Source organism: Rhodococcus opacus (assembly GCF_012396235.1).
Taxonomy (GTDB): Bacteria; Actinomycetota; Actinomycetes; order Mycobacteriales; family Mycobacteriaceae; genus Rhodococcus_F; species Rhodococcus_F opacus.
The window spans coordinates 56392-113002 of record NZ_JAAXPA010000025.1 but is presented as its reverse complement, the minus strand read 5'-3'; the positions used below and the strand labels follow the sequence as shown (position 1 = coordinate 113002).

The window sequence follows — 56611 nt, the reverse complement described above, 5'->3', positions numbered from 1 at the left end:
GCCACTTCGTCGGCATGGACTTCGCCGGCTTCGAGTCGATGGTCAACGAGATCGGCGGGGTCAAGGTCTGTACCACCCAGCCGCTCGAGGACGGCGTCCTCGGCACCGTTCTGCCGGAGGCGGGCACTCAGATGCTCGACGGCAAGACCGCACTGAACTTCGTCCGCGCCAGACATGTCGAGGCGGAGGGCAACGGCGACTACGGCCGCATCAACCGTCAGCAGAGATTCCTGTCCGCCCTGCTGCGGGGCGCCCTGTCCAGTCAGGTGCTGCTCAATCCCGGCAAACTGAACGGCTTCATCAACGCGTTCACCCGCGACACGTTCGTCGAGAACATCGACACGAAGTCGCTGGTCACGCTCGGACGCTCACTGCAGAACGTCGATGCGGGCGCGGTCACGTTCCTGACGGTGCCCACCGCAGGCACCACCGAGTGGGGTAACGAGATTCCCCGCACCGACGACATCAAGGCCATCTTCCGCGCCATCATCGACGACGAGGCGCTGCCCGGCGAGAAGCGTGCGGAACCCCTGCCCTCCGCCCCCGAACCGCAGGCCGCGCCGGCGCCGCTGTCGGTCCAGGCCGTCGACCCGTCCAGCGTGACCGTGCAGGTGTCGAACGCATCGGGTGAGTCGGGACTGGCCGCGACCGTGGCCGACTCGCTGGCCGCCGAGGGGTTCCAGATCTACAACGTCGGCAACTACACGGGAACCAGCGGCGAGACCGTCGTCCGGTTCTCGCCGGGCCACGAAGCCGAGGCGGCGACCCTGGCGTCGTCGTTCCCGGGTGCGGTGCTCGAGTCGACCACCGGACTGGGGACGGTCGTCGAGGTCGCGCTCGGTTCGAACTTCTCCGGGACCGTCCAGACACCGAGCCCGATCGACACACCGCTCAGTATGTCGGACGTGCGAATCGGCCAGCCCGAGGACGTGGAAATCCCCGCGGACCTTGCGGTTGTGAACGCAGGCGACACGTCCTGCGAATGAGCGCCCGCCGGGTTGCGTCGTTCACCCCGCGTTCACCGTGTGATCGTGACTTGGTTTCCCGTGCACCGTAGGCTGTGAACTCATGCGCGTGGCTTACAACGAACAGATGACCGAGCTTGCCGACTTGCTCGGTGAGATGGCGGGGCTTGCGGGGGTCGCCATGGAGCGCGCCACCCAGTCGCTGCTCCAGGCAGATCTTTCCCTCGCCGAGCAGGTGATCGGCGAGCACGACAAGATCACCGAGCTCAGCACCATCTGCGAGGAGCGGGCGTTCGCCCTCCTCGCCCTGCAGGCACCGGTCGCCGGCGACCTCCGCTCGGTCGTCAGCGGGATCCAGATCGTCGCCGACATCGACCGCATGGGTGCGTTGGCTCTCCACGTCGCCAAGATCGCGCGCCGCCGACATCCCAACCACGTGCTTCCCGAAGAGGTCAACGGTTACTTCGCCGAGATGGGACGCATCGCCGTCTCCATCGGCGCCGCTGCCCGCGAGGTTCTCGAGACGCGTGACCCCGAGAGGGCCGCCCGCTTGCGTGAAGAGGACGAGGCGATGGACGACTTGCACCGTCACCTGTTCACCGTGCTCATGGACCGCGAGTGGAAGCACGGCGTGGCCGCTGCGGTCGACGTCACCCTGCTCGGCCGCTTCTACGAGCGTTTCGCCGACCACGCAGTCGAGGTGGGCCGCCGGGTGATCTTCCTCGTCACCGGCAAGCTGCCCGACGACACCGAGACCGCCGTAGCCGACGCCGACAGCCTCACCTCGTACCCGGAACTGTAGAACTCCGCCAACACTTTTCGCGCGAACGGGACGCTCGTACGGTCTGACCGTACGAGCGTCCCGTTCGTCCGATGCCGCCGTCCCCGGACACGAGAACGCCCCGGCCGGATCTCCGGTCGGGGCGTCCTCGTGTGCTCGGTCTATCCGAAGCGGCCCGAGATGTAGTCCTCGGTGGCCTTCTGCGTCGGGTTGGAGAAGATCTTCTCGGTGTCGTCGATCTCGACGAGACGGCCCGGCTTGCCGGTGGCCTCGAGGTTGAAGAACGCGGTCTGGTCACTCACACGCGCCGCCTGCTGCATGTTGTGGGTGACGATCACGATCGTGAAGTCCTTCTTCAGCTCCGTGATCAGGTCCTCGATCGCGAGGGTCGAGATGGGGTCGAGCGCCGAGCAGGGCTCGTCCATCAGCAGGACGTCGGGCGAGACCGCGATGGCCCGGGCGATGCACAGACGCTGCTGCTGACCGCCGGACAGTCCGCCGCCCGGCTTGTCGAGACGGTCCTTGACCTCGGTCCACAGGTTGGCGCCGCGCAGCGACCGCTCGGCCACCTCGTCGAGACGCTTCTTGTTGCGCTCGCCCTGCAGCTTCAGCCCGGCCACCACGTTGTCCTTGATGGACATCGTCGGGAATGGGTTGGGACGCTGGAACACCATGCCGATCGTCTTGCGCACGCCGACCGGATCGATGCCGGAACCGTAGATGTCCTCACCGTCGAGCAGGATCGAACCCTCAACGCGCGCACCGGGAGTCACCTCGTGCATGCGGTTCAGCGAACGCAGCACCGTCGACTTGCCGCAGCCGGAGGGGCCGATGAAGGCGGTCACGTTCCGCGGGGGGACGGACAGCCCGACATCGGCGACGGCGTGGAATTTGCCGTAGTAGATGTTGACGTCCTTGAGATCCAGACGCTTGGCCATTACCGGCTCCCTACTGATTGGTGTTCGAAATCGAGTGTATGTGTCACTTGCTGCGGACCTGCGAGAAGTGGCCGATGACCTTGGCCAGGATGTTGAGGACGGCGATGAGGAGAATCAACGTCAGCGCCGCACCCCAGATGCGGTTGGTACCGGCATCGGTCGGGTTGTTCATCTCGGCGACCATGACGCCGGGCAGCGTGCCCATCTCGCCACCGAACAGGTTGAAGTTGATGAAGGGTGCGTACCCCACGAGGATCAGCAGCGGCGCAGTCTCACCCATCACCCGGGCCAGCGCCAGCATGACGCCCGTGATGATGCCGGGCAGTGCGGTGGGCAGCACGATCTTGGCGATCGTCTTCCACTTCGGAACGCCCAGCGCGTACGACGCCTCCCGCAGGTCCTGCGGAACGATGCGGAGCATCTCCTCCGTGCTGCGGACGACGACGGGGACCATCAGCAGCACCAGAGCGAGTGCTACCGCGAAGCCGGACTTGGGGAAACCGAACGTCGCGATCCACAGGGCGTAGATGAACAGGGCGGCCACGATCGACGGGACACCGCTGAGGATGTCGACCATGAACGTGGTCAGCTTCGCCAGCCGCGACTTCCGGTCGGCGTACTCGACGAGATAGATCGCGACGAACAGTCCGAGAGGAATGGACAGCACCGCGCAGACGATTCCCTGCAGAATCGTGCCGATCAGCGCGTGATAGATGCCGCCGCCCGCCGCCGAGGACGTCAGTCCGCTGAGCGAGTGGGTGAACCAGGTGGCCGACGTCAGGGCAGGGATTCCCTTGATGACGGCGGTGATCAGGACCCACACCAGCGGGACCAGCGCCACGAGCACTGCCAGCGTCACGAGGACGGTGGCGGTCAGATCGATGATGCGTCGGCGGACACCGACCCCCTGGAAGGTGGGGGCCTTGACCGGCTTGTCGAGTGTCGCGGTCATGGGTCAGTCCTTCTTTCCTGCGATCACGGCGCGGGCCGCGGCGTTCACGACGAAGGTGAGAACGAAGAGCACCAGACCTGCGGCGATGTAGGCGCCGGCCTGAATGTTGTTGTTGAACTCCGCGTAGCCGAGAGCGATCTTCGAGGCGATGGTGGCGCCGCCGTCGAACAGCGACCACCCGAAGGGCTGCGACGTGGTGCGCAGGATCAGGTAGAGCGCCATGGTCTCGCCGAGGGCGCGACCCAGGCCGAGCATCGATCCGCTGATGTAGCCCGACTTGCCGAACGGAATGATCGTGGTTCGCACCACTTCCCACCGGGTGGCGCCCAGTGCGAGCGCAGCCTCGATGTGGGACGTCGGTGTCTGCACGAACACCTCGCGGGTGACCGCGGTGATGACGGGAAGGATCATGACGGCGAGGACGATGCCTGCGGTGAAGATGGTGCCACCGCCGGTGATGGAACCGCTTCCGGTCGCGAACAGTGGGAACCAGCCGAGTTTTTCGTTGAGCCACACGGCAAGCGGCTTGATCGCGGGAGCGAACACGAGCAGACCCCACAGGCCGTAGACGATCGACGGCACGGCGGCCAGCAGGTCGATCACGTACGCCAGTGGCCGTTTGAGCCAGTTCGGCGAGTACTCGGTGAGGAAGATCGCGATGCCGAGGGCGACGGGCATCGCGAGGATCAGAGCGAACAGCGAGACGAGGACGGTCACCTGGAAGAGGTCGAGGACACCGAACGCCATGGCGTTGATGTTCTGGGTGACCCACTCGCGGCTGGTGAGGAAGTTGACCTGATTCCGGCTCAGTGCGGGAACTGCGCGCCAGACCAGGAAGATGCCGATCGCGGCGATCAGGATGGAGATGAAGATGGCGGAGGTGGTCGCGAGCGACTTGAAGATCCGGTCCCCCGGCCTGGCGGCGGCCTTGCCGCGGGGTGCACCTGTCGGAGTCGGGATTTCGGCCTTGGTGGTACTCAACTCGGCCTCCGGGGTGCCGTTCGGACCGCCCACCCCGACTCCGCCGGAAGCGGAGCCGGAGGCGCGAGGTGCTGATTCGATGTGCGCTTCACTCATCTGCGCTCGCAATCTTTCCTGGTCAGAATATCGAGTCATGGGCGGGTCCGAACGATTAATGGTGCGATCAGCCGATTGCGGCGACCGATGCGTTCAGCTTCTCCTTCATGGAGTCCGGCAGCGGCACGTAACCCTGCTCTGCCAGGTTGCCCTGCCCCTCGTTGGCAGCGCTGGTCAGGAACGACTTGACCGCGGCCGACGTGTCGGCGTCGTAACCCTTCGAGCACACGATCTCGTAGGTGGCGAGCACCAGCGGGTACGCGCCCGCTTCCTTGGTACCGAAGATCGAGCCGAGGTCGAGGGTCAGATCGCCCACACCCTGACCCTTGAACTGCGCACCCTCGATGGCCTTCGATGCCGACTCGTCGGACAGCGCGACGGGGCCGGAGCCGGTGTCGATCTGTGCGGTAGCAAGCTTGTTCTGGTCGGCGTAGGACTTCTCGACGTAGGTGATCGAGCCCGGGGCGGAGGCCACTGCCTGAGCGACACCGGCCGAACCCTTGGCGCCCTCACCGATTCCGCCGGTGAAGTCGGAACCGGCACCGGTGGTCCAGGCGCCGTTGGAGGACGCCGTCAGGTACTGCTGGAAGTTGTCGGTGGTTCCCGACGAATCCGAGCGGATGATGGCGGTGACGTCCTGGTCCGGGAGGGTGGCGCCGGGGTTGAGCGCGGCGATGGCCGGGTCGTTCCACTTCTTGATGGTGCCGTTGAAGATCTTGGCGGTCACCTCGCCGTTCAGCACCAGGTCCTCGACGCCGTCGAGGTTGTAGGCGAGCGCAACGGGTCCGAAGACCAGCGGCAGGTTCCAGGCCTCGCCGCCGACGCACCGGGCCTTGGCCTGCTCGGCCTGCTCGGCCTTGATCGCCGAGTCGGAGCCGGCGAAGTCGATCTGGCCCGCGATGAACTGGGTCCGTCCGTCGCCGGAACCGCTGGGGTTGTACGCCAGGTTGACGGTCTTACCCTTTTCCTGGCAGACCGAGATGTAGGTGGAGACGAACTGGTCCATGGCGTTCTTCTGGGCCGAGGAACCGGCCGCGGAGAGGTTGGCCTTGCCCTCGCACGTCGCGTTGGACGACGATGCGTCGACGCCGCTCGACGCCGCGTTGTTGTCGCTGCCACACGCGGCCAAGGTCATGGCACCCAGGGCCACTGCACCGAGCAGGGCGCCATTGCGCTTGAGATTCACCTAGTCCTCCGGAAATACCGTCTCGCCCGCGATCGGGCGGCGACATGAGGTGCGCTTCGTTGAAATCTGCACCAGGCAACACGGCGCTGCCCACGGAGAAACCTAGGGGTAGCTAATGTCCAGTTGGACCACGATCGGTGAACGGAAGGTGAACAGACCGAGCATTTGTCCACATTTCCGAGACGAACAACCGGTGCGGAAGTAGAGGAGCGCCTCAGGCGCGCGCGTACGCGACGTCGGTATAGAACCGCTCGAACCCGAGCCGGTCGTAGGTGTGCAGCGCCGACGCGTTGTCGCCTTCGACGTAGAGCAGCACCGCACCGAGCCCGCGGTCACGCAGGTAGTGCAGTCCGGCGAGCGTCAGCAACCGGCCGAGACCACGTCCCTGGGCGTCGGGGCCGATCGCCACCACGTAGACCTCTCCGATGGCCGGCTCGTCGCCCTGCTTCGGGTGCACCTTGGTCCAGTGGAATCCGAGCAGTCTCTGCTCGTCCGAAGCGGCGAACGCCATGAACAGTCCGGACGGATCGAACCAGGCCTCCGAACGACGCTCGGCCAATTCACGTTCGGTCCACGACCCCTGCTCGGGATGCCAGGCGAAGGCAGCGGCATTGACCCGCAGCAGCTCGGGATCGTCCTCGACGCCGCGGTACTCGCGGAGTGAAATATCTTCCGGCACAACAAGTTCTGGGAGTTCCACATCGGCGAGCGGACGCCGGAGCTGCAGAAGTTCGCGCGCACCGGTCAACCCGAGGCGCTGCGCTACCGCCTGCGCCGCAGGCAGGTTTCCGTGCGCCCACACCCGGGCGTCCGGACCACCCTCGGACAGGACCTCGGTGACCAGCCGGCCACCGATCCCACGGCCACGCGCCTCGGGGTCGACGGCGAGTTCAGCCATCGCGGGATGATCCCCGCGCCCCGGCTGCAGCTGCGCGTACCCGACGATCCGATCGGCGTCGGTCTCCACCAGATGACGGACAGCGGCGCTACCGGCGCCGGACACGGCGTGCACGCCCTGCTCCGACACCGGCGCGGTTCCGTCCGCTGCCGCCGCGCGTTCGAGTAGAGCGGACACGTCCGCGGCCTGCTTGCCGTCGAGTCGATCAGTCCAGGACTGCACCGGATCACTCACTGGATCGCCGGCCCTTCCGCGGATTCGAAGTCCGCATCGTCGGCGTCGAGGTCGTCGACGGGCGGCACCGGCGCACCCGACTTGCTGCGGGTGGGACGGACGGCCTTGTAGCCGACATTGCGGACTGTACCGATCAAGGATTCGTACTCGCTGCCCAGCTTGGCGCGCAGACGACGCACGTGAACGTCGACGGTGCGGGTACCACCGAAGAAGTCGTATCCCCAGACCTCCTGCAGCAACTGCGCGCGGGTGAAGACGCGACCCGCGTGCTGTGCCAGGTATTTGAGGAGTTCGAACTCCTTGTAGGTGAGGTCGAGTGGGCGTCCGCGCAGACGCGCCGTGTACGTGCCCTCGTCGATGACCAGTTCGCCCAGCGTGATCTTGCCGGAGGCCTCCGGACTGGCGACCCCGCCGGAGCGTCCGACCAGCAGTCGGAGACGGGCGTCCACCTCGGCCGGGCCGGTGCCCGGGAGCAGGATGTCGTCGAGGCCCCAGTCGGAATTGACCGCCACCAGACCGCCCTCGGTGAGGACCGCCACCACGGGAACCGCGGAACCCGTGCTGCCCAGCAGCCGGCAGAGGCCGCGAGCCGCCGCGAGATCGGTGCGCGCATCCACCAGGGCGATGTCGGCGGAGCTCGCTTCCAGGAGAGAGGACACCTCCGTCGGGGCAGGCCGCACCGAATGTGCCAGCAGGGCGAGGGCAGGCAGCACTGCCTCGGGGTTGGGGTCGGAGGTAAGAAGCAGTAGCTCCACACAGCCTCCCATCTCGTCGCCGTCGTACCCGGCCGGCCGACGGATGGTTCATCCGCCGGTCCAGGTAGATCGACACTGAAGGTATCGACACTTTTGTCGGTGACAGAGTAGCGCGCCGTCGTCGGCGTTCGTTGCACCGAACCCCCCCGGCAACGGGCGCGGAGGTCGCACCGACACTCCCCCGACCGGCGTCCGTCACAATGGGGCCGTGCGGAAACTCATCATCGGAATCGTCGTCCTCGTGGCTCTCGGTCTCGTCGTCGACTTCGGTTCGGCGGCCTACGCGGAGTACCGGGTGTCGCGGGAACTGCGGGCAGGCGCGTCGCTCACCGCGGATCCCGAGGTGACGGTTCACGGTTTTCCGTTCCTCACCCAGGCGTGGGACGGAAAGTACGAGAACATCGAGATCCGCGCCCAGGGAGTACAGAGTGACGTCGTGGGCGAGGTGACGATCGAGTCCACCCTCCTGGGTGTCTCCGCGCCGCTGTCCAACCTCGTCGACGGCTCCGTGAAGACCCTCCCGGTCGATCACCTCTCCGGCCGCATGCTCATCGACGCCACCGACCTGGGTCGCTTCCTCGACATCCCCGACCTGCAGGTTTCGGCCCCGCCCGCCAGCAAGTCGGACGGCACCGGAGGCTCCGGCGGCTCGGGGATGCCGACCGCGGGCGGCGTCGTCCTCACCGGCACCGTCCCCGTCGGGCCCATCGAGACCACCGTCAGCGTGCAGGCCGACCTGGTACTCGACGGCGGTCAGGTGAAGATCGTCGCCAGCGACTTCTACTTCGGGCCCGAAGGCCACGCCGACTTCACCATCCCCGAGCCCCTCGCCCCCGCGATCCTCGGCCTCTTCACCCGGACGATCGACCCCCGGGAACTCCCGTTCGGCGTCCAGCCGACGGAGGTCTACGCGGAAGGCTCGCAGATCGTCATCGAGGGCGTCGGCAACAACGTCACGATCGACCTGAACGAACTGCAGAGCCGATGACCGGAATCACACTGTTACTGATCGCACTGTTCGCCGCCGTCGTGTTCGGGCTCGTCTGGCAACGCCGCCAGGGGACGGTCCGGAGCACCGGCGAGGCTTCCGCGGTCGTGACCGACCAACGACGGCTACTTCTCGAGGCGGCGGGTGTCGGGCCGGGGTCGCCGGAGCATCCTCGACGGGCCACCGTTCTCCACTTCTCCGCCGACTGGTGCGGACCCTGCGCTGCGGTGCGCAGGGTGGTGGGACAGGTCGTCGAGGACCTCGCCGGCGAGCCGGAGCCGCCCGTCGAAGTGGAGGTCGACATCGACGAGTATCCCTCTCTCGCCAAGGAACTCGGCGTTCTGTCGCTGCCGACGACCTTCATTCTCGACGCCGACCTGCAGCAACGCTTCCGGGTGTCCGGAGTGCCCGCCGCGACCGACCTGCGGGCCGCGCTGGGACCCCTCACCCGGCCCCCGGCTTCAAATTCCTGAAGAACCGGGTAAACTCGTCGTCGTGCAATCCAGCCACGAGCTCATGCTCACCCGTCGCCGCACAGTAGACCTGTGCCGCCTCGGGGCTTGTTGCTGTACCTGTTGCTGATCACCAGGGCTGTCGCTTTCTGCTGACACCGCGGATTCCGCGCACGTGATCGAACCCCCGATGACGACGTCTTCCGTCGCCGTTCGGCGCCAGGCAAGCATTCAGGACTCAACGCAGGAGCACTTCTCATGTCCACAACACTCGAGCTCGAGCAGGTCGACGTTCGTGGCCCCCGGTTCGCCGCCTGGGTCACCACCGCAGTCCTCGTCGCCGTGCTCGTCGTGTCGACGTTCTCGCTGGTCGCAGCAGGGATTCTGCTGGCGCTGCAAGCGGTCGTCTTCGCGGCAGGCGCAGCCACCGGACCGCGCCGCAGCCCGTACGGCCGGATCTTCGGCACCCTCGTCGCGCCGCGACTCGCCCCGGGGAGTGAACGCGAACCGGTCGCACCGCTCCGCTTCGCGCAGCTCGTCGGCTTCGTCTTCGCCGCCGTCGGCACCGTCGGCTTCTTCGCCGGCTCCGGCGTCATCGGGGCCGTGGCCACCGCATTCGCCCTGTTCGCGGCGTTCCTCAACGCTGCGTTCGGTATCTGCCTCGGCTGCCAGATCTATCCACTCGTCGTACGCTTCCGCACCGCGGCCTGAAAATTTCACACCGAGAACCACTGCACGATCCACCCGACACAAGTAAGTACACACCGAAAGGAACACCATGGCTCGCTCCGATGTCCTAGTCTCCGCCGACTGGGCTGAGCAGAACCTCAACGCCCCCAAGACCGTTTTCGTCGAGGTGGATGAGGACACCAGCGCATACGACGGCGGCCACATCGAAGGCGCCATCCGCCTCGACTGGCGCAAGGACCTGCAGGACGGCGTCCGTCGTGACTTCCTGAACCAGCAGCAGTTCTCCGATCTTCTGTCCGCCAAGGGCGTCGCCAACGACGACACCATCGTTCTCTACGGCGGCAACAACAACTGGTTCGCGGCGTACGCGTACTGGTACTTCAAGCTCTACGGCCACCAGGACGTCAAGCTGATCGACGGCGGCCGCAAGAAGTGGGAGCTCGACGGGCGTCCCCTCTCCAAGGAGACCGTCACCCGCGAGGCCACCCAGTACAAGGCCGAGGCCCCCGACCTGTCGATCCGCGCGTTCCGCGACGAGGTCATCGACGCCATCGGCAGCAAGAACCTCGTCGACGTGCGTTCGCCCGACGAGTTCTCCGGCAAGATCCTCGCTCCCGCTCACCTGCCGCAGGAGCAGGCGCAGCAGCGTGGACACGTCCCCACGGCCATCAACATCCCGTGGAGCACCACCGCAAACGAGGACGGCACGTTCAAGTCGGACGACGACCTGGAGAAGCTGTACTCGGAGAAGGGCTACGACGAGTCCAAGCCCACCATCGCGTACTGCCGTATCGGCGAGCGCTCCAGCCACACCTGGTTCGTGCTCAAGGAGATCCTCGGCAAGTCCGATGTCAAGAACTACGACGGCAGCTGGGTCGAATACGGCTCACTCGTCGGCGCACCCATCGAGTTGGAGGTTCACTGAGCCATGTGTGGAGCACCTGTACAGACCCAGACCCTGCCCGCGGGCGTCGACGTCGAGAAGGAAACGGTCATCACCGGCCGCGTTCTCGCCGCTGACGGACAGCCGATCGGTGGAGCGTTCGTGCGTCTCCTCGACGGCGGCGGAGAGTTCACCGCCGAGGTCGTCGCCTCGGGCACCGGAGACTTCCGCTTCTTCGCCGCTCCCGGCGAGTGGACCGTGCGTGCACTGTCCAGCTCCGGCAACGGCACCTCGACGGTGAGCCCGTCGAGCGCAGGCGTGCACAACGTCGACGTCACGGTCGGCGAGTAGTCACCAGCCGACGACACCAGAAGGGCCCCGCTCCGATCCGGAGCGGGGCCCTTCTGTCGTGCCGGATCTACTTGCCCGGCGCGGCTGGAATGGTCTCGCCGTCCTTCTCCGACTGCGCGAGCGCGGTGATCCAGTCGACGACCTTCTCGCTCTCCCAGTACCAGGGGTCGTTCGGATTGTTGTTCCAGTAGAACAGGTGCTGGATGAAGCCCAGGAAGATGTACGGCTTGATCACCAGTTCGAAGACGTCCCTGTTGTCCTCGACGAACCCCGGGCCCTCGTCCGCGAGCTTCGCCTTCACGACCTCCGAACCGGGACCCATCGCCCAGTTGAGCGCCTCGACGATCTGCTCCTGAGACACCTGCATGTTCCGGTCCGGGCCGTCGGGGTCGTAGGTCCGGTCGGCGACCTTGCGGAGAACGTCCAGGAAGGACTCGTCGGAGGCAAACCAGTCTTCGTGGGTGACGATGTGCACGATCGACCGCGCCGCCATGTTCGTCACCGCATTCGCGAAGTCGGAGACCGTCTGGCCCGGGTTCAGCAGGGTGAAGTGCATCTGTCCCAGCACCCCGAGCGCCAGTTCGAGGACGGCGATCTCCTGCGGCGCGTCGCACGCGATGTCGTAGGGGCGGCAGGCGTAGGTGATCTTGCCGTCGAGAGCGCCGTAATCGGCCGGCTCCGACGACATGAATCCGCCTCCGGGCGGGCCGGGTTCGCCCATCGAGGGGGTGCCCGCGGGACGGTACGGGTCGCCGATCAACGCGACGCCGGCGATGTCGTCGGCGGTAACCAGAGCATTACTGTCGCGGTGGCCGAGTTCGCGCGACACCCTTTCGACCACCTCGGCGCCGACGCTGTATCCGAGCAGCACGTACTTGGTGGCGTCGCCGCACTTCGCCTTGTTCTCGTCGAGGATCCTGTTCGTCGACGCGACACCCGCCGCCATCGAATCCTGGTATGTCGGAACGGGTTGCAGCAGACCCAGGCCGTACGTGGACGGGTAGGGCACGTACATCCACCCCACCGTCCCCGGATCGTCCTTGTTGGCCTCGCCGGTCGGCACCGTCACGTTGCCCACCCAGTTCGACCAGAGCTGACGGTTCTCGTCTGCCAGAGGGTTGCGGTCCTCCGTCGAGTCGGTGGCGCCGGACACGGCGACGATCATCACGTCGGGGCAGTCGGCGGCGTAGTTGTTCGGATCGACACGGTCCGTGTCGGCACTTCCCGAATCTGCACTTCCCGAGCCCGCGCTCCCGGTGTCGGGCGCGGCGACGGCAAAGCCGGGAGCACCGAACGCGGTGGCGGTCAGCAGCAGCACCGTCGCCGCGAGCGCGGCCCGCACCGGACCGGTGACGGCAGTACTCGATCGAAGCATGGGACCTCCGGGAGGGACGGGAGACGAGACGACCGCATGAGAATGTTCGGAACCGACCGGGTGGTCGCCTTCGAGAAACCGTAGCCGCAGTGACGGTAAGCCGCCTCCCGTTTCGACCGTTCGACGGGTTCGGTTTAGGATGTCCCCGTGGTTATCTTCTTCGAGGTACTTCTTGTCCTTGCCGCCGTGTTGATCACGTGGTTCTCGCTCTACACGATCTACCGCCTGGTCACCGACGAGTCGTGAGTCAGAACCCGGACGCAGGCGCAGATCCGCCTTCCGAGCACCCGACTACGAGCGCGCCCGCTGGGGACACCCCCACCGTGCGTCGTGGTAGCGGTGACGCAGCTGTCGCGGACGCCATCGAGCGTTCCAAGACGACGGCGTCGCGGAACATCCCGCAGCTTCCGGACCTTCCGCTGCCCGAGGACACCGCAAATCTGCGGCTCGGCCCGGATCTGAACAACGAACTCCTCGCAGTACTGCCCCTCGTGGGTGTGTGGCGCGGTGAAGGGGAAGGCCACGACCCCGACACAGGCGACTACCCCTTCGGGCAGCAGATCATCGTCTCCCACAACGGTGGCAACTACCTCAAGTGGGAATCCCAGACCTGGGTTCTCGACGCCGACGGCGAATACGTGCGCCCCGACCTCCACGAGACCGGCTTCTGGCGGATCAGCGGAGACGGCATTCCCGGCAGCACCGACGAGGAAGTCGTCGAACTCCTCCTCGCCCACAGCTCCGGCATCGTCGAACTGTTCTATGGCCAGGCCCTCACCCAGTCGTCGTGGGAACTCGCGACCGACGTCGTGATCCGCAGCACCTCCGGTGTTCTCGTCGGCGGCGCCAAGCGCCTCTACGGCATCGTCGAGGGCGGCGACCTCGCCTACGTCGAGGAACGCATCATCGCCGACGGTGAGCTGCGTCCCCACCTCTCCGCGCGGCTGTCCCGCTACGTTGGCTAGCGCCCGTGAGTACTTATTAACCGCGGGCGGTTAACAAGTACTCACGGCTCGGGTTATCCACAACCTGAGGTTCATCCACAGGGCAGTTGAGATCGGCCTGTTTCGGCCGAATCCTGTCGGTCGGCTTCCGCACCGTCGCGTCCATGACGACTGCGACGATCGACTTCCGGCCCGAATTCCAAACAGTCCTCGACTATCAGCACGGCCTCGTCACGGCCCGGCAACTTCGCGGACTGGGCATCTCGACCCGGCAAATTCAGCACATGGTGGAGTCCGGCCAGTGGTCGGCGGTTCTGCACGGCGTCTACGCCGTCACGAACGGTCCGCTCGACCGGCCGATGAGGCTGTGGGCGGCGCTGCTGTTCGGCGGTCCCCGAGCGATCCTCAGTCATCGGACTGCGGCCGAGGAGTGGGGGCTGATGCCCGTCGACCCTGACGGGCCGATTCACGTCACCGTGCCCTACGGATTGTCTGCGGAGCCGCAGGAACCGACGTATCGGAAGGTCGGCCGGCGATCCGACCGTCCCGTTCCCCGCGAGGGCGATCTCCTGCACCCCGGGGTCGTGGTGCACCGGTCCCGGGCGCACGCCCACATCCTCGTCCCGACGCTTCCGCCTCGAACGTCCCGGGCCGACACCGTCGTCGATCTCGCCGTCGCGGAGCCGTCGGCGGTGGCGGCCGCACGGGTCCTGGTCTCAGCGGTCACCGGCAGCGACATTCCGGTCCACGAGTTGCTCCGACGGATCGAGCAGCGTCCACCGCGCAGATACCGCAGGGCTCTCACCGATGCGCTGACGTTCGTCTCCGGCGGGGTCCAGTCGATTCTCGAGCACCGGTACGCCGTCGACGTCGAACTCGCGCACGGACTACCGGCCGCCCGACGACAGTCGCCGGTTCTCGTCGACGGAAGAACCCTCTACGAGGACGTGGACTACTCGGACAGCGGCGTTCCGCTCTTCGTGCGCCTGGACGGACTGCGGTACCACTCGTCGCGGTCGGTGGCGCTGCGCGACCGTCGTCGCGGCAACGCGGCGGAACTCGCCGGCAAGGCGACGCTGGTCTACGGCTGGGATGAGGTGACGCGGCGCTCGTGCGAGGTCGCGGCCGAGGTGCGGACGGTGCTCGAGCGGGGCGGCTGGAGTGGGCCGAACCCGTGCCCGCGCTGCCGTGAGTACTTGTTAACGTCGGGCGGTTGATAAGTACTCACGGGCGCGGAGCGCACAACGGCCCCCGAGCCTTCCGGTGCGTGTGCACCGGGTCCGATCTGGACCAGACCGGGGGCTCGGGGGCCGGGTAGCTGCCTGGGATTCGCTCGCCGCTCGCGCGGTCAGTGAATTCCGTCAGCGGTAGCGGCTAGCTGGCAGCCACCTCACGTGTCCGTCTGTCATTCAATTTCAGACCACCTCCTTCCTCGTGTACTGAAGAAAGTACGCCGCACTCACGGAGTCGGCAACGCATTTTCGCTCTCAACTTTCTCCACTCGTATCACCAGGTCAGCGCTGGTATCCTCCGGAAGCTGGTGGGTGACCACCACGACGGTGCGCTGCGCAGACACCAGTCCGCCGTCGCGCGCGAGCAGTCGCCGGAGCAGGTCGGCGCCCGCGTCGGCGTCGAGGTGTTCGGTCGGTTCGTCCAGCAACAGCACCCGCGCGGGCGAGAGCAGCGCCCGGGCGAGGAGCAGCCGGCGACGCTGTCCACCGGACACCGCCCTGGCACCGCCGGCGAGGGTCGTGTGCACGCCCTCCGGCAGCCCCGACACCCATCCGCCGAGCCCGACGGACTCCAGGACGGTCAGCGCCTCCGCGTCCTGGAGGTCGCCGCGCGCCACCCGCAGATTCTCGAGGACGGACGTGTCGAAGAGGTGTGCGTCCTCCGCGAAGAATCCGACGTTCCGGCGGAGAGCCTCGGACCTGATGCTGTGCAGGTCGAGTCCGTCGACCCGCACCGACCCCGATACCGGCGGGAGCAACCCGGCCAGGGTCATCAGGGTGGTCGTCTTCCCGGACCCGCTGCCGCCGACGATCGCGACCCGGAAGCCGGGCCGCAGGTCGAGGTCGAGCGGGGCGGTGACCTGCCCTCCGGGCCAGCCGCACCGCAGGTCCTTCGCGACGACCTCGGCGGGCCCGTCCAGTTCCCGGTCGCCGGGGTGCGGATCCGCGACGGCGGCGTCGAGCACGGCGAGTATGCGGCGCGACGCGATCCGGGCCCGGGTCAGCGCGACGGCCGCGGCGGGCAGCGCGACCGTGGCCTCGAACGCGGACAGCGGCAGGAGCACGAGGATGCCGAGCGCCATCGGGCTCATGGTCCCCGACGAGTACAGGCCCATCCCGATGAGCAGTGACGCGATCACACTCACGCCCACCGCGAGTGGTGTGGCGGCGTCCGCGAACGCGCTGGGTGCGGCGGCGCGGTCGGTGGCCGCGACCGCGGCGTGTTCGGAGCGGACCGCCCGCGACACGGTCCGGTCGAGGCGACCCGCGACGCGGAGTTCCGCGGCGTGATCGAGTGCCGTGACGGCGTCCTCGCTGAACCGGGCACGCGCGTCGGCGCCGGACGTCTCGGCCAGGCGGGCGGCCCGCGCGGACAACCAGGGCGCCGCGACCCCCGACACCGCGAGCGCCACCGCGAGCACGAGTGCCGAGGCGGGCGAGATCACCGCGAGGATGCCGACGGCGGCCACGGCCAGGACGACGGACACGGCGATGGGGACGAGCGCGCGGACGACGACGTCACCGAGGGTGTCGACGTCGGCACCGGTGCGGGTGAGCAGTTCGCCGCGGCGCAGGCCGGCAGCGGCCGCGGGGTCGCCGTCGGCCAGCCGCTGGTACAGCTGGGTGCGGGCGGACGTGGTCCCGCGCAGCGCGGTGTCGTGGGTGGCCAGCCGCTCGAGGTAGCGGAAGACGCCGCGGGAGATGCCCAGCGCCCGCACCGCCACGACGGCGACGCTGAGGTCCAGGACGGGCGGCATCTGCCACGCCCTCGTGATCAACCACGCCGACAGCGCCGCGAGTGCGAGCGCACTGCCCAGCGTGGCGACGCCGGCGGTGACGGCCCGCACTACCCGTCCCGGTTGCAGGTCGAGGAGCGGCAATGCCCGGATCAGCGGGTCACGCGACATCGGCGCTCACCTCGATCACCCGGTCGGCGGCCGCGAGCACGGTCGGCCGGTGCCCCACCACCACGACGGTGCGGCCGGCGGCGGCCAGGCTCCGCAGCGAATCGAGCACGGTCCGCTCCGACGCGTCGTCGAGGTGTGCAGTGGGTTCGTCGAGCACCAGGACGGGCCGCCGGGTGGCCAGCACGCGAGTGAGTGCGAGCCGCTGCCGCTGGCCGAGCGACAGTCCCGTTCCGCCGGATCCGACGCGCGTGGTCCAGCCGTCCGGGAGTTCGGCGAGAACCTCGTCGAAACCCGTCGCCGCACAGGCCTGTTCGAGGTCGACGACCTCGCCGATGAGCCGAAGGTTCTCGTCCAGGGTGCCGGGAACGAGGACGGGGTGCTGCGGAAGCCACGCCACCTGCGCCCACCATGCGGACCGGTCGAGCGCACTCACGGCGGTGCCCGCCACCCGCACCTCGCCGTGCTCGGGTTCGACGAGGCCGAGAAGTGCCTGCACCGCAGTCGACTTCCCGGAACCGTTGGGTCCGGTCAGCACGGTCACCGCACCGGGTTCGAGGGTTCCGGTCAGTCCGTGCGGTGCCAGGCCGCGCCGGGACCGGACGTCGAGTCCGTCGAATTCGATTCGCGCCCCGGCCGCGTCGACAACGACCGCACCGTCGGCGGCGTCGTCGTCGTCGGGACGATCGGTATCGATGACGGCGAAGGCGCGGCTCGCCGCGGCCATTCCGTCCTCGGCGGCGTGGAACTGGGTTCCGACCATCCGCAGCGGAAGGTACACCTCGGGCGCGAGGATCAGTGCCACGATTCCCGCCTCGAGTTCCATCCCCCCGTACACCAGCCGCAGTCCGATGCTCACGGCGACGAGTGCGACGCAGAGCGTGGCCAGCAGTTCCAGCACCATCGACGACAGGAACGCCACCCGCAACGCCGACATCGTGGTGCGGCGGTGGGCGTCGCCGAGTTCACGCACCCGCGTCGCCGGCCCCTGTTCGCGACCCAGCGCGCGGAGTGTGGGCAGGCCGGCCAGGAGGTCGAGCAGCTGGGACGACAGCGTGGTCATCGCGGTCAGCGTCTTGGCGGCCTTGCCCCTGGTGAGCAGGCCGATGAGGATCATGAAGACCGGGATGAGCGGCAGCGTGACGAAGATGATCGCCGCCGACGTCAGATCCTGAAACGCGATGACCGCGAGTGTCGCCGGTGTGAGCGTCGCCGCGAGGACCAGCGCCGGCAGATACCCGGTGAGATACGGTACGAGACCGTCGATTCCGCGGGTGAGCACGGTTGCGATCTCGTCCCGCCGCGGGTCGAGCTCGCGCGGTCGCAGGCGGGTGGCGACACCGAGGACCTCCCCCTTCAGCTCCGCCACCACCCGGGTGGCGGACCGGTGCGCGAACCGGGACTGCAGCCAGGTGCCGAGCACTCGCACCCCCACCGCACCGGCGAGCACCACCAGTTCGGTGGACCACCGCCCGAGGTCGGTGGCGTCGTCGACGATGACCCCGCCGAGCACGCGGCCGATCATGAGCGCCGACACGATGACCATCGCGACGTTGACGATCGACAGCGCGACCGTGAGGACGAGATACCCGCGCGCCGCCGCGGAGTAGCGCCACAGGCGGGGATCGACGGGGCGCCGGGAGCGTCGCGCCCCGCCGGGACGTTCGCCGGCCGGGCGGGGTGCGTCGCCTACCACTGTGCTCATCTGCGCTCGAGCGGGAGACCGATCGACGGCGGGATGTGCTTGGTCGAGATCCGTTGGCGGAATACCCAGTACGTCCAGCCCTGGTAGATCAGCACCACCGGAGTGAGGAACGCGGCGGCCCACGTCATCACCTTCAGCGTGTACGGACTCGACGACGCGTTGTCGATGGTCAGGTTGTACGCGGCGTCCAGCGTGGACGGCATGACGTTGGGGAACAGCGAGCCGAACAGCAGGGCCACGGTGGCGACGACCGCGATCGACGTGAGCAGGAACGCCCAGCCCTCACGCTCGGCGCGGGTGAACGCGACCACCCCGAGGAGTGCGGCGGCGGCGATCGCGACGAGGATCCACGTCCAGCCCTTGCCGTGCGCCAGCTGCGTCCACAGCACGAACGCGCCTGCCACCGGGACGGCCGGGATCGCCAGCTTGGACGCCAGTTCGACGGCATCCGTGCGTACTTCGTCGGCCGTCTTCAGGGCGAGGAACACCGCGCCGTGCAGGGCGAACACGAGTGCGGTCGTCAGACCACCCAGCAACGCATAGGGATTGAGCAGATCGAAGAGGCTCGAGGTGACCTGCTTGTCGGCGTCGATGTCGACGCCCCGCACGATGTTCGCGAACGCGACACCCCACAGCACGGCAGGCACCCAGGACCCGAAGACGATGCCCCAGTCGCACCGCCTGCGCCAGGTGTCGTCGTCGATCTTGCCGCGGTACTCGATGGCGCAGATCCGGACGATGAGCGCGACGAGAATGATCAGCAGCGGCAGATAGAAGCCGGAGAACAAGGTGGCGTACCACTCCGGGAACGCGGCGAACAACGCGCCGCCACCGGTGATGAGCCATACCTCGTTGCCGTCCCACACGGGCCCGATGGTGTTGAGCACGACCCGCCGCCGCGTGTCCCCGTTCGGGTCCTTGCGCCTGCCCAGCACCGGCATCAGCATGCCGACACCGAAATCGAATCCCTCGAGGACGAAGTACCCGATGAAGAGCACCGCGATCAGGATGAACCACACTTCTTGAAGTCCCATGACCGTCTCCCCTAGTACGCGAACGAGAGTTGCTCGGGCTTGCCCGGTTCTTCGGGCTCGTCGTGGTCGTCACCCGGTGGATGCGCGTCGTGTTCGAGTGGTCCCTCGACCGTGTAGCGGCGGATCAGCGTGAACCACACGACGGCCAGCGCCCCGTAGACCACCGTGAACGTGATGAGCGAGACCCAGACGGTCCACGGGGAGTGATTCGAGACGCCCTGGTCGACAGTCAGTCTGATCATGTCGACACCGGTCGGGTTGGGTGCCACGACCCACGGTTGGCGGCCCATCTCGGTGAAGACCCAGCCCGCGCTGTTCCCGAGGAACGGTGTCGGGATGACGGCGATCGACAACCAGCCGAACCACTTCTTGTCCGGGACACGGCCGCCGCGGGTCATCCACAGACCGACCACGGCGAGCAGCGCCGACCCGGCGGCCCAGCCGATCATCGCGCGGAACGTCCAGTAGGTGACGAACAGGTTGGGCTTGTAGTTGCCGGGCCCGTACATCTCCTCGTAGCGGGCCTGGATCTCGGTGACGCCCTCGATGGTGGAGTCGAACGTGCCGTCCGCCAGGAACGAGGTGAGCCCGGGGATCTTGATGAGCTGGGTGATGCTCTCACAGTTGTTCTGGGTGCCGACGGTGAGGATCGAGAAGTCGGCACCGGTTTCGGTGTGGCACAGTGATTCGGCCGATGCCATCTTCATGGGTTGCTGTTCGAACATCAGCTTGCCCTGGATGTCGCCGGTGATCGCGAGTCCGATGCCCGAGGCGACCATCACCCACAGGGCGAGGATGGTGACCGGACGGAACATCGTCCGGGCGGTCTCCTCGTGCTTCTTCGCCACTTCGGGTTCGGTGGCTTCCTTCGATTTGCGCATGCTGCGCACCATCCACCAGCCGCCGACGCCGGCCACGAACGTGCCTGCCGTGAGGAACGCTCCGGCCACGACGTGCGGGAAGGCCGCCAGCGCTGTGTTGTTGGTGAGCAGTTCCCAGATGCTGGTGAGTTCCGCGCGCCCGGTCTCGGGGTTGTACACGGCCCCGACCGGGTGCTGCATGAACGAGTTGGCGGTGATGATGAAGTACGCGGACGCGTTCACACCGATCGCGACGAGCCAGATGGTGGCGAGGTGGACGAGCTTGGGCAGCCGTCCCCAGCCGAAGATCCAGAGGCCCAGGAACGTCGACTCGAGGAAGAAGGCGACCAGTCCCTCGAGGGCGAGGGGTGCGCCGAACACGTCACCGACGAAGCGTGAGTACTCGCTCCAGTTCATCCCGAACTGGAATTCCTGCACGATGCCGGTGGCGACGCCGAGCGCGAAGTTGATCAGAAAGAGCTTCCCGAAGAACTTGGTGAGCCGGTACCAGTGGTCCTTTCCGGTGACCACCCACATCGTCTGCATGACGGCGATCAGCGGGGCGAGCCCGATCGTCAGCGGAACGAGGATGAAGTGATAGACGGTGGTTATGCCGAACTGCCACCGGGAGACATCCAAGGCATCCATGGCTACTCCGAAACTGGGCCCGTAGGACTGGCTTCAGGGCCGGAGCGTGGGCTTCCGCCCGACCCTTGAAAACAACGTACTGCGAGGTCGTTTCCCCCGCAGGACTTTGCTACTACGAAATGTAGTAGACCTGTCAAGCCTCCGCGGACTCGGCACCCGCCGTCTCGACCGCGAGGTCGACCAGCTCGACGATCTCGTCGGCGAGCGGTGCGTCGGGCAGGGCAAGGCCGTCGATCTTGCGCACGCGCGCGGCCATGGTGACGCTGGAGATGAGCCAAACACCTTCCGCCGTAATGAGATCCGCCGGACGCAGCGCCGCGTACTCACAGCGAAACCCCTTGCCGGACGCCACCTCGTACAGCGCCTGCTGCGTCGTTCCGGGCAGGATTCCGTGCTCCGGCGGCGGCGTGAGGAGGTGCCTGTCGCGGGCGATGACCACCGTGGAACGTGGCCCTTCCAACACATTGCCCTCACTGCTGACGAAGATCACATCGTCGGCGCCGAGTGTCGCCGCATACCGCAGCGCCGCCATGTTCGTCGCATACGACAAGGTCTTCGCCCCGAGCAGCTGCCACGGCGCACTCGCCGACAGATCCACCGAATAGCCGCGGGCCAGTGTGAGTACCGACACCCCGTCGCGTCGTGCCTCCCGAATCCGCTCGGACACCGGCCCGACGGTGACGAAGGCGGTCGCGTCGCCACCGGACTCCCGGCCGCGGCTGAGCACGAGTCGCATCGCGCCCTCCCGCTCCGACCCCCACTCCTCGACGGCCAGCTCGAGGGCCAGGCGCCACTCGTCCAGGTCCTGAATGGGCAATCCGAGGGCGCGCGCCGACGCGACGAGACGGGCGAGGTGGGGCTCGATCTTCAGGGCGCGACCGCCGCGCACCAACAGGGTCTCGAAGACACCGTCGCCGCGCACCACCGCCAGATCGTCCGCGTGCAGCAGCGGGGCATCCGCGTCCCGCACCTCGTGGTCCAGTGTCACCAGCACTCGATCAGACATGACACCCAGCCTATCGACCCTGCTGACCGCCACCTGTGGTCCATGGTCCCTAGACTGGGTTCGTGGTCGACAAACTGCCCGTCTCACCCAGTCCACTCCTCACGGCCCCGGGCGCGGTCCCTGCGCCCGAAGGCTCTCCCGACGCCGGCGTCGCCTGGCATCACGGCGATCCACTCGGCGAACAACGCAATGCCGAACGTTCCGCGGTGGTCGTCGACCGTTCCCACCGGTTCGTCATCGCGATCAGCGGACCCGAACGACTCACCTGGCTGCACACCATCTCGAGCCAGCACGTCGCCGCGCTCCCCGACGGCGGGAGCGCCGAGAACCTCAGCCTCGACGTCAACGGCCGCGTCGAGCACCACTTCGTCCAGACCGATCTGGACGGCGTCACCTGGATCGACACCGAGGCCGACCGCGGACCCGACCTCCTGTCGTTCCTCACCAAGATGGTGTTCTGGTCCAAGGCCGAGCCCCGCGAGGGCAACGAGCTCGCGGTCCTCAGTGTGATCGGCCCCGTCGCCGTGACGGTCCTCGACGCAGCCGGTGTCGTGGCACCCGCCGAGCCGTATGCCGCCGCCGCGGTGCCCGGGGGCGGGTTCGTCCGCCGCATGCCGTGGCCGACCGCCGAGTCCTTCGACCTGCTGATCCCGCGGGAAGGACTCGCGACGTGGTGGGGCCGGCTCACCGCCGCCGGCGCCGCTCCCGCGGGAACGTGGGCGTTCGAGGCACTCCGGGTGGCCGCCGCACGGCCCCGGATCGGACTCGACACCGACGACCGCACCATCCCGCACGAGGTCCGCTGGATCGGCGGTCCCGCCGAGCACGGCGCCGTCCACCTGGAGAAGGGCTGCTACCGCGGCCAGGAGACGGTGGCCCGCGTCCACAATCTCGGCAAACCGCCCCGTCACCTCGTCCTGCTGCACCTCGACGGCAGCGCCGAGGGCAGGCCCGAACCGGGCGACCCGGTGACGGCGGGAGGCCGTGCGGTCGGACGGATCGGCACCGTGATCGACCATCACGAGCTCGGACCCATCGCGCTGGCCCTCGTCAAACGGTCCATCCCCACCGACACCGAATTGGTGGTCGGCTCGTGCGCCGCGTCGATCGACCCCGACTCCGTGCCCGCGGACGACACGGTCCAGGCGGGCCGCGCCGCCGTCGACCGGCTCCGGGGCCGATGAGCGAGGCGACCGCGACGGCAGGCGAGGTGCTGGCCGTCTGCGTGCTGCACACCGAGCGGGACAGCGGCACCCGGCGGGTCACCCGGACGGCGATCGACAAGCGGCCGGTCGACGGCCCCGTGCGCGTCACGACCGCCGGACTGGTCGGCGACCACGTCTGCGACACCGAATACCACGGGGGCCCGTTCAAGGCCGTCTACGCCTACCAGGAGGACGAGGCGCAGCGCTGGGCGTCGGAGCTCGGCCGCGAACTGCCCCCGGGATGGTTCGGCGAGAACCTCCGTCTCGACGGGATCGCCGCGACCGACGCCGTGATCGGCGAGCGGTGGCGGATCGGCACCACCGAACTGGAGGTGACCAGCCCGCGGACGCCGTGCGGCACGTTCGGCGTCTGGGCCGCCGAGCCCCGATGGGTCAAGCGGTTCTCCGAACGCGCCGACACGGGCGCGTACCTGCGGGTGGTGACGGAGGGGTCGGTCACCGCCGGCGACACCGTCCAGCGCATCCACGTGCCCGGCCACGGCGTCACCGTGCGCGATCTGTTCACCGGCCGCGACCCGGAACGGTTCGTGGCGCTGCTCGAACAGCAGGAGAACCTCTCTCCGACCGTCGCGGACAAGGCCCGCCGACGGATCGCCGGACTGGAAGTGCAGGTCACGTATTGAGCATCGAACTGGTCGAGGTCGTACGTTCCGGATTCCGTGAGTGCGTCCACCGCGGTTCCGCGGTGATCCTCCGCGCGGACGGCGAGATCGCGCTCACCCTCGGTGAGGTGCACACGCCGATCTATCCGAGGTCGTCGAACAAGCCGTGGCAGGCCGTGACGATGCTGCGGAACGGCTTCGAACCGTCCAGTTCCGAAGAGCTCGCGATCGCGACCGCATCCCACGAGGGCGAGTCGGACCACATCGAACTCGTCGAGCGGCTGCTCGCCCGGTACGGCCTCGACGAGGACCAGCTCCGCTGTCCCGCCGATCTGCCCTCCAACGAACTCGCCCGGGCCGAACTGCTGGCCGCCGGTGAGCTCCCCCGCCCGGTGTACATGAACTGCTCCGGCAAGCACGCCGCGATGCTCGCCACGTGCCTGGCCAACGACTGGCCGTTGGACAGTTACCTCGAGCCGACGCATCCGCTGCAACTCGCGGTCGTCGAGACGCTCGGGTCGATCAGCGGCGACGTCGACGCCGAGCTCGGCATCGACGGATGCGGGCTGCCGATCGTCCCGCTGTCGCTGACGCATCTGGCTCGGGCGTTCGCCCGGCTCGTCACCGCCGAGCCCGACTCCCCCGAGCTCGCCGTCGCCGACGCCGTCCGCGAGCACCCCTACCTCGTCTCGGGCACCGGCAAGGACGACGCGCGCCTGATGCCGGTCGTGCCCGGGCTGATGACGAAGGCCGGAGCCGACGGTGTCTACGCCGGCGCGCTTCCCGACGGCTCGGCGTTCGCACTGAAGATCGACGACGGCCACGAACGGGCCCGGTTACCCCTCGCCGCAGCACTTCTCCACAGGATGGGCGCCGAGTGGACCGAGGATCTGGCGGCCCTCGCATCGCAGCCCGTGCTCGGCGGCGGCGTCCGAGTGGGGACGGTCCGGGCAATTCCGGGAGTCTTCTGAAGGCGAAATACCGGCATCGGGGCAGCTCGCGAGCCCGGTGAGACTAAACCGACACCGCTTCGGGGTGTGGATGGAAGCGCGAGGGACTTTTCCACGCTAGAGTGTGGGGCAGGAACTTACACACTCAAACGGGGCCGCCAAATTCCCCAGGCCGCCCCGCGAAAGCGCGAGGGGGTCAGCCATGGGCCGCGGCCGGGCTAAGGCAAAGCAGACCAAGGTTGCACGCGAGCTGAAGTACAGCGTACCGACCACGGATTTTGACAGCCTGCAACGAGAGCTCTCAGGTGGGTCGTCCAACTCGCATCGGGACGAGGTCTTCGCTGACCAGCGTGCCGACAGGGAGGGTCACTCCCGGGAGGACGACGACGACTGGCGGCGCTGAGATCTGAAGACAACGAAATGAGGGGGAGCCGACACCGGCTCCCCCTCATTTCCACATCTTCAGCCGGTCGGGGCCACTAGCTCGCCCCGTTCCGACAGACGGCGACCGACCCTAGAACCTCGGGTGATCGCCGGCGAGAATTGCGCGCTCGGCCGACACGTCGTGCGACTTCTTGATGCTGCCCAGCGTCCAGCAGTCGATGTGGCGCGCCGTCAGGACGGCCAGGGCACGATCGACGTCCTCGGGCGCCACGATCGCGACCATGCCGACGCCCATGTTGAACGTCTGCTCCATCTCGGCCCGCTCCACGCGTCCGCGCTGCGCGATCATCGCGAAGATCGGAGCGGGGCTCCAGGTACCGCGGTCGAGTTCGGCGACCAGCCCCTTCGGCATGACCCGGGCGAGGTTGTTGGCCAGTCCACCGCCGGTGACGTGGCAGAACGTGCGCACGTCCGTCTCGGCGGCGAGGGCCAGGCAGTCCTTGGCGTAGATCTTCGTGGGCTCGAGCATCTCCTCGCCCAAGGTGCGGCCGAACTCGTCGACGTGCGCCGTCAGGCTCATGTGGTCGATCTCGAGCAGGACCTTGCGGGCCAGCGAGTAACCGTTGGAATGCAGTCCGGACGAACCCATGGCGATCACGACGTCGCCGGGACGGACCCGGTCGGGCCCCAGCACCTGGTCGGCTTCGACCACACCGACGCCGGTCGCGGACAAGTCGTAGTCGCCGTCCGCCATCACACCGGGGTGCTCCGCCGTCTCGCCACCGAGCAGCGCGCACCCGGCCTGGATGCAGCCTTCGGCGATACCGCTGACGAGTTCGGCGACACGCTCCGGGACGACTCGCCCGACGGCGATGTAGTCCTGCAGGAACAGTGGCTCGGCACCGCAGACGACGAGGTCGTCGACGACCATCGCGACCAGGTCGAGGCCCACGGTGTCGTGCTTGTCGAGTGCCTGAGCGACGGCGAGCTTGGTGCCCACACCGTCCGTGGACGCCGCGAGCAGCGGTTCCTTGTAGTCACCCTTGAGCGAGAACAGACCCGCGAATCCACCGAGACCACCGAGAACCTCGGGACGGCTGGCGCGCTTGGCCAAGGGAGCGAAGAGTTCCACCGCCCGATCGCCTGCGGCGATGTCCACTCCTGCGGCGGCGTAGGACGCGCCAGGGCGACTTGTCGGATCCTCGGTCATGTGGTTGTTACTCCAGCCTTCTGTTGCTCGTCAAAATCGTGTCGGTCGGGCAATCGAGTGCTGTGATTGCGTCCTTACGGTACCGGAGTACGTTCTCCGGCCGGATCCCGATGTACCGGCCTACGGCCGACTGAGGGCGTTCGCGTTGTCGTTCTCCCGCGTCGCGGGACCGCCTGCCGCGCTCTCGAGCATTCCCTCGAGAACGTTCTTTCCGATCGACGTCTCCGTGGGGAGCGCGATGGGGTACGTGCCGTCGAAGCAGGCCGCGCACAGTCGCGTCGCAGGCTGCTCGGTGGCGGCGATCATGCCTTCGGTGGAGATGTAGCCGAGGGTGTCGGCGCCGATGGAACGGCGCACCCCTTCGAGCATCTCGTCGAAGCTGCCGGGCTCGCCACCGCCGCCCGCACCGTTGGCGATCAGCTCGGCCGGCGAGGCGAAGTCGATGCCGTAGAAGCAGGGCCACTTGACCGGCGGCGACGCGATGCGGACATGGATCTCCAGTGCGCCGGCCTCGCGGAGCATCCGGATGAGCGCGCGCTGGGTGTTGCCGCGGACGATCGAATCGTCCACCACCACGAGGCGCTTGCCGCGGATGACTTCCTTGAGCGGGTTGAGCTTGAGGCGGATACCGAGCTGGCGGATCGTCTGCGACGGCTGGATGAAGGTGCGGCCCACGTAGGCGTTCTTCATCAGACCCTGGCCGTACGGAATGCCCGACCCCTGCGCGTAACCGACCGCGGCCGGAGTGCCCGATTCGGGGACCGGGATGACGAGGTCGCCCTCGGCGGGGTGTTCGGTGGCGAGGCGACGGCCGATCTCGACGCGGGTGGAGTGCACCGAACGTCCGGCGATGACACTGTCCGGACGAGCCAGGTACACGTACTCGAACACGCAGCCCTTGGGCTCGGGGTTCGCGAAGCGGGAGGAGCGGACGCCGTCGGCGTCGATGGCGAGCAGTTCGCCGGGCTCGATGTCGCGGACGAAGGACGCGCCGACGATGTCGAGTGCGGCCGTCTCGCTGGCGACGACCCAGCCGCGGTCCAGGCGTCCGAGGCACAGCGGGCGGATCCCGTGCGGGTCGCGGGCCGCGTAGAGCGTGTGCTCGTCCATGAAGGTGAGGCAGAACGCGCCGCGCAGTGTCGGCAGGAGCTTCATGGCTGCCTGCTCGATGGTGCTGTCGGCGGCGGCGTGCGCGAGGAGGGCGCCGACGACGTCCGAGTCGGACGTGGCGCCGCCGGGACGCTTGTCGTTGACCAGTCCGGCTTCACGGGCGCGCTGCGCCAGCTCCGCCGTGTTGACGAGGTTGCCGTTGTGCCCGAGGGCGATGCCGCTGCCCGCGGCGGTGGTCCGGAAGATCGGCTGCGCGTTCTCCCACGTGGTCGATCCCGTGGTGGAGTAGCGACAGTGGCCGACGGCGACGTGGCCCGGCATCGCTGCCAGGGTCTGCTCGTCGAACACCTGGCTGACCAACCCGAGATCCTTGAAGACCAGCACCTGCGAACCGTCGGCGACGGCGATGCCCGCCGCTTCCTGCCCACGGTGTTGCAGAGCATAAAGTCCGTAGTAGGTGAGTTTCGCCACATCCTCTCCCGGCGCCCAGACGCCGAAGACTCCGCATTCCTCGCGGGGCTCGTTCTCGTCCTCGTCGGACGGGTTCGAAGAGAGAAGATTAGGACTGTGGACCGACAGATCGGCTCTGGTCACCGGGGTGCTCCCTGGGGATGGGCGTGTGAGGGGCAAGGTCAGTCTACGTGCCCTGCGCCGTCGCTTCCCCCACGGTGCCGATCGAACCGGCCCGACTCCCGGACGGACAGCCGGAAATAGGTTGGTTTCGGTATCGATCAGCGTCCTCGAACCACAGAGCGGGGGCTTTTCCGATGGACGTCCGCAGCACGGCCCCGACCGCCGCAGAACGCCTGCTGAGCGCGTTCGAAGGTGCGATGGGCATCCCCATTCCCGTGCACGTTCGCTGCTGGGACGGCTCGGAGGCCGGCCCCGACTCGGACGTCACCATCGTCTTCCGCAACCGCCGGGCCATCCGGCGGGTGCTGTGGTCGCCGAACGAACTCGGTCTCGTCCGCGCCTACGTGTCCGGTGACCTCGAGATCGAGGGCGACGTCTTCCGGCTGCTGACGCTTCCGGATCTCGTCGACCGGCTGGGGACACTCGGCGTCCGCGGATCCGACCGCGGCACCATCCTGAAGTCGCTGTCGACGTTCGTCCGGCTCGGGGGCCTCGGCCTCCGTCCGGCACCGCCGTCGGTGGAGGTGGCCCGGCGCCGCGGTCCCAAGCACAGCAAGGCGCGCGACGCGTCCTCGGTCTCACATCACTACGACGTCGGCAACGATTTCTACTGCCTGTTCCTCGGGCCGACGATGGTCTACTCCTGCGGGTACTGGGACCAGCGATCCGGCGACCCCGGTGCGATCGGGAGCTCAACCACGCCATCGCCTCGGTCCGGTCGCTGACCGGCACCGGCAACTCGTCGGGGTTGATCGAGAACTACATCTTCCCGGACGGCGAGGTGCTGCCGCTGAGCAGAACGATCGACGCGTTCCAGCGCGCCGGACTCGAGGTGCGCGACGTCGAGGCCCTCCGGGAGCACTACGTACTCACGCTGCGGGCGTGGGTGGGCAGACTGCGCGACTCCTGGGACGACGCGATCCGGCTCGCCGGCGCGGAGCGGACCCGCACCTGGTTGCTGTACCTCGCGGCCAGCGCCCTGGGGTTCGAGGAGAAGGGCCGGCTGACGATCCATCAGGTACTGGCCGTGCGCCCGTCCGACGACGGGTCGAGCGGCCTGCCGCGCACCCGCTCGTTGTGGCTGGGCTAGCTATACGCGTAGCAGCGGCAGCCAATGGGCGATCTCGCCGGCGCGACTTCCCGACACCGACACTCCGCCGTCGGCGGTCGCGCTGTCGAACTCCAGCAGTCCCGTCACCAGCAGCAGCCACGTCCGGGGGTCGGTCTCCACGACGTTGGGCGGGGTGCCGCGGGTATGCCGCGGGCCCTCGATGCACTGGACCGCGACGAACGGCGGAACCCGCACCTCCACGCTCGAACCGGGCGCGACCTGCTCGAGCGTCCGCGCGCTGAGCCGGACCGCCGCGGCCAGCTGGGTGCGGGACGGTTTCTCCTCCGAATCGCCGCGCAGCCACGGACCGACCTCGAGTACGGCGGCCCTCAGTTCGGCGGGATCTACGGCTCGGCGCGACGGCATACGCTCAATCTACTGTGCGGGCCCGCGCGACCTCGGCGGCCACCGCCCCACCGACATTGACCGAAAGGTGCAGCAGTGCAGGGGCTACGACGCTGCCGCTGCGTCGACGCAACCACTCGAACAGCCACGCGGCGGACCCGGTGAGCAGAACGCTCGCGGTGACGCGGTCACCGGCGATCCGGGCAGCGCGCACGTGCCACAGCCCGAACGTTGCGGCGTGCAGAACGTAGGCCGTCGGGGGCGGCCAGGCCCGTCGCAGCATCGCGGACAGGACGCTGCGGAACAGCAGTTCCTCGTGCGCCACGGTCCCCACCGGGATCCGGAACCCCACCCAGCCGGCGAAATCGGTGACGCCGTCGCCCGCCGGCACACGCCTGCGCAGTGTGGGCACGCTCAGCGTGATCGTGTATCCGGCGAGCGGGACCACCGATGCCAGGGCGCCGTATCGCAGCCCGGACCGGGCCTTCGACGCGGACAGGCCGAGTTCGTCGACGCCGTACCCCGCGGCGCGCGCTGCTCCCACGACCGACAGTCCGAGCGCACCTCCCGCGACGGCCCGCCCGTACGGGCCGAGCCCCGAACCGGGCAACACCACGTTGTTCCACAGCACGGCCGCCGCCGCACCGGCAACGGAGGCGAGCCTGCTCACTTCTCCGGACCCTCTGTCCCGGCAAGGGATTCGAGAGTGGACCGGACGCGTTCGGTGTCGACGGGCGTCCACCCCTCGGGCTGGGCGACCGTGATCCAGCCGTCGAGGACGAGTGTCCCGTAATTGTGGCCGTGCCCATCCGGCACGCCTGCGGCGTTGGTGAGGTCGGCGGACACCTGCCAGAACGTCACGAACGGAAACCACTTCATGGACGGCGAACGATCCTCGCCCGGTGGTTCCTTCAACCAGTCGGGCCGGGTGAACGCGAGGTCGGGCGACCACCACACGACGGGATCCGACGGGTGCTGGACGTACAGGATGCGCGGCGACAACCACTCGCCGGTGTCGTCGACCATGTCGGCGGAGTCGTCGGCGAACCGCACCACCAGACCTGCCGAGTACTCGGGGTCGACCTCGGGAGTGCCGGGATCGCGACGCTGGATCAGCTGCCCCCACAGGCGGTTCGAGTTGGGCGGTCCGACCCACAACACGCCGTCGACGGTCTGCCGGATGTCGCTCAGCGTGCCGAAGGCACCCTCCCCCGCCTGGGTGCCGAGACTTTCGCCGTAGACGAGCAGCTTGGGTCGCGTCGCCTCGGGTTCCTGCAACCACCGCTCGTGCACGCGGTCGATCAGTTTCTTCCCCGCCTCCGCGGCCTTCTCACGGTCGGCGAGGAACGAGATCCAACTCGGCAGGAACGAGTACTGGCTGGCGACCAATGCCGTGTCACCGTTATGGACCAACTCGATCGCTTGCGCCGCAGTCGGATTGACCCAACCGGTGCCGGTGGTGGGGATGACGACGAGGACCTTTCGCTGGAACGCGCCGGTCCGCTCGAGTTCGTCGATGACGACGTCCATGCGCGCGTCCGGGTCCTCGGCGGTCTCGAGTCCGGCGTAGACCCGGATGGGGTCCTTGGCCGGTGTGCCGTTGGCTGCCGTGAGTTCGTCGGCGTCGAGCCCTCGGGACACGAAGTTCCGGCCCTCGTACCCGAGGGTGTCCCAGGGTGCCAGCGACTCGGGGCTGCCGGACTTCTCCGGGTCGAGTGGTTGCTCGACGCTGTCGCGGGTGGTCGAATTCTGCAGGCTGAACGCCGCATTCGTGGCGGCGTAGACGCCGCGCATCAGAACACCGTCGACGAGCAGGAAGAACAGCACCGTCACGATGAGGATGCCGACGGTGGTGGCGGTCGGGATCGCGAGGTGCCACCGCCGGATGAGTCGTCCCGCGATCCACCGCACCAGTTCGCGCAGCAGCCGCCACACCGAGATGATCGCGGCGCCCACGAGCAGACTCAGACCGCCCGTGCGGATGTAGCCGGTGGTGGTGGTGCCCTCTGCCCCCATCAGCGCGGCGAGCTCACGCTGCCATGCCGCGGAGTACGCGAGCATCACGAGGCTCACGACCACGCACGTCACCGTCACGACGACGCGCAGACCGGTGGACCAGGGTTCCGGCAACGGCCACCACGACCGGTGCCGCAGGAAGTAGCGACGCACCAGCCAGCCGATCGCCGTTCCCACCGTGTAACCGATCGCAGCGTTGATGCCGCCGATCAGCCCCTGGAACAGCCAGTCGCGGGGCAGCAGCGACGGCGTCAGCGACCAGCAGAAGAATAGCGTCGCGAACGCGATGCCGGTGAAATCGAGCCGAAGGAAACGCCAGGTCCGGTCGAGTCGGGGACCGTGGAGGAGTGCAGGATCAACCAGCCGCGAGAGTTCCCGCGGCCCCCTGTCAACCCTCTCCAATGCCCCCGATTCGACCATTCATCACCCGAACAATGCCGGCAGAGTTCCCTCGAACGTCGTGCGCAGCTCGGCCAGCGAGACCGAGAACTGGCCCTGGACCTCGACGGAATCGGACCCCTCGTCCACCACACCGATGCGCACCCACGGGAGATTACGGGCCGTGCACATACCGGTAAAGCGAGTTTCCTCGGTGCGCGGGACCGCGACGAGCACGCGGCCCGACGACTCGGAGAACAGGGTGACGAACGGGTCGGCGTCGTCGGGAAGCAGGATGCGGCAGCCCGTCTCGCCGGCCAGCGCGGCCTCGACGACGGTCTGCGCGAGACCACCTTCGGACAGGTCGTGCGCCGCGGACACCAGTCCGTCGCGGGACGCCGCCAGGAGGATGTCGGCGAGCAACTGCTCCCGTTCGAGGTCGACCTTCGGCGGCACACCGCCGAGGTGACCGTGCTCGACCTGCGACCAGATGGACCCGTCGAACTCGTCGCGGGTGTCGCCGAGCAGGATCAGCGTTTCACCCGGTTCCAGTCCGAGACCGGTGGGGATGCGACGGTGCACGTCGTCGATGACGCCGAGCACGGCCACCACCGGGGTGGGCAGGATCGGGGTCGAGCCGGTCTGGTTGTAGAAGCTGACGTTGCCGCCGGTGACGGGGATGCCGAGCTTCGCGCAGCCGTCCGCCAGGCCGCGGACGGCCTGCTGGAACTGCCACATGACGCCGGGATCCTCGGGGGACCCGAAGTTCAGGCAGTTGCTGACGGCCTTGGGGGTGGCGCCGGTGACGGCGACGTTGCGGAAGGCCTCGGCGAGCGCGAGCTGCGCGCCGGCGTACGGGTCGAGCGCGGTGTAGCGGCCGGACGCGTCGGTGGCGAGCGCGATGCCGCGTCCCGTCTTCTCGTCGACTCGGATCACGCCCGAGTCGGCGTTCTCGGCCAGGACCGTGTTGCCGCGCACGTAGCGGTCGTACTGCTCGGTGATCCACTTGCGGCTGCACAGCGCCGGGGACGCGAGCATCTTCAGCAGGGTGGCCTTCAGTTCGTCGGCCGACTCGGGACGCTTCAGTCCGGCGGTGGTGTTCGCGACGAGGGCGTCCTGGCTCGCGGGACGCTGCACGGGGCGCTCGTACACCGGGCCCTCGTGGGCGACGGTGCGCGGCGGCACGTCGACTACGGTCTCGCCGTGCCAGGAGATGGTGAGCCGCTCGCCGTCGGTGACCTCACCGATGACGGTGGCGAGGACGTCCCACTTCTTGCAGACCTCCATGAACGCGTCGACGTTGTCGGGGGTGACGACGGCGCACATGCGTTCCTGGGACTCGCTGGACAGCACCTCGGCCGCGGTCATGCCGGTGGCCCGCATCGGGACCTGCTCGAGGTTGATGTGCATGCCGCCGTCGCCGGCCGCGGCGAGCTCGGACGTGGCGCAGGACAGGCCGGCGCCGCCGAGGTCCTGGATACCGACCACGAGCTTCGCGGCGTACAGCTCGAGACAGCACTCGATGAGCACCTTCTCGGTGAACGGGTCACCCACCTGCACCGCCGGGAGCTTCTTCCGGCTTTTCGATGCTCCAGCTCCGCCTTCGGCTTCGTGTTCGTCCCCGCTCTCGTCGCCGTCGAACGTCTCCGACGCGAGCACGGACACGCCGCCGATGCCGTCGAGGCCGGTGCGCGCACCGAACAGGATGATCTTGTTGCCGGCACCGGAGGCGAACGCGAGGTGCAGGTCCTCGACGCGCATCGCGCCGGCGCACAGGGCGTTGACCAGGGGGTTACCGGCGTACGACGCGTCGAACACGGTCTCGCCGCCGACGTTGGGGAGGCCGAGCGAGTTGCCGTAGCCGCCGACTCCGCGCACCACACCGTCGACGACGCGTCGGGTGTCGGGGGCGTCCGCCGCACCGAAGCGCAGCTGGTCCATGACCGCGATGGGCCGTGCACCCATGGCCATGATGTCGCGGACGATGCCGCCGACGCCGGTGGCCGCACCCTGGTAGGGCTCGACGTAGGAGGGATGGTTGTGGCTCTCGACCTTGAACGTGACGGCCCAGCCGTCGCCGATGTCGACGACGCCGGCGTTCTCGCCGATGCCCGCGAGCATCGAGGAACGCATCTCGTCGGTCGTGGTCTCACCGAAGTACTTCAGGTGCACCTTGGACGACTTGTAGGAGCAGTGCTCGCTCCACATCACCGAGTACATCGCGAGCTCGGCCTCGGTGGGGCGGCGGCCCAGGATCTCCTTGATGCGGGCGTACTCGTCGTCCTTCAGCCCCAGTTCCTTGAAGGGCTGTGCGACGTCGGGGGTCGCGGTGGCGGCGGTGACGGTGTCGACCGGGTGTGCTGACACTGGAGGTGGGGTCCCTTCCCTACGGGAGTCAAGAGAGGCAAGCCGGGAGTCACGGTCGGCGCAAGCCGGGTGGCGACGAGCCGTACGTCAGTCTATCCGGCGGCTCCTTCCGGTACCGACCTGGCGCTCCTCGCCCCGCTTCCTCACGCCGTCGGTGTGAGGAAGGCCGCAAGGGCGTCGGAGTAGGCCCGCACGTCACGGGCGCCCATCAGCTCCCGCGACGAATGCATTCCGAGCTGCGCGGCGCCCACGTCGACGGTGCTCAGCCCGGTCCTGGACGCGGTGATCGGGCCGATGGTCGAACCGCACGGCAGATCGGCCCGGTGCACGTACCGCTGCAGCGGCACGCCGGCCTGGTCGCAGGCGAGGGCGAACGCCCCGGCTCCGGCCGCGTCGGTGGCGTAGCGCAGGTTCTGGTTGACCTTGAGCACCGGTCCGCCGTTGACGGCGATGTGATGGGCGGGCTCGTGCCGCTCCGGGTAGTTGGGGTGCGTCGCGTGCGCCATGTCTCCGGACGCGCAGATCGATCCGGCCATCGCCTGCAGGAATTCTTCGCGACCGCCGCCGCGGCCGAGGACGATGCGCTCGAGCACGGTGCTCAGGAGATCGGAGAACGCGCCCCGATCGGACATGCTCCCCACCTCCTCGTGGTCGAACAGCGCGAGCACCGGCACCCGGTCCCCGGGGTTCTCGGCCGCCGCCAGCAACGCCTGGGTGCCCGCGTAGCAGGTGCCCTGGTTGTCGAGCCGCGGCGCACTGACGAGGTCCTGTTCGGTTCCGACGAGCGCGCTGGGCGCGAGATCGTGGGTCATCAGTTCCCACCCGAGCACCGCGTCGGCAGGCACCTCCGCCCGGTCGGCCACGAAGTCGATGAACGAGCGGCGTTCGGACCCCACACCCCACACCCCGTTGAGGTGGCGCTGCGGATCGAGGTGGACGCCCTTGCGGTCCTCGGACAGGTGGATCGCCAGCTGCGGGACGCGCAGGATCGGCTCGTCGACGCGGACGAGCCTCTCCTCGACCGTGTTGCCGGCCCGCACACTCAGCCGCCCGGAGATGCCCAGGTCGCGGTCGAGCCACGAGTTGAGCCACGCACCGCCGTACGGTTCGAGACCCACCAGCTGCCACCCTGCCGACGACAGGTCGGGGTGCTGTTTGACGCGCAGGTTCGGGCTGTCGGTGTGCCCGCCGACGATGCGGAACGGCGCCGTCCGGCCCAGCCCTTCGGTACTCCACGCGATGAGGGATCCGCCGCGCACCAGGAAGTACCGGCCGGGCTCGCCGGGCCACGAGTCGGCCTCGTGCAACTCGGTGAAACCGTTGCCGGTCAGCAACATCGACACCGTCGCGCACACATGGAACGGCGACGGTGATGCATCGACGAAGGTGCAGAGTCCCTGGGCGTCGGCCCACGTAGTGGAAGGCATGGGGTCAATCATGCAGGACCCGCTGTCACGTGTGGGGACCCGAGACGCAGAACTGGTTGCCGTCGGGATCGGCGAGCGTGACCCACCGGAAATCGCCCATCTCGTGCCGCGCGACCTCCGTCGCGCCCTCGGCACTAAGCCTGCCCACCTCGCCGTCGAGGTCGTCGGACGCCAGGTCGAGGTGGATACGGTTCTTCCCCGGAGTGGGGTCGCCGACCTTCTGGAACGCCAGCTTCTGCGCGGAATCCGGGAGGGCGACGACGTAGAACCAGCCGTCGTTCTCCTGCTCGATCGTGCCCGCCGTCTGCTTTGCCCACCACTTCGCGAGCGGCCCCGGGTCCGTGGTGTCGAACGTGATCATGCCGAGTGTGAGTGCCATGCCCGCAGAGTAGACGTGACCACCGACACGTTTCGCGGCTTCACAGGAACTCCTCGATCACCCGGACGGCGGCGTCCACTCCACCCGCAGAACGTAACTCGGCGGCGAGCTCCGCGCTGCGGCGCCGGACCGGCTCGGCGTCGACGTGCGCGAGCGCGTCCCGCAACTCGGCTGCCGACACCTCCGAACTGTCCACTCGCACCGCGACTCCCGCGGCGACGAGCGCGTCGGCGTTCTCGAACTGGTCGGTGGCCTGCGGCGCGGCGATCATCGGCGTTCCCGTGAACATTCCCTCACTGGACCCGCCCATGCCGGCGTGGGTGAGGAACGCGTCGGCCTGCCCGAGGATGTCGAACTGGGGCACCCACCGGTGGACCTCGACGTTGCCGGGCACGGTTCCGACTTCGGCGACGTCGACGTGCTGCCCGATCTGCAGAACGACGTGCCAGCCGTCGAGGTCGCCGAATGCGTCGATGCAGCGCCGGTAGAAGTCGGCGTGATCGGTGAACGCGGTGCCGAGCGAGATGAGCAGCACCTTTCCCGCGTCTGCCGGACGCTGCCACCGGCCGTCGGCGGGCCGCCGGGTGGTCAGTGCCGGTCCGACGAACGTGTAGACGTCCTCGTCGACGCGGTCGGCGTTGGGCTGCATCGATTTCGCGATCAGCACGACCGCCCGGGCCGGGTGCCCGTAGAACTCGTCCGGGTCCGTCTCGACACCGTTGTCCCGCAGCAGCTTCCCTTGCCGCTCGTACAGCGCGGCGCCGCGCGGGTCCGCCCGCATCGTGTCCACGAACGACTTCATGTCGTCTTCGTAGCCTTCCCACGCCACGTACGTCGGCGACAACTGCACGATCGGGACGCCCCATTCCTCGGCGAGGACGCGTGCGGGACCTCCCGCGATGTCGTAGAGGAACAGGTCGGGGCGGTCGTCCTCGTACAGCGCCCGCAGTTGGGGCAGCATCGACTCGTACTCGGCCTGAAAAAGCGTGAGCTGATCGATGGTGTCGCCCTCCCAGGACTTCTCGGACTCCTCCGTCGCACCTGCGGTGTTCACGCGCGGCAACGTCGAGGCGTATTCCTTGAATTCCGCTCCGGTGCTCTCGACGACGTCCTTCACGGCGGGGTCGTTGGCGTACGTCACGCGGTGCCCGCGCGTGACGAGTTCGCGGAGAATCTCCAGGCTCGGGTTGACATGCCCGGGCGCCGGAATGCTGACCATGGCGATGTGTGAGCGGGTCATCTTCATCCTTCCGATACGGAACGGTCCGTCTCGGTTCAGAGTGACACGTGCGAACAGCCGAGTCAAGACGATACGTCTCGTCTGGTCTACGATCCGTTCATGCCGTCCGCCGACAATCCCCGCCGTTCCGAACGGTCCCGCGCCGCGATACTGCAGGCCACGCAGGAACTGATCCGCGAACAGCCCTACGCGAAGATCAGCATCGAAGGCATCGCCGCGCGCGCCAAGGTCGGGAAACAGACCATCTACCGATGGTGGCGATCGAAGGGCGCGCTCGTCGTGGACGCCCTGCACGAACAGAACGCGGCCGGCGCCCAGCAGACCATGGCACTGCCGGACACCGGCAACCTCGCCGCCGACATGCGGCTGGTCCTGCGGGCCACGGTCGACGAGTTCACCTCACCCGATTTCGAACCGCTGTTCCGGGCGCTGGCCATCGAATCCCTGCAGGATCCCGCACTGCAGGAACAGATCGTCGAGCGGATCTACCGGCCGCAGTTCGAGTTCGTCGCGGCGCGGTTCCGCTCCGCGCAGGAAGCGGGGCAGGTGCGGCCCGACGTCGACCTCGCCCTCGCGTTCGAGTTGTTCATGGCGCCGTTGTTCTACCGCTGGCAGAGCGGAGCGCATCCCCTCACCCACGACCACGCGGACGCCGTCGTCGACCTGGCGATGCGCGCCCTCGCACCCTGACGGCCGGGATCAGCGGGCGTCGTCGACGAATCCGAAATCGCCGTCCGCCAGGTCTTCGAGGTGGACGGCACGCCCCGACGCGTCGGCGAGGGGAATCTTCCAGTTCGAGTACTGGGTCTCGTCGGTGCCCGGCTGATTCTGCACGCGGTACTCCCCCACCAGGTCGGCGAGCGCGACACCCGTCAGCAACGACGGGCTCCGGTCGATCAGCCGGTACAACGCCTTCACGGTGTCGGGTATCGACGCGTCGGCGGCCAGCAGTCCGCGGTCGCGCGCCAATTGCAGCACGGCCTCGCGCTGCCGGGCGTCGTGTTCCTTCTCGAGTTCGAGGTCGCGTTCGAGGAGCCCGAGCCGCGAGCGCAATTCGATGTGTTCGCCGGCCAGGTATCCGGCGGTCGGCGGAAGATCGTGCGTGGTAACGGATGTCAGGCACAGAGTCCGGTACTGCTCCGGTGGTGTCGGCCGCTCGCCGTCGTGCTCGAACCACAGGATCGACGTCCCCAGGATCCCGCGCTCGGCGAGGTAGTCCTGGACCGCGGGTTCGAAAACCCCGAGGTCCTCGCCGATCACCACGGCGCCTGCCCGTTCGGCCTCGAGCGCGAGGATCCCGACGAGAGCCTCGTGGTCGTAGGAGACGTACGTTCCGTCCGCAGGCGACTCCGCGTCGGCGGGGATCCACCACAGCCGGAACAGCCCCAGGATGTGATCGACCCGCAGCCCACCCGCGTGCTTCAGCACGGTGCGCAGCATGTCGCGGTACGGGGCGTACCCCAGTTCGGCCAGCCGATCAGGACGCCACGGCGGCTGATTCCATTGCTGACCCTGCTGATTGAAGTCGTCGGGAGGAGCGCCGACGGTAATGCCCTCAGCCAGAGCCGTTCCCAGCGACCACGCGTCCGCACCCCCGCGCTGGACCCCGACCGCGAGATCGTGCACGATCCCGATGTCCATGCCTGCCGCGCGCGCCGCGTCCTGTGCGTCGGAAAGCTGCTCGTCGCATACCCATTGCAGCCACGAGTAGAACTCGATTCGCGGCGCGAGCTTGCGCCGCTGCGCCTGCACCCAGTCGCTGTCGGGCGCACCGGCCTTCGTCGTCCATCGCGGGTCGTCCGGCGACAGTTTCTCGGTGAGCGCACACCAGGTCGCGAAGTCCCGCAGTCCGTCCCCCTCGTCGCGGCAGAACTGCTCGAACGCGTGCTGCCTGCTCGGGCTGCGCTCGATCCGGAAGACCCGTTCGAGCACTCGGAGTTTGGCCCGGTACGACGGGTTGCGGTCGATCCGGTCGGACCGGTCGTTCGCCCGCTCGAATCGCGCTGCGGCGTCGCGCATCCGCGCATGACGTCGCGTCGAGAGGTACGCCGTCTCCGGGATGTTCTCGACACGGATGTACATCGGGTTGACGTAGCGGCGGGTGGTCGGCAGGTACGGCGACGCCTCGATCGGTGGGCGGGGCTGCGCGGCGTGCAGTGGGTTGACCAGCATGTAGTCGGCGCCGTGGACGGAACCGAAGATCGATGCGAGATCCGCGAGGTCGCCGAAGTCCCCGACACCCCAGGAACGACGTGACCGAATCGAGTACAACTGCGTGAGCACACCCCAGCGCCGGCGGTCGCGCAGCGCGTCGGACGTCGACAAACGTGCCGGTGTCACGACGAGCGTGCACGACGAGGACGTGTGCGAGGTGGACGCCCGCACCGTGTGCCACCCGCAGGGGACGTCGGCGGGGACGACGAACGTCGCCCGGCCGACCAGGGCGCCGTCGACCTGCCGCGGATCGACCCACACCTGGAGCTGGCGCGCCGGAACCGTTCCGCCCGACTCCGTGTCGATCGTGACGTCCACCGCCTCACCGTGTGGAACGTGGACCATGAAACGGGTCTCGAACCCTTCCCTGCCGACGACGACGGGCGGCAGCATTCGTCGCCACGGTGCTACGTCGCATTCGGACAGGGCGTGTCGCACCTCCTCCTCAGTTCCGGCGGGAATGTCCAGGGCCGAGAGGACGCTGCGGAGCGTGTCGTCACGCACGTCGTGGCGCTGCTGATCCCAACCCCGGTACGACGTCGCGACCCCGTGCCGGGCCGCGAGGTCACGCAACTGCTCGGTGTACGTCACCCCACCGATCGTGCCAGGTCACCTCGGAATCTGCGCGGCTAACGGCCGGTGCCACGGCGGTCGGTGCGTCACGGCGTGATTGGCCCTGCGCCCGGCTGGGTAACTGTGGAGTAATCAGACGCACGGCGTCCACGGTGAGCTCGCGAGGGAATGCCGTGGACGCACCACGATGCGACCGGCGACCGAGGAGTCTTCGATGCTGCTACGTCTTCCCGGAGTCTATCGCCCGCAACATGATACGCAGTTGCTGGCCGACGTCTTGGCGGCGGAGCACCTCGGTCCCGAATCCCGGGTGCTCGATCTCTGTGCGGGGACCGGCGCGCTGAGCGTGCGCGCCGCCGCCGCGGGTGCAGGCCGGGTGACCGCGGTGGACGTGTCGAGGCGAGCGGCGATCAGCGTCAGACTCAATGCCCTTGTCGGAGGGCACCGGATCCGGGTGATCCACGGGGATCTCATCGAGCAGGTTCGCGAGGAACGGTTCGACGTCGTCGTATCCAACCCGCCGTACGTTCCGGCACTGGTCGACGCCGTACCCGACCGCGGTCCGGCGCGGGCCTGGGACGCAGGGAAGAACGGTCGCGCGCTTCTCGATCGGATCTGCTGCCAGGCCCCCGACGTTCTCGTCGCCGGTGGGGTTCTGCTGCTGGCGCAGTCCAGCCTGAGCGGAGTCGAGAAGACACTGACGACGCTCGAGGAACAGAACATGCGGGTCGACATCGCCGCGACCGCCGAGATCCCCTTCGGACCGGTCCTCGTCGAACGCAGAGGCATGCTCGAGCGGAGAGGGCTCATCGAGGTCGGTCAGACCCACGAAGAGATCGTGGTGGTCCGCGCCGTCAAGTAGACATCGAGTTCTGTGCCACAACACTTTTCAGTGCCGACGACACTCCGAGGGAGCCGACATGCCGTCATCCACTCGCCTTCCCAGCCCCAATACCGAGGCCTGGGACTGGCAGATCCACGCCCTGTGCCGGGGCATCGAATCGTCCGTGTTCTTTCATCCCGACGGCGAACGGGGTAACGCCCGCAGCAACCGCGAACGTCGCGCGAAAGCGATCTGCCGGCGCTGCCCGTTCTCGTCGAATGCCGGGACCACGCCCTGAGCGTGACCGAACCGTTCGGAATCTGGGGCGGGCTCACCGCGTCCGAACGCCGCGGCATCGCGCAGCACGGCGAGGGAACCGTCGCCGTCTGACCCGGCACCGTGCAGGCCCTCGGCCACACACGGTGCCGATCGGCTCAGGCGGAGATGACGCTGTCGAGGACGGAGTAGAACATGCCGAGTCCGTCGTCGCTGGGGCCGGTGAGGGCCTCGGTGGCGTGCTCGGGGTGCGGCATGAGGCCCACGACGCGGCCGTTGGCCGAGGAGATGCCTGCGATGCCGCGCTGCGAACCGTTCGGGTTGTCGCCGACGTAGCGGAACACGACGCGGCCCTCACCCTCGAGTTCGTCGAGGACGTTCTGCGACGCCTGGTAGCGGCCCTCGCCGGACTTGAGCGGGACGAGGATCTCGGCGCCCGACTCGTAGCGCGACGTCCACGCCGTCGACGTGGCCTCGACCTTCAGCCACTCGTCGCGGCAGATGAAGTGCAGGCCCTCGTTCCGGGTGAGCGCGCCGGGCAGGAGCCCCGCTTCACACAGAACCTGGAAGCCGTTGCAGATACCGAGGACGGGCATGCCACCCTGCGCGGCCTGCACGACCTTGCCCATGACGGGCGCGAACCGTGCGATGGCGCCGCACCGCAGGTAGTCGCCGTAGGAGAAGCCACCGGGGACGATGACGGCGTCGACACCCTTGAGGTCGGCGTCGCCGTGCCACAGGCTCACGGCCTCGCCGCCGGCGAGGGTCACCGCGCGGGCGGCGTCGACGTCGTCGAGGGTGCCGGGGAAAGTGATGACTCCGACGCGGGCGCTCATGCTTCGACGCGCCTCACGGTCCAGTCCTCGATCACCGTGTTGGCCAGCAGGGCCTCGGCGATCTTCTCGAGCTGAGCGTCGTCGACACTGCCGTCGACCTCGAGCTCGAACCGCTTGCCCTGACGGACATCGGAAACTCCAGCGAAGCCGAGCCGCGGCAGCGCTCCGACAATGGCCTGCCCCTGGGGGTCGAGAATCTCGGCCTTGGGCATGACTTCGACGACGACACGGGCCACGTGCTGCTCCTTGTAGTAGTGCGCGAGCCCAGAGTGGAACACCGGGCACCCGGAAGTTTACCGGGCTACCTGCCTGCGGTTCGCATCGGACGAACGGGACGAGCCATGCATGCAGGCGCATACTCGAATTCATGCGACTGACTCACTTCGGCCACAGCTGCGTCCTCGTCGAGTTGAACGGTTCCACCATCCTCTTCGATCCGGGCAACTTCTCCCACGGATTCGAGGGCATCACCGGACTGGACGCGATCCTGGTGACCCATCAGCACCCCGACCACGTCGACCAGCAACGACTGCCCGCCCTCGTCGAGGCGAACCCCGGCGCGGCCCTGTACTCGGACCCGCAGACCGCGGCCCAGCTCGGCGGCGCGTGGACGGGGGTGCACGCCGGCGACGAATTCGACATCGGCGACGTGCACGTCACCGGCACCGGCGGCAGGCACGCGGTGATCCACCCCGACATCCCGGTGATCGACAACACGGCGTTCCTGCTCGGCGATGCCGGCAACCCCGCCCGACTGATGCACCCGGGCGACTCATTGTTCGTTCCGGAGCAGAAGGTCGACGTGCTGGCGCTGCCCGCCGCGGCGCCGTGGCTGAAGATCTCCGAGGCCATCGACTACCTGCGCGCAGTCGCACCGCGGGTCGCGGTGCCCATCCACCAGGCGATCATCGCGAACGAGGCCACCGGCATCTTCTACGGCCGCTACTCGGACATGGCTCCCGAGGGCACCGAGTTCCGCACGATGCCGAGCGAGTCGAGCGTCGAGGTGGCCTGACGGCCCCGTGAGTACTTGTCAACCGCCCGCGGTTAACAAGTACTCACGGGTCAGGCGGCACCGATCTGCGGGATCCGCGGCTCCCAGCGGTACACCTGCGGCCGCGCGTGGTGGTAGAGCGCGAGGTCGACGGCGTCGAGCATCGCCTGCCGAGGTCCCGACGTGCCCAACTGCTTCGCGGTGACGGCGAGGCGCACCACGCCCCCACGCCTGGCGGTCCGTCCGGAGCCGAGGACGAGCGCCCGGCACCACCACGGTTCGGCACGGAAACCCTCACCGATCCCCAGCACCCGCGACCGCACCGACGTCTCGCGTTCGAGGTCGTGGACGGCGGTCATCACGGCCAGCAGCCGGAAGCCGGCGGACGGCAGAGCCGCGACGGCACCCTGCGACGCCAGCCAGCGGGGAGGAGCGAACAATCTGGTGCGCAATCCGGTCTGCTCCATCACCCGGTCCGCCGCGAGCAGCCGCAACCGCGCCTCGTGCTCGGGAAGCGAGGCGAACTCGGCCCGGCGACGCTTGGTCGCGGCCTGGTCGTATCCGTGCAGGACGACGGCGTCGCCGCGGGATCGGCGCGCGCGGACCCAGTCCTGCGTCGCGGGGTCGTTAACCAGTCGATACTTGTCTTTCAGGCGCGGGGCGACGAGCAGCGACAGCGGTACGCCGCGCGCATCCATCTCCTCGGCGAACGCGGCCGCGAAGTCGCGCGTCTCGTCCTTGATTCCTGACACCGACACGATCAGCTGTCCGGTCATGACCCCAGCGTGACAGGTGAACGTGAACAGCGAGCAAAGCTCGTGCGCCTTTCCGGTAGTGGGAGCTACCGAAAAGGCGCACGAGCGCGGAGCGCCTACTACTTGGGCAGGGCTGCCTCGATGGCCTCGACGACCTCGGGGGCGTCGGGTTCGGTGCGGGGACGGAACCGGTTCACGACGGTGCCGTCGGGTGCGACGAGGAACTTCTCGAAGTTCCACTGGATGTCGCCCGCGGTGCCCTCGGCGTCGGCGGCCTTGGTCAGTTCTTCGTAGAGCGGGTGCCGGTTCTCACCGTTCACCTCGATCTTCTCCAGCAACGGGAACGTGACGCCGTAGGTGGTGGAACAGAAGGTCTCGATCTCTTCGGCGGTGCCGGGCTCTTGACCCATGAACTGGTTGCACGGGACGCCGATCACGGTCAGTCCGCGGTCGGCGTAGTCGGTGGCGAGCTTCTCGAGGCCCTTGTACTGCGGGGTCAGTCCACACTTCGAGGCGACGTTCACCACGAGGACGGCGCGACCGTCGTATTCGCCGAGTGAGGTCGGCGTGCCGCCGAGTGTGTTGATGCCGATGTTCTGAACAGGTGTCGTCATGCGAACCAACGTAGCCAACAAACCTCTGTGCGCCCAGGCTTCGAATCGCGCGGGCGCACAGAGGTTTACTTCGGAGTGGGCATCAGCTCTTCACGAGAACCCGCGGCTCGTCGGCGGCAGGGGTCTCGGTGACCTGCTCTTCGACGACCTCGCCGTGGCCGTCGTCGACCATCGTCGACTCGTCGAACGGGAGCTTGCCGTCGAGGACGGTGCGGACGCGATCGTTGTCGATCGTGTTGGTCCAGGAACCGACGAGCAGGGTGGCGACAGCGTTGCCGGAGAAGTTCGTGACCGCGCGGGCCTCGGACATGAACCGGTCGATACCGACGATGAGGCCGACGCCGTCGAGCAGTTCGGGACGGTGGCTCTGCAGGCCGCCCGCGAGGGTGGCGAGCCCGGCGCCGCTGACTCCGGCAGCACCCTTGGACGCGATGATCATGAACACCAGCAGCGACAGCTGCTCGGGGAAGGACAGCGGCTGGCCCATTGCGTCGGCGATGAAGATCGACGCCATGGTCAGGTAGATGGCAGTGCCGTCGAGGTTGAACGAGTAGCCGGTGGGGACGACGACACCGACGGTGGTGCGCTCGACGCCGACGTGTTCCATCTTCGCGATCAGGCGGGGCAGTGCGGACTCGGACGAGGACGTGGCGAAGATCAGCAGGTACTCACGGGCCAGGTACCGGACCAGCTTGAAGATGGAGACGCCCGCGACGACGCGGAGCACGGATCCGAGGACACCGAACACGAAGATCAGGCAGGTCAGGTAGAAGCCGAGCATGAGCGTGGCGAGCTGGACGACGGCGCCGAGACCGGTCTGGCCGACGACGTTCGCGATGGCACCGAAGGCACCGATCGGTGCGAGCCACAGGATCATCGACAGGATCTTGAAGACGAGCTTCTGCACGGAGCCGACAGCGCGCAGGATCGGCTCACCCTGCTTGCCCAGGGCCTGCAGTCCGAAGCCGACGAGCAGCGCGACGAACAGGGTCTGCAGCACGCTTCCCTCGGTCAACGCCGACATCAGCGACGTGGGGATGATCGACTGGAGGAAGTCCATGGTGCCGCCGGCGCCGTGGGCCTTCTCGGCGAGCGCCGCTCCGGTTCCCGCGGTGTCGGCGCTGATGTTCAGGCCGGAGCCCGGGTTGAGCAGGTTGCCCACCAGCAGGCCGATGCCGAGCGCGACCGTCGACATGCCGATGAAGTAGGTGAGGGCGAGTCCGCCGACCTTGCCGACCTTGGCGGCGGCCTTCACCGATCCGATGCCGAGGACGATCGTGCAGAAGATGACCGGGCTGATCATCATCTTGATGAGGTCGACGAACATCGTGCCGAGCACGCCGAGCGACTTGCCGACTCCCGGAGCCAGCCATCCGACGAGGACGCCCGCGACGACGGCGACGATGACCCCCATGTACAACCAGTGTGTCCGGTCGCGCTTCTTGGTCTTCCCTGTCGCAGTACTCATGGGATTGTCCTCCAATTCGAGTGGCAAGCTGATCGGTGAGGCCGGTTAGTGACCGCGATCACGTCTTGGAAGAATCTTCTAAGCGATCGCTTGGCTGGAGAAGTTTGTGTTCATTACGTTCAGGAGAAATGCATTGCCGCACCATCCGCCGAGACGGCCCATGAGCGTCGCGAGGCAGCTCTTCCTCCTGCAGCTCGTCGTGTTGGTGCTGGTCATCGGGGCCGGGACCGCGCTGGCCATCGTCGACCAGCGTCGCGACAGCGACGAGACCACCCGACGCGCCGTCACGGCCGTCGCCACCACGCTCGCGATGTCGGACGGCACCGTCGAGGCATTGCGGTCTCCTGACCCGACGGCGGTTCTCCAGCCCCAGACCGAGCAGATCCGTGCCGCGACCGGCACCGATTTCATCGTCGTGATGACGCCCGCCGGTATCCGCTTCACCCACACCAACCCGGAGCTGATCGGTGGTGTGTTCTCCGGGAACATCGACCGCGCCCTCCGCGGGGAGACGTTCACGGAGACGTATGCCGGTTCGCTCGGACCGTCGATCCGGGCCGTGGCCCCGGTGTACGACGGCGACCGGATCGCGGGTCTCGTGTCCGTCGGCGTCACACGCGAGAAGATCGGCGACCAGTTCGCCGCGAGCCTTCCGACCATCTTCGCGGTCGCCGCGATCGGTCTGGCGGTGTCGGCGGCCGGATCGTTCCTGCTGAGCCGGCGCCTGCGCCGTCAGACGCTGGGGATGGCACCGGACGAGCTGCGGCAGATGTACGAGCATCACGACGCCGTCCTGCACTCGATCGGCGAGGGCCTGGTGGTGCTCGGCCGCGACAGCGGTGACACCGCGAGGGCCGAAGTGGTGAACGACGAAGCACGCCGCCTCCTCGATCTCCCGGAGGGGCCCGTCCCGGTGGCCGCGCTGCCGGAGTCGTTGCGGCAGTCGCAGGACGACGATTCCCGGGACGAGGTGCACGTGACCCCCGACCGCGTGCTGCTCGTCAGCCGGGAGCCCGTGACGTGGGAGGGACGGCGTCTCGGGACGGTGCTGAACCTGCGCGATCGCACCGAATTGCAAAGCGTCATGGGCGAACTCGACTCCGTGCGCGGATTCGCGGAATCGCTGCGGTCGCAGGCCCACGAATCGGCGAATCGTCTGCACACGATCATCACGATGGTCGAATTGGGCCGCTACGACGACGCGATCGCGTTCGCCACCGAGGATCTACGGTTGTCGCAGGAATTGATCGACCGCCTGATGACGGCGGTGCACGAACCCGCCCTGGCCGCACTGCTGCTCGGCAAGGTGGGTGTGGCCGCCGAACGGGGAGTCGACCTGACCGTCACCGAAGACACCGCCCTCGGACCCGTCGCGCCGCTCAGTGCGCGTGAACTCGTCACGCTGGTGGGTAATCTCGTGGACAACGCGATCGACGCCGCCCGCGGTGCGACGGAATCCCCGGGAGAGGATGCGTGGGTGGAAGTGACCGTCCGTCAGGAGAATTCGATGATGGTGGTGCGGGTGGCCGACAGCGGCCCCGGTATTCCCGCCGACGAACTCGACAAGGCGGTCACGCGCGGCTATTCCACCAAGTCGGGTCAGCGCGGGCTCGGGCTGGCGTTGGTGGCCCAGGTGGTGGCGCGGCACGGCGGGACGATCCACACGGAGCCGTCGCTCGGATCGATGATCGTCGTCGAGATCCCGATCGAGGGGGCCGCCCCGTGATCCGCGTGATGATCGTCGAGGACGAACCACTCATCGCCGAGGCGCATCGCGCGTACGTGGAACGCATTCCGGGCTTTTCGGTCCACACCGTCGTTCACGACGGCAGCAGCGCCATGCGCGCGGTCGCCGCCGCGAACGGCAGCGACGACCCCATCGACCTCGTCCTCCTCGACATCGGCCTGCCGGATGCCAGCGGACTCGACGTGGCGGCGGCACTGAGCGGCGTGCGACCGAGTCCCGACGTGATCGCGGTGACCTCGGCCCGCGACCTCGAGATGGTCCGCACCGCCGTGGCGCGCGGTATCGCGTTGTATCTGCTGAAGCCGTTCACGTTCGCGGCGTTCCGCGACAAACTCGAGCGGTACCGGGAATTCCGCGACGCGCTGCCCGCCGGAAGCAACGCGCTGAGTCAGCACGACATCGATCGGGCGATGTCCGCGCTGCGCACCTCCGACGAGCGTGCGGCGTCCCCGAAAGGCGTTGCACCTCAGACACTCGACCACGTCTCCGCGTGCATCCGTGACGCTGCCGGACCGCTGACGGCGGCCGAGGTGGCAGCCGACATCGGTGTCTCCCGGGTCACGGCCTGGCGGTATCTCGAACGCCTCGCCGACGACGGGGTGCTCACCCGGCACACCGAGTACGGCCGGGCGGGGCGCCCGCAGATTCGGTACGCGCTGCGCTGACCCCCGTAACGAACCGGCGGCGCCACGCGAGACAGTGAGTGGGGCGAAGTAATTCCTGTCGGGGACGATGCAGGGAGAACACATGAAGACTCACGTGGCGGCATTTCTGACCGTTGCGGCTGCGACCGCACTCACTGGGTGCACTGGAAGCGACAACGCGGCAGAATCCGCCGCCTCCCCGGTCCCACAGGCCGCTTCTGCCGCAGAAGTACACAGCGGGCCGTGTCTCGACCTCGATTCCGCACTGGTCAGCGACGCGTTCGCGACGCTCGGCAATGCACCGGGTGGCGATCCGTGGGTACCCGGAACCGCGTCCGATGCCGCCGGCGAGGACTGCCCCACGCTGCTGTGGGCCACGGCGGAGACACCCATGGGAACGGTGAGTTCGCCGACCCAGGTGCTGTTCTTCCACGACGGCACGTATCTGGGCACCGCGACAGCCGAATCGTTTGCCTACACCGACGTGGTCGGATCCACCGACGCCTCCGTCTCGGTGCAGTACAGGTGGCTCGGCGAGCAGGACGCCAATTGCTGCCCGTCGGGCGGACCTGCGGTCGTCACCTACTCCTGGGACGGGTCCAGGGTCGTCATGGAGCAGCCGTTACCGCAGGAGATGCTCGACTCGTACAAGTGACATCCGACTATCACTGCGGCGCAACAGCATTGACATGGCACGGGAGGGACTACCGGAGAGGGTCGAGAAAAGCTCCGCCAGAGGTTGTGGCCTGCATCACATCGGTGGACGATTGGAGAGGAGTCACCTCCGGCTCGCAGTAACTCAGTCAAGGACCTTCACATGTCTAGCAGAATTGCCACCACACTCGCCGCAATCGCAATGACCCTGTCACTCGGCGCTCTCGCCGCCCCCGCAGCTGTCGCCGCACCGCTCGCTCCCGCACCGACCCCGGCAGTCGGTTCGATCGCCGTCTGCCTCAACTTGCCACTGGGGTCGGCCAGCATCAGCTTCTGCATCTGAGCCGTGAGAGGCGGAAAGCCCCCTCACACTCCGATTTCCGCCTCGCCCGCCGATGCTTTTCACACGCCGAGATATCGCATCCTCGGCGCGGGTGCCGCCCGTACCTACTCGCCGATCGTGTCGAGCACCCAGGCGAATTCGAACGCTACTTCTTTCCACTTCTCGTAGCGTCCGCTGACACCGCCGTGCCCGGCGCTCATCTCCGTCTTGAGGAGGAGCGGCGAGTCGCCGGTCTTGGTGGCGCGCAGTTTGGCGACCCACTTCGCCGGTTCGACGTAGAGCACCCTGGTGTCGTTGATGCTGGTGATCGCGAGGATCGCCGGGTAGTCCTTGGCCTCGACGTTCTCGTACGGGCTGTACGAGCGCATGTATTCGTAGACCTCGGGGTTCTCGAGCGGGTTGCCCCACTCGTCCCATTCGATGACGGTCAGCGGCAGTGAGGGGTCGAGGATCGACGTCAGCGGGTCCACGAAGGGCACGTTGGCGAGGATTCCGGCGAACAGTTCGGGTGCCAGGTTGGCCACCGCACCCATCAGCAGGCCGCCTGCGCTGCCGCCGTCGGCGATCATCTGCTGCGGCGTGGTGCGTCCGGTGTCGATCAAATGCTGTGCGCTCGAGACGAAGTCGGTGAAGGTGTTCTTCTTCGTGAGCGTCTTGCCGGTCTCGTACCAGTGCCGGCCCATCTCGCCGCCGCCACGCACGTGCGCGACCACGAACACCACTCCGCGGTCGAGCAGGGACAGCCGCGCGACGGAGAACGCGGGATCCATGCTGGCCTCGTACGATCCGTACCCGTAGAGGAGGGTCGGGGCGGGGTCGTCGACGCCGTTCGTCTTGCGCCGGACGATCGAGAGCGGGATGCGCGTCCCGTCCTCGGCGACGGCCCAGTCGCGTTGCTGCTCGTAGTTTCCGGCATCGAATTCGCCGAGCACGGGTTGCGACTTGCGCAGGGCGAGTTCACCCGTCGACAGCACGTAGTCGTAGACCTGGCCGGGCGTGATGAACGACGTGAACGCCATCCGCAGTGTCGGCTGCCGCCATTCCGGGTTGGCGCCGAGCCCGACGCTGAAGAGTTCCTCGTCGAATTCGATCTCCGTGAACTCGCCGTAGCCGTCCTCACCGAGCGGCCAGATAGCCAGCCGGGTCAACGCTTCGCGGCGGTAACCGAGCACGAGGTGGTCGGCGAACGCGTCGACCTCCTCCAACCGCACGTCGGAGCGGTGCGGAATGAGGATGGTCTGCGACGTCGGGTCGGACACCGGCGCGTCGGCGAGCACGAAGTTCTCGGCCTTCTCACCGTCGACGACGTCGTTGTGCATGATCAGGAAGCGGTCTTCCCCCGCGACGACCGCGTGCTCGACGCCGTACTCGACGCCCTCGCGTCGCGGCAGCACCACCCGGAACTCGCCCTCGGGGTTCTCCGATTCGAGCACCCAGCCTTCGCTGGTGATCTTCGACCCCACCCAGATCATGAGGTACTTCTCGCTCCGGGTGGACCCGACCGACACCCAGAACCGCTCGTCCGGCTCGTGGAACACGGTGACGTCCTGCGCACGGTCGGTGCCGAGCTTGTGCCGCCACACCGTGTCGGGACGCCAGGAGTCGTCGACGGTGAGATAGAAGACGTGACTGTGGTCGATGGCCCAGGTGGCGCCGGGCGCGGTCTCGGGGATTTCGTCGGGCAGCAGTTCGCCGGTCACGAGGTTCTTGAAGCGCAGCGTGTACCGCTCGTCGCCGACCACGTCGACCGAGTACGCGAGGAGCGTGCCGTCGTGACTGAGGGAGAAGGCGCCGATGGAGAAGAAGTCGTGACCCTCGGCCTCGGCGTTGCCGTCGAGTAGCACCTGCTCACCGGGGAGTTCGACACCCGGAGCCAGTTCCGGCGGGGTCCAGTCGTCGGGGCCGTCGATCGGTGCCCGGCACTGGACGCCGTACTGCTTGCCCTCGATGGTGCGGGCGTAGTACCACCAGTCGCCCATGCGGGTGGGAACCGACATATCGGTTTCCTGCGTACGGGACTTGATCTCCTGGAAGATCTGGTCCCGCAGCGGCGCGAGATGCGCGGTCTGCTGCTCGGTGTACGCGTTCTCGGCCTCGAGGTACGCGACGACTTCGGCGTCTTCCTTGTCGCGCAGCCACTCGTACTCGTCGACGAACGTGTGACCGTGGTGGACGCGTTCGGTGGGAACCTTCTTCGCGACCGGCGGGGTGAGTTTCGCGCCTTCGGAGGTCATGTCTCAGCCCACCCAGTCCGCGAACGACAGACCCGAGATCCGCTCGTACGCTTCGATGTACCGCTCGCGGGTCGCCTCGACGATCTCCGCGGGCAGCGGCGGCGGCGGAGTGTCGGACGCGCGGTCCCAGCCGGATTCGGGGCCGGTGAGCCAGTTGCGGACGAACTGCTTGTCGAAGCTCGGCTGCACCTTCCCGGCCTCGTACCCGTCGGCCGGCCAGTACCGGGACGAGTCGGGGGTGAGGACCTCGTCGGCGAGAATCAGGTTGCCCTGCGGGTCCAGTCCGAACTCGAGCTTGGTGTCGGCGAGGATGATGCCCCGGTCCGCGGCGAAGTTGGACGCCCGGCCGTAGATGTCGAGGGTGTCGTCGCGCAGCTTCACGGCCAGGTCCTGGCCCACCTTCTCGACCACGGCCTCGAAACTGATGTTCTCGTCGTGCTCGCCCAGCTCGGCCTTGCTGGCGGGCGTGAAGATCGGGTCGGGAAGCTGGCTCGCCTCCACCAGCCCCTCGGGCAGTGCGACGCCGCACACCGCGCCGGTCTCGTTGTAGTCGATCAGCCCCGACCCCGTGAGGTAGCCGCGGGCCACGCACTCGACGGGGACCATGTCCAGCTTCCGGACCACCAGCGCGCGGCCGAGAACCTCTTCGGGGATCCGCCTGTCGTCGGGTTCACCGGCCAGATGGTTGTTGCCACCGAGGACGCCGAAGAAGAAGACGCTCATCGCGGTGAGCACCCGCCCCTTGTCCGGGATCGGGGTGCTGAGGACGTGGTCGTAGGCGGAGATCCGGTCGCTCGCGACCAACAGAAGGTGCTCGTCGTCGATCGTGTAGAGGTCGCGGACCTTGCCACCGGCCAGATGGGCGTATGAATCGAGTGAGGGGCGCACGGTGACCCAGCCTATCGGTCGGGCACCGACCGGCGGCCGCTGACCTTCGAGCTGGGGAGACATCCCGCCGTCGACTTCCCCGTCATCTCGTCGCGCTCGACGAGGACATCGAACTGCAAGTGGAGGCGCAGCGGCTTGGTGATGGACTGCGCCAGGTGAGCCGGTTCCCGTCGAGCGCCGGGTCGGTGAGCGGGACTTCCTCAGCGGCCCCACGACACCGGTTCAAGCGCGTCGTCGGGACCAGCCCCCACTCCTACCGCGCGGCGTCCGCGGATCCTCGGCGACCGTGTAGCGGCGTCGCGGGCACAGCCGCGGAACACTTCGTCTCCCGTTGTCGTTACCGTTGGTCAGGAACTCTTGTGAGCGCGGTAACCGGAGAAGGTGGGTAATGGCGACGGACACGACCCCGGTCGACGTCGGGTTCCGTTCGGAACGCGGACCGATTCTCGTGTCACTGATGCTCACGACGTCGCTCGTCGCGCTTGATGCGACCATCATCTCCACCGCCGTCTTCACCATCGTCGGGGACCTCGGCGGTTTCTCCCAGTTCCCGTGGCTGTTCTCGATCTACCTGCTCACGCAGGCCGTGTCGGTGCCGATCTACGGCAAGCTGGCCGACATCTTCGGCCGGAGGCCGGTGATGCTCCTGGGCATCGCATTGTTCGGCGTCGGCTCGGTGCTGTGCGGGATCGCGTGGAGCATGCCCGCTCTCATCGCGTTCCGCGCGGTGCAGGGTCTCGGCGCCGGGGCCGTCCAGCCGATGAGCATGACCATCGCCGGAGACATCTACACCCTCGCCGAACGTGCCAAGGCCCAGGGCTATCTGGCCAGCGTGTGGGGCATGTCGGCGGTGATCGGCCCGACCCTCGGCGGGGTGTTCTCCGAGTACCTGTCGTGGCGGTGGATCTTCTTCGTCAACATTCCTCTCTGCCTGCTCGCGGCGGTGATGCTGATCCGCAACTTCGACGAGAAGCGGGCGCGCACCCAGCGGTCCATCGACTACGCCGGCGCCGGAATCCTGGCAGTCGGGGCGACACTGCTCATCCTCGGACTCCTCGAAGGCGGGCAGGCCTGGGCGTGGAGTTCCCCGATCAGCCTCGGCATCTTCGCGGCGGGTGTCGTGTTCCTCATCGTCTTCGTCCTCGTGGAACGGCGCGCCGCCGAACCGGTGCTGCCGCTGTGGGTGTTCACCCGGCGGGTTCTCGCGGCGAGCAGTCTTGTCTCACTGCTGGTCGGGGCCATCGTCCTGGGCCTGACCACTTACGTGCCGACCTTCACCCAGGGCGTCCTCGGGACGGGCGCCCTGGTGGCCGGGTTCGCGCTGGCCACCCTGACCATCGGCTGGCCGATCGCCGCGTCGCAGTCCGGGCGCGTGTACCTGCGCTTCGGCTTCCGGGTCACGGCCACCGCGGGCAGCCTGCTGGTCGTGGCGGGCACCGCTCTCACGTTGAGCCTGTCCATCGACTCGGCGGTGTGGCAGGTGGCGATCTGCTGCTTCGTCATCGGCGGCGGCATGGGTCTCGTCGCGAGCCCCACCCTCATCGCGGCGCAGTCGAGCGTCGACTGGTCGGAGCGCGGCGTCGTCACCTCGACCAACATGTTCGCCCGGTCCATCGGCAGCGCCGTGGGGGTCGCCCTGTTCGGCGCCCTCGTCAACGCGCGACTGGGCGGCGCCGACAACCCCGCCCCGGCCGACCTGGCCGGCGCCCTGCATCTGGTGTTCGTGGCCGCCCTCGGCGCGGCCGTCGTACTCGTCGTCGCCGCGGCGGCGATGCCGAAGTCTGCCGCCGCGCCGGAGGCCGAGCCGAGCGCACCGACGTCCGAACCGCCGGCGGTGAAGGAGTGACCGTGCCCGACCCGTGCGTCGACGTGCTCGTCGCGTCGTATCTCGAGCAGGACCTGGTCGACAGGATCGCTGACAGCGACCCTCGGGTCCGGGTGTCGTACGCACCCGACCTGCTCCCCCGGCCTCGATGGCACAGCGATCACGTCGGGGTGCCGCGTGATCTGACGGCCGTCGAGCACGACCGGTGGTCGTCGATGTTGCGGACCGCGGACGTGATGTTCGACTTCGACTGGCGGCACCCCGAACGCACCCTCGAACAGTCGCCGAATCTGCGATGGATTCAGGCGACGTCCGCGGGCGCCGGGCAACTGATCGAGAAATTCGGGCTGTCGCGCGCTCCGCTGACGGTGACGACCGCCGCGGGAGTCCACGCCGAACCGCTGGCGGAGTTCGCACTCGCCGGCATTCTGCATTTCGCACGCGGCCTCCCCCGGCTGATCGCCGACCGGCAGACCCGGACCTGGCGCAAACAGGAAACGACCGAGCTCGCGGGACGCCACGCGCTGATCGTCGGCGCCGGCAAGATCGGCTCGCGCACAGCGGAACTCCTCCGGTGCTTCTCCGTCACCGCAAGCGGGGTGGCCCGCACCCCGCGCCCCGCAGGCGCCCCTTTCGACAGCATGACCACCACGGACCGGATCGCCGAGCACCTGCCCGCCGCGGACATCCTCGTGATCTCCTGCGCCCTCACCGACGACACTCGTGGACTGATCGGACGCCGGGAACTCGCCGCCCTCCCCGACGGCGCACTGGTCGTCAATCTCGGACGGGGACCGATCATCGACGAAGACGCTCTCGCAGAAGCACTGTCGACGGGACGGCTGGGCGGGGCGGTCCTGGACGTCACCACCACCGAACCCCTCCGAGACGATTCGCCGTTGTGGACGGCCGACAACGTCATCCTCAGCCCGCACAGCGCCGCCAACGTGCCGTCCGAGAACGCGAAGATCGTCGATCTGTTCGTCGAGAACCTCGGACGCTACCTGTCGGGTGACGCCACGCTGATCAACGAGTTCGACTTCGACGCGGGATACTGACCGCACAGAGCGGCCGAAGCCGCTACCGTGGGTATCCACCATGACCGACCGTGACCTCGTCGACCGGATCGACCGGCTCGTACACGACCAACTCGCGAACCACGACCACCGATCCGGGCACGACTCGAACGTGAACCAGGACCCGTGCCCGCACTGCGGACGCGAATGGCACGGGCTCGCGATCACCGTGCGCGTGCAGCAGATGCGGCACGCCCGGGCTCTCGACCCGAAGTACAGCCACGCCCACGACCACAGCCGGGTGCTGTGCGCGGGTTCCCCGTTCATCGGCCCGATGCCCGAAGAGGTGCTGATGCTCGGGGGTTTCGACGTGCACGCCGCCTGGCGGGACATGGTTGCAGCGGCACGGCAGGCGCCCGATCGGATCGAGCAGCCCGACCCGTTCGACGCGTATCGCACCGTCGGTCCGCCCGGAGACGAACCACCGGCCGTCGGCCTCGCCGGCGGATGCGACCGCGCGTCGTGGCACTGCCCGCAGTGCGGCGACCGAGCGCATTTCCTCGACGCCGGCCGCGAACCCAACGCCTTCGCGGTCGCGCTGCGCGCCTACGCCGCGCACATCGCTTCGGCGCACGACCCATCCGTGGACGACGGGGACGACGCGTCCGCGTTCTCCAGCCGGTGGGCCCTCCCCACCCGCGGGGTGCTCTGGGACAGCCGGCACACCGTGATCGGACGATTCGGGCCCGGCGGCAGCACTTTCGAACCCGGCACCACCGCCCGCGACCTCCGCGGCTTCGGCGGTCCACCGCCCACCCGAGCCTGACGGGAGGTCACCGACCTGACCACCTCTCGGAGAGCGCCGGCGAACGGAGACCCCTGATGGACGCCCGCGACGCACAGTCGACGCAACGCACTGCGCGCCGCCGGACGGACACGCCGCGGTGGTGGCGGTCGGCGACCGGAATCGTCCTCACCGCCCTCGTCGCGTTCGTCTGCGCTGCGACGCTGGTGATCACGATTCCGATCGACCCGGTCTTCCCGTACGTCGTGCTGGCTGGTTTCGCCCTGCTCATTCTCGGTGCCGTGTGGCTGATCCTCGCCGGCGTGCAGCTGGGGCGGTACCGGTGGGATCGACGCATCTGCCTTGCGCCGGCCATGGTGGCTCTGACCGCGACCCTCGTATTCTTCGGTGTGCCTTCTGACCTCGGGTGGCGGCTGTCGGTGGGCGAACTGACCGCATACGCGCAGGCGTGCACACCGTCGTCCGACGACCAGCGGATCGGCCTGTACGACACCTGGCGCGTCGAGCCGCTCGACACCGGGTGCCACTTCTACCTCGAAGGCGGCCTGGTCAATCTTGTCGGAGTCGCTCAGCTGCCGGGCGGCACCGACAAGATCGGCCCACCCGAGCGTGACGGTGAGATCGGATATCAGCACATCGAATCCGACTGGTACCGCTTCGTCCAGA

The 56611-nt window shown here is 68.0% G+C and carries 53 protein-coding genes and 2 pseudogenes (2 of these 55 running past the window's edge); 26 read left to right on the top strand and 29 right to left on the bottom strand.

Annotation, left to right across the window (positions count from 1 at the left end; all coding sequences use genetic code 11):
- Positions 1 to 986, top strand: partial view of an LCP family protein gene (locus HGB39_RS27840; protein ID WP_054247754.1) — the 3' end only. 1048 nt of this gene lie to the left of the window's left edge; the window shows 986 of its 2034 coding nt (coding positions 1049–2034); the start codon falls outside the window, past its left edge; it ends in the stop codon at positions 984 to 986.
- Between the two features lie 82 nt (positions 987 to 1068).
- Positions 1069 to 1767, top strand: coding sequence for a phosphate signaling complex protein PhoU (gene phoU / locus HGB39_RS27835; RefSeq protein WP_005254798.1), 699 nt, complete (start codon positions 1069 to 1071; stop codon positions 1765 to 1767).
- Positions 1768 to 1907: 140 nt separating this feature from the next.
- Here phoU and pstB read toward each other — a convergent pair whose 3' ends face one another.
- From pstB to HGB39_RS27805, 6 genes are all read right to left on the bottom strand, one after another.
- Positions 1908 to 2684: a phosphate ABC transporter ATP-binding protein PstB gene (gene pstB / locus HGB39_RS27830; protein WP_005244341.1), complete on the bottom strand. Its 777-nt coding sequence runs from the start codon at positions 2682 to 2684 to the stop codon at positions 1908 to 1910.
- Between the two features lie 43 nt (positions 2685 to 2727).
- A complete protein-coding gene (gene pstA, locus HGB39_RS27825) occupies positions 2728 to 3636 on the bottom strand; it encodes a phosphate ABC transporter permease PstA (RefSeq protein ID WP_005573179.1) in 909 nt (302 codons plus the stop codon).
- Positions 3637 to 3639: 3 nt separating this feature from the next.
- Entirely contained in the window at positions 3640 to 4713 is a 1074-nt protein-coding gene (pstC, locus tag HGB39_RS27820) for a phosphate ABC transporter permease subunit PstC (RefSeq protein WP_005573177.1), read from the bottom strand.
- A gap of 67 nt (positions 4714 to 4780) precedes the next feature.
- A complete protein-coding gene (gene pstS / locus HGB39_RS27815; RefSeq protein WP_005573175.1) occupies positions 4781 to 5899 on the bottom strand; it encodes a phosphate ABC transporter substrate-binding protein PstS in 1119 nt (372 codons plus the stop codon).
- A gap of 214 nt (positions 5900 to 6113) precedes the next feature.
- Complete coding sequence (gene mshD, locus HGB39_RS27810) at positions 6114 to 7031, bottom strand: mycothiol synthase (protein ID WP_005573173.1); 918 nt, start codon at positions 7029 to 7031, stop codon at positions 6114 to 6116.
- Positions 7028 to 7786 carry a winged helix-turn-helix transcriptional regulator gene (locus tag HGB39_RS27805; RefSeq protein ID WP_005254803.1) on the bottom strand — a complete coding sequence of 253 codons (759 nt, stop codon included), beginning with the start codon at positions 7784 to 7786 and terminating at the stop codon, positions 7028 to 7030. The genes mshD and HGB39_RS27805 overlap by 4 nt, the downstream gene beginning before the upstream one ends.
- A 208-nt stretch (positions 7787 to 7994) precedes the next feature.
- Here HGB39_RS27805 and HGB39_RS27800 point away from each other — a divergent pair, with 208 nt between their 5' ends.
- The 5 genes from HGB39_RS27800 (at position 7995) to HGB39_RS27780 (ending at position 11150) form a co-directional block, all read left to right on the top strand.
- On the top strand, positions 7995 to 8774 hold the full coding sequence (locus tag HGB39_RS27800; protein WP_005573170.1) for an LmeA family phospholipid-binding protein: 780 nt from the start codon (positions 7995 to 7997) through the stop codon (positions 8772 to 8774).
- A complete protein-coding gene (locus tag HGB39_RS27795; protein WP_005254805.1) occupies positions 8771 to 9247 on the top strand; it encodes a thioredoxin family protein in 477 nt (158 codons plus the stop codon). The genes HGB39_RS27800 and HGB39_RS27795 overlap by 4 nt, the downstream gene beginning before the upstream one ends.
- A gap of 237 nt (positions 9248 to 9484) precedes the next feature.
- Positions 9485 to 9937 (top strand): DUF4395 domain-containing protein, encoded by a 453-nt coding sequence (locus HGB39_RS27790; RefSeq protein ID WP_005573169.1) that lies wholly within the window; start codon positions 9485 to 9487, stop codon positions 9935 to 9937.
- A 67-nt stretch (positions 9938 to 10004) separates the two neighbouring features.
- Complete coding sequence (locus tag HGB39_RS27785) at positions 10005 to 10841, top strand: sulfurtransferase (RefSeq protein ID WP_005254807.1); 837 nt, start codon at positions 10005 to 10007, stop codon at positions 10839 to 10841.
- A gap of 3 nt (positions 10842 to 10844) precedes the next feature.
- The gene (locus HGB39_RS27780; RefSeq protein WP_005244353.1) at positions 10845 to 11150 is read left to right on the top strand and encodes a DUF1416 domain-containing protein; all 306 of its coding nucleotides are present in this window, start codon (positions 10845 to 10847) and stop codon (positions 11148 to 11150) included.
- Positions 11151 to 11217: 67 nt separating this feature from the next.
- Here HGB39_RS27780 and HGB39_RS27775 read toward each other — a convergent pair whose 3' ends face one another.
- Positions 11218 to 12525, bottom strand: coding sequence for a cutinase family protein (locus HGB39_RS27775; RefSeq protein ID WP_064080089.1), 1308 nt, complete (start codon positions 12523 to 12525; stop codon positions 11218 to 11220).
- A 323-nt stretch (positions 12526 to 12848) separates the two neighbouring features.
- Here HGB39_RS27775 and HGB39_RS27770 point away from each other — a divergent pair, with 323 nt between their 5' ends.
- Complete coding sequence (locus HGB39_RS27770; protein WP_005254810.1) at positions 12849 to 13490, top strand: heme-binding beta-barrel domain-containing protein; 642 nt, start codon at positions 12849 to 12851, stop codon at positions 13488 to 13490.
- Positions 13491 to 13576: 86 nt separating this feature from the next.
- Complete coding sequence (locus HGB39_RS27765; RefSeq protein ID WP_005573167.1) at positions 13577 to 14686, top strand: type IV toxin-antitoxin system AbiEi family antitoxin domain-containing protein; 1110 nt, start codon at positions 13577 to 13579, stop codon at positions 14684 to 14686.
- Between the two features lie 242 nt (positions 14687 to 14928).
- Here HGB39_RS27765 and cydC read toward each other — a convergent pair whose 3' ends face one another.
- The 5 genes from cydC to HGB39_RS27740 form a co-directional block, all read right to left on the bottom strand.
- A complete protein-coding gene (cydC, locus tag HGB39_RS27760) occupies positions 14929 to 16608 on the bottom strand; it encodes a thiol reductant ABC exporter subunit CydC (RefSeq protein ID WP_064080088.1) in 1680 nt (559 codons plus the stop codon).
- Positions 16598 to 18310, bottom strand: coding sequence for a thiol reductant ABC exporter subunit CydD (gene cydD, locus HGB39_RS27755; protein ID WP_005567217.1), 1713 nt, complete (start codon positions 18308 to 18310; stop codon positions 16598 to 16600). Before cydD ends, cydC begins: the two co-directional genes overlap by 11 nt.
- Entirely contained in the window at positions 18307 to 19344 is a 1038-nt protein-coding gene (gene cydB, locus HGB39_RS27750; RefSeq protein ID WP_043790099.1) for a cytochrome d ubiquinol oxidase subunit II, read from the bottom strand. Before cydB ends, cydD begins: the two co-directional genes overlap by 4 nt.
- 11 nt (positions 19345 to 19355) lie before the next feature.
- Positions 19356 to 20852 carry a cytochrome ubiquinol oxidase subunit I gene (locus tag HGB39_RS27745; protein ID WP_005567213.1) on the bottom strand — a complete coding sequence of 499 codons (1497 nt, stop codon included), beginning with the start codon at positions 20850 to 20852 and terminating at the stop codon, positions 19356 to 19358.
- A gap of 133 nt (positions 20853 to 20985) precedes the next feature.
- Positions 20986 to 21858, bottom strand: a complete 873-nt coding sequence (locus HGB39_RS27740) for an aminodeoxychorismate lyase (protein ID WP_005567211.1) — start codon at positions 21856 to 21858, stop codon at positions 20986 to 20988.
- Between the two features lie 62 nt (positions 21859 to 21920).
- Between HGB39_RS27740 and ygfZ the strand changes: the two genes are divergently transcribed.
- From ygfZ to HGB39_RS27720, 4 genes are all read left to right on the top strand, one after another.
- Positions 21921 to 23042 (top strand): CAF17-like 4Fe-4S cluster assembly/insertion protein YgfZ, encoded by a 1122-nt coding sequence (ygfZ, locus tag HGB39_RS27735; RefSeq protein ID WP_064080087.1) that lies wholly within the window; start codon positions 21921 to 21923, stop codon positions 23040 to 23042.
- Positions 23039 to 23707, top strand: coding sequence for an MOSC domain-containing protein (locus HGB39_RS27730; RefSeq protein WP_064080086.1), 669 nt, complete (start codon positions 23039 to 23041; stop codon positions 23705 to 23707). The genes ygfZ and HGB39_RS27730 overlap by 4 nt, the downstream gene beginning before the upstream one ends.
- Complete coding sequence (locus HGB39_RS27725; protein ID WP_005561133.1) at positions 23704 to 24657, top strand: asparaginase; 954 nt, start codon at positions 23704 to 23706, stop codon at positions 24655 to 24657. Before HGB39_RS27730 ends, HGB39_RS27725 begins: the two co-directional genes overlap by 4 nt.
- Positions 24658 to 24838: 181 nt before the next feature.
- On the top strand, positions 24839 to 25039 hold the full coding sequence (locus HGB39_RS27720; protein WP_005244376.1) for a DUF3073 domain-containing protein: 201 nt from the start codon (positions 24839 to 24841) through the stop codon (positions 25037 to 25039).
- Positions 25040 to 25150: 111 nt separating this feature from the next.
- Here HGB39_RS27720 and purM read toward each other — a convergent pair whose 3' ends face one another.
- Both purM and purF read right to left on the bottom strand, forming a co-directional pair.
- Positions 25151 to 26230, bottom strand: a complete 1080-nt coding sequence (purM, locus tag HGB39_RS27715; RefSeq protein ID WP_005244377.1) for a phosphoribosylformylglycinamidine cyclo-ligase — start codon at positions 26228 to 26230, stop codon at positions 25151 to 25153.
- Between the two features lie 120 nt (positions 26231 to 26350).
- Positions 26351 to 27934 carry an amidophosphoribosyltransferase gene (purF, locus tag HGB39_RS27710; protein WP_005254820.1) on the bottom strand — a complete coding sequence of 528 codons (1584 nt, stop codon included), beginning with the start codon at positions 27932 to 27934 and terminating at the stop codon, positions 26351 to 26353.
- A gap of 173 nt (positions 27935 to 28107) precedes the next feature.
- Here purF and HGB39_RS27705 point away from each other — a divergent pair.
- Positions 28108 to 29063: pseudogene (locus tag HGB39_RS27705) on the top strand (class I SAM-dependent methyltransferase).
- Here HGB39_RS27705 and HGB39_RS27700 read toward each other — a convergent pair.
- From HGB39_RS27700 to HGB39_RS27670, 7 genes are all read right to left on the bottom strand, one after another.
- Entirely contained in the window at positions 29064 to 29450 is a 387-nt protein-coding gene (locus tag HGB39_RS27700) for a sterol carrier family protein (RefSeq protein ID WP_005244380.1), read from the bottom strand. It lies immediately after the preceding pseudogene.
- Positions 29451 to 29454: 4 nt separating this feature from the next.
- Positions 29455 to 30099 carry a CPBP family intramembrane glutamic endopeptidase gene (locus tag HGB39_RS27695; protein ID WP_064080085.1) on the bottom strand — a complete coding sequence of 215 codons (645 nt, stop codon included), beginning with the start codon at positions 30097 to 30099 and terminating at the stop codon, positions 29455 to 29457.
- Positions 30096 to 31865 (bottom strand): alpha/beta hydrolase, encoded by a 1770-nt coding sequence (locus tag HGB39_RS27690; protein ID WP_043787107.1) that lies wholly within the window; start codon positions 31863 to 31865, stop codon positions 30096 to 30098. Before HGB39_RS27690 ends, HGB39_RS27695 begins: the two co-directional genes overlap by 4 nt.
- A 3-nt stretch (positions 31866 to 31868) precedes the next feature.
- Positions 31869 to 34190, bottom strand: coding sequence for a phosphoribosylformylglycinamidine synthase subunit PurL (purL, locus tag HGB39_RS27685; RefSeq protein WP_005561128.1), 2322 nt, complete (start codon positions 34188 to 34190; stop codon positions 31869 to 31871).
- A gap of 143 nt (positions 34191 to 34333) precedes the next feature.
- On the bottom strand, positions 34334 to 35617 hold the full coding sequence (locus HGB39_RS27680) for a M18 family aminopeptidase (protein WP_052023898.1): 1284 nt from the start codon (positions 35615 to 35617) through the stop codon (positions 34334 to 34336).
- Positions 35618 to 35642: 25 nt separating this feature from the next.
- The gene (locus tag HGB39_RS27675) at positions 35643 to 35996 is read right to left on the bottom strand and encodes a VOC family protein (protein WP_064080084.1); all 354 of its coding nucleotides are present in this window, start codon (positions 35994 to 35996) and stop codon (positions 35643 to 35645) included.
- 40 nt (positions 35997 to 36036) lie between these two features.
- Positions 36037 to 37242, bottom strand: coding sequence for a macrolide family glycosyltransferase (locus HGB39_RS27670; protein ID WP_064080091.1), 1206 nt, complete (start codon positions 37240 to 37242; stop codon positions 36037 to 36039).
- A gap of 93 nt (positions 37243 to 37335) precedes the next feature.
- On the opposite strand from HGB39_RS27670, the gene HGB39_RS27665 reads away from it, so the two are divergent.
- On the top strand, positions 37336 to 37926 hold the full coding sequence (locus HGB39_RS27665; protein WP_005561120.1) for a TetR/AcrR family transcriptional regulator: 591 nt from the start codon (positions 37336 to 37338) through the stop codon (positions 37924 to 37926).
- A gap of 9 nt (positions 37927 to 37935) precedes the next feature.
- Here the strand turns inward: HGB39_RS27665 and malQ are convergent, their stop codons facing one another.
- Positions 37936 to 40041, bottom strand: a complete 2106-nt coding sequence (gene malQ / locus HGB39_RS27660) for a 4-alpha-glucanotransferase (protein ID WP_064080083.1) — start codon at positions 40039 to 40041, stop codon at positions 37936 to 37938.
- A 196-nt stretch (positions 40042 to 40237) separates the two neighbouring features.
- Here malQ and HGB39_RS27655 point away from each other — a divergent pair, with 196 nt between their 5' ends.
- A complete protein-coding gene (locus HGB39_RS27655) occupies positions 40238 to 40885 on the top strand; it encodes a HemK2/MTQ2 family protein methyltransferase (RefSeq protein ID WP_037203385.1) in 648 nt (215 codons plus the stop codon).
- Positions 40886 to 40943: 58 nt separating this feature from the next.
- A pseudogene (locus HGB39_RS27650) lies at positions 40944 to 41236 on the top strand (WhiB family transcriptional regulator).
- Positions 41237 to 41280: 44 nt separating this feature from the next.
- On the opposite strand, the gene purQ reads toward HGB39_RS27650, so the two are convergent.
- Positions 41281 to 41958 carry a phosphoribosylformylglycinamidine synthase subunit PurQ gene (gene purQ / locus HGB39_RS27645; RefSeq protein ID WP_005254831.1) on the bottom strand — a complete coding sequence of 226 codons (678 nt, stop codon included), beginning with the start codon at positions 41956 to 41958 and terminating at the stop codon, positions 41281 to 41283.
- A complete protein-coding gene (gene purS, locus HGB39_RS27640) occupies positions 41955 to 42194 on the bottom strand; it encodes a phosphoribosylformylglycinamidine synthase subunit PurS (RefSeq protein WP_005244409.1) in 240 nt (79 codons plus the stop codon). The genes purQ and purS overlap by 4 nt, the downstream gene beginning before the upstream one ends.
- Before the next feature lie 131 nt (positions 42195 to 42325).
- Between purS and HGB39_RS27635 the strand changes: the two genes are divergently transcribed.
- Complete coding sequence (locus HGB39_RS27635) at positions 42326 to 42973, top strand: MBL fold metallo-hydrolase (protein WP_005244410.1); 648 nt, start codon at positions 42326 to 42328, stop codon at positions 42971 to 42973.
- Positions 42974 to 43023: 50 nt separating this feature from the next.
- On the opposite strand, the gene HGB39_RS27630 is transcribed toward HGB39_RS27635, so the two are convergent.
- From HGB39_RS27630 to HGB39_RS27620, 3 genes are all read right to left on the bottom strand, one after another.
- Positions 43024 to 43728: a DUF2334 domain-containing protein gene (locus HGB39_RS27630; protein WP_005254832.1), complete on the bottom strand. Its 705-nt coding sequence runs from the start codon at positions 43726 to 43728 to the stop codon at positions 43024 to 43026.
- Between the two features lie 98 nt (positions 43729 to 43826).
- Positions 43827 to 44321 (bottom strand): glutathione peroxidase, encoded by a 495-nt coding sequence (locus HGB39_RS27625; protein ID WP_005254833.1) that lies wholly within the window; start codon positions 44319 to 44321, stop codon positions 43827 to 43829.
- A gap of 82 nt (positions 44322 to 44403) precedes the next feature.
- Positions 44404 to 45789, bottom strand: coding sequence for a C4-dicarboxylate transporter DctA (locus tag HGB39_RS27620; RefSeq protein ID WP_005254834.1), 1386 nt, complete (start codon positions 45787 to 45789; stop codon positions 44404 to 44406).
- 160 nt (positions 45790 to 45949) lie between these two features.
- On the opposite strand from HGB39_RS27620, the gene HGB39_RS27615 reads away from it, so the two are divergent.
- The 4 genes from HGB39_RS27615 (at position 45950) to HGB39_RS27600 (ending at position 49177) form a co-directional block, all read left to right on the top strand.
- Positions 45950 to 47515: a sensor histidine kinase gene (locus HGB39_RS27615; RefSeq protein ID WP_064080082.1), complete on the top strand. Its 1566-nt coding sequence runs from the start codon at positions 45950 to 45952 to the stop codon at positions 47513 to 47515.
- Positions 47512 to 48201, top strand: a complete 690-nt coding sequence (locus HGB39_RS27610) for a response regulator (RefSeq protein WP_005254836.1) — start codon at positions 47512 to 47514, stop codon at positions 48199 to 48201. The genes HGB39_RS27615 and HGB39_RS27610 overlap by 4 nt, the downstream gene beginning before the upstream one ends.
- A gap of 82 nt (positions 48202 to 48283) precedes the next feature.
- The gene (locus tag HGB39_RS27605; protein ID WP_064080081.1) at positions 48284 to 48835 is read left to right on the top strand and encodes an LppP/LprE family lipoprotein; all 552 of its coding nucleotides are present in this window, start codon (positions 48284 to 48286) and stop codon (positions 48833 to 48835) included.
- Positions 48836 to 48997: 162 nt separating this feature from the next.
- Complete coding sequence (locus HGB39_RS27600; RefSeq protein ID WP_005244417.1) at positions 48998 to 49177, top strand: hypothetical protein; 180 nt, start codon at positions 48998 to 49000, stop codon at positions 49175 to 49177.
- 104 nt (positions 49178 to 49281) lie between these two features.
- Here the strand turns inward: HGB39_RS27600 and HGB39_RS27595 are convergent, their stop codons facing one another.
- Positions 49282 to 51411: a S9 family peptidase gene (locus HGB39_RS27595; protein WP_064080080.1), complete on the bottom strand. Its 2130-nt coding sequence runs from the start codon at positions 51409 to 51411 to the stop codon at positions 49282 to 49284.
- 3 nt (positions 51412 to 51414) lie between these two features.
- Entirely contained in the window at positions 51415 to 52299 is an 885-nt protein-coding gene (locus tag HGB39_RS27590) for a phosphoribosylaminoimidazolesuccinocarboxamide synthase (RefSeq protein WP_064080090.1), read from the bottom strand.
- A gap of 388 nt (positions 52300 to 52687) precedes the next feature.
- Between HGB39_RS27590 and HGB39_RS27580 the strand changes: the two genes are divergently transcribed.
- The 4 genes in view from HGB39_RS27580 to HGB39_RS27565 are tightly spaced (at most 56 nt apart) and all read left to right on the top strand, a layout consistent with a single transcriptional unit that may run on beyond the window.
- Positions 52688 to 54145 (top strand): MDR family MFS transporter, encoded by a 1458-nt coding sequence (locus HGB39_RS27580; RefSeq protein ID WP_005254841.1) that lies wholly within the window; start codon positions 52688 to 52690, stop codon positions 54143 to 54145.
- Positions 54142 to 55182, top strand: a complete 1041-nt coding sequence (locus HGB39_RS27575; RefSeq protein ID WP_005566430.1) for a D-2-hydroxyacid dehydrogenase — start codon at positions 54142 to 54144, stop codon at positions 55180 to 55182. Before HGB39_RS27580 ends, HGB39_RS27575 begins: the two co-directional genes overlap by 4 nt.
- A gap of 40 nt (positions 55183 to 55222) precedes the next feature.
- Complete coding sequence (locus tag HGB39_RS27570) at positions 55223 to 55966, top strand: hypothetical protein (protein ID WP_054245765.1); 744 nt, start codon at positions 55223 to 55225, stop codon at positions 55964 to 55966.
- Positions 55967 to 56022: 56 nt separating this feature from the next.
- A protein-coding gene (locus HGB39_RS27565; RefSeq protein ID WP_240482695.1) for a DUF1129 domain-containing protein crosses the window boundary here: on the top strand, positions 56023 to 56611 show its 5' portion. 8 nt of this gene lie beyond the right edge of the window; 589 of the gene's 597 nt are visible here — the first part of the coding sequence; the start codon lies at positions 56023 to 56025; its stop codon lies off the right edge, out of view.

What these genes read in the sequence shown, in the direction of transcription:
- HGB39_RS27785 (WP_005254807.1), top strand. Translation starts at nt 10,005, where the DNA reads ATGGCTCGCTCCGATGTCCTAGTCTCCGCCGACTGGGCTGAGCAGAAC.
- HGB39_RS27670 (WP_064080091.1), bottom strand. Translation starts at nt 37,242, where the DNA reads ATGAAGATGACCCGCTCACACATCGCCATGGTCAGCATTCCGGCGCCC.
- HGB39_RS27690 (WP_043787107.1), bottom strand. Translation starts at nt 31,865, where the DNA reads ATGGTCGAATCGGGGGCATTGGAGAGGGTTGACAGGGGGCCGCGGGAA.
- HGB39_RS27740 (WP_005567211.1), bottom strand. Translation starts at nt 21,858, where the DNA reads ATGTCTGATCGAGTGCTGGTGACACTGGACCACGAGGTGCGGGACGCG.
- HGB39_RS27580 (WP_005254841.1), top strand. Translation starts at nt 52,688, where the DNA reads ATGGCGACGGACACGACCCCGGTCGACGTCGGGTTCCGTTCGGAACGC.
- HGB39_RS27675 (WP_064080084.1), bottom strand. Translation starts at nt 35,996, where the DNA reads ATGGCACTCACACTCGGCATGATCACGTTCGACACCACGGACCCGGGG.
- HGB39_RS27635 (WP_005244410.1), top strand. Translation starts at nt 42,326, where the DNA reads ATGCGACTGACTCACTTCGGCCACAGCTGCGTCCTCGTCGAGTTGAAC.
- purM (WP_005244377.1), bottom strand. Translation starts at nt 26,230, where the DNA reads ATGACCGAGGATCCGACAAGTCGCCCTGGCGCGTCCTACGCCGCCGCA.
- HGB39_RS27595 (WP_064080080.1), bottom strand. Translation starts at nt 51,411, where the DNA reads ATGACCTCCGAAGGCGCGAAACTCACCCCGCCGGTCGCGAAGAAGGTT.
- purQ (WP_005254831.1), bottom strand. Translation starts at nt 41,958, where the DNA reads ATGAGCGCCCGCGTCGGAGTCATCACTTTCCCCGGCACCCTCGACGAC.
- HGB39_RS27655 (WP_037203385.1), top strand. Translation starts at nt 40,238, where the DNA reads ATGCTGCTACGTCTTCCCGGAGTCTATCGCCCGCAACATGATACGCAG.
- HGB39_RS27600 (WP_005244417.1), top strand. Translation starts at nt 48,998, where the DNA reads ATGTCTAGCAGAATTGCCACCACACTCGCCGCAATCGCAATGACCCTG.
- HGB39_RS27795 (WP_005254805.1), top strand. Translation starts at nt 8,771, where the DNA reads ATGACCGGAATCACACTGTTACTGATCGCACTGTTCGCCGCCGTCGTG.
- pstA (WP_005573179.1), bottom strand. Translation starts at nt 3,636, where the DNA reads ATGACCGCGACACTCGACAAGCCGGTCAAGGCCCCCACCTTCCAGGGG.
- cydB (WP_043790099.1), bottom strand. Translation starts at nt 19,344, where the DNA reads ATGGGACTTCAAGAAGTGTGGTTCATCCTGATCGCGGTGCTCTTCATC.
- HGB39_RS27615 (WP_064080082.1), top strand. Translation starts at nt 45,950, where the DNA reads ATGAGCGTCGCGAGGCAGCTCTTCCTCCTGCAGCTCGTCGTGTTGGTG.
- HGB39_RS27680 (WP_052023898.1), bottom strand. Translation starts at nt 35,617, where the DNA reads ATGCCTTCCACTACGTGGGCCGACGCCCAGGGACTCTGCACCTTCGTC.
- HGB39_RS27625 (WP_005254833.1), bottom strand. Translation starts at nt 44,321, where the DNA reads ATGACGACACCTGTTCAGAACATCGGCATCAACACACTCGGCGGCACG.
- HGB39_RS27700 (WP_005244380.1), bottom strand. Translation starts at nt 29,450, where the DNA reads ATGCCGTCGCGCCGAGCCGTAGATCCCGCCGAACTGAGGGCCGCCGTA.
- pstB (WP_005244341.1), bottom strand. Translation starts at nt 2,684, where the DNA reads ATGGCCAAGCGTCTGGATCTCAAGGACGTCAACATCTACTACGGCAAA.
- pstC (WP_005573177.1), bottom strand. Translation starts at nt 4,713, where the DNA reads ATGAGTGAAGCGCACATCGAATCAGCACCTCGCGCCTCCGGCTCCGCT.
- cydC (WP_064080088.1), bottom strand. Translation starts at nt 16,608, where the DNA reads ATGTCGCGTGACCCGCTGATCCGGGCATTGCCGCTCCTCGACCTGCAA.
- HGB39_RS27730 (WP_064080086.1), top strand. Translation starts at nt 23,039, where the DNA reads ATGAGCGAGGCGACCGCGACGGCAGGCGAGGTGCTGGCCGTCTGCGTG.
- cydD (WP_005567217.1), bottom strand. Translation starts at nt 18,310, where the DNA reads ATGAGCACAGTGGTAGGCGACGCACCCCGCCCGGCCGGCGAACGTCCC.
- HGB39_RS27720 (WP_005244376.1), top strand. Translation starts at nt 24,839, where the DNA reads ATGGGCCGCGGCCGGGCTAAGGCAAAGCAGACCAAGGTTGCACGCGAG.
- HGB39_RS27775 (WP_064080089.1), bottom strand. Translation starts at nt 12,525, where the DNA reads ATGCTTCGATCGAGTACTGCCGTCACCGGTCCGGTGCGGGCCGCGCTC.
- HGB39_RS27780 (WP_005244353.1), top strand. Translation starts at nt 10,845, where the DNA reads ATGTGTGGAGCACCTGTACAGACCCAGACCCTGCCCGCGGGCGTCGAC.
- HGB39_RS27665 (WP_005561120.1), top strand. Translation starts at nt 37,336, where the DNA reads ATGCCGTCCGCCGACAATCCCCGCCGTTCCGAACGGTCCCGCGCCGCG.
- HGB39_RS27630 (WP_005254832.1), bottom strand. Translation starts at nt 43,728, where the DNA reads ATGACCGGACAGCTGATCGTGTCGGTGTCAGGAATCAAGGACGAGACG.
- HGB39_RS27570 (WP_054245765.1), top strand. Translation starts at nt 55,223, where the DNA reads ATGACCGACCGTGACCTCGTCGACCGGATCGACCGGCTCGTACACGAC.
- HGB39_RS27620 (WP_005254834.1), bottom strand. Translation starts at nt 45,789, where the DNA reads ATGAGTACTGCGACAGGGAAGACCAAGAAGCGCGACCGGACACACTGG.
- HGB39_RS27790 (WP_005573169.1), top strand. Translation starts at nt 9,485, where the DNA reads ATGTCCACAACACTCGAGCTCGAGCAGGTCGACGTTCGTGGCCCCCGG.
- HGB39_RS27745 (WP_005567213.1), bottom strand. Translation starts at nt 20,852, where the DNA reads ATGGATGCCTTGGATGTCTCCCGGTGGCAGTTCGGCATAACCACCGTC.
- HGB39_RS27605 (WP_064080081.1), top strand. Translation starts at nt 48,284, where the DNA reads ATGAAGACTCACGTGGCGGCATTTCTGACCGTTGCGGCTGCGACCGCA.
- phoU (WP_005254798.1), top strand. Translation starts at nt 1,069, where the DNA reads ATGCGCGTGGCTTACAACGAACAGATGACCGAGCTTGCCGACTTGCTC.